The organism is Bacteroides cellulosilyticus, assembly GCF_020091405.1.
In the GTDB taxonomy this organism is placed as follows: Bacteria; Bacteroidota; Bacteroidia; order Bacteroidales; family Bacteroidaceae; genus Bacteroides.
The window spans coordinates 980414-1038084 of the sequence record NZ_CP081903.1; the positions used below are offsets into that span (position 1 = coordinate 980414).

The following is a 57671-nucleotide window of genomic DNA, read 5'->3' on the forward strand; positions in this document are numbered from 1 at the left end:
TTTGAATTTTGAAGAACCATCCCAACGAGTAGACAAAGTAGCCAGATATTTCCCTTTATAACCATAATTTACACGTAAAGCATATGAAAGCATTGTCGATTTCCCATAAGAACTCTTCACATCGCTATAGCCCGAAGCAGCCGAACCTAAATTATACCACAAAGTTTCAGAAGTAACATTATTTCCTGTTAACTCATATTTTTCAGCTTCTGTGCTATAAACACTCATCAAAGCCATAGCATTCAAAGTATGACTTTCACCGAATGTCTTAATGTAATTCACTTGTGTATCCCATGTATAAGAAAAATATTCATCTTTAGTTATAGTCGCTTTAGCATCACCGGTAGGATTGTCTTTAGCATTGTAAGTCCCTGCTTGTTCTTCAGAAAGCCCACCATAGTATTCTCCTCTTCGTTTAGTAGACATTGTTGGAGAGAATGTTGTTTTAACCAATATTTCTTCTATCGGCTGATATTGCAAATACATCGTTGTCAATACGCGATATCCTTTAGTTTTATCCTTCGAATTCATTGCATCAACTAAAGGCGAAACTGTAGAAGTAAACCCTGCCGGATACGCCTCACTTTTTTCTTGTCCAGCTACCAAATCTTTACCTGGCATATAATTCAGTTCTCCAGTTGCAGTATTGTAAGGAAGCCAAAAGCCATTAGAGCGAAAAGATGTCTGTACTGCTCTTCTCGAACCATAATTATACTCAAAAGCGACCAGATTAGCTGTTGCCCCCATGGCCAATTGCCTATTTATCTTACCATCAATTGCTAATTTCAGATTATAGCGTCTCAGTCCATCACCCATTACCCCATCCTCTTGTTGATAACCAGTACCTACACGATAGGAAACTTTTTTCCCAGCACCTGACACTTGGATGAAATGATTCTGCTGTGTACCATCTTTAAGCATTAGATCAGTCCAGTCTGTAAAATCATGATTCAAAAACTGCTCTTGCATTTTAGGAGCATTTTTATTCCAACAAGCTTTCATATTTGTTGTTGTTATTTCAAGAGGTAACCGTCCATTAATAATCGCTGCATTCTCAACAGGTGTAGCATATCTCATATAACGGTAGTTAATCCATTCAATCGGGTCCATAAAGTCAGGCATCCGCGCAACAGTTTTATATCCAGCATAGCCATCATATGTGACAGACACTTTCATGTCTTCTCCTGCTTTGGCTTGCTTAGTAGTAACAATGACAACACCATTGGTAGCACGCGAACCATAAATAGCTGTGGAAGAGGCGTCTTTCAATATGTCTATTTTTTCAATATCTGAAGGATTGAGAAAATTAATATCATCACAAATAATACCATCTACTACAAATAAAGGTTGGGTACTACTTCCTAATGTACTTTTACCGCGAATGGAAATATTGAAACTCTCACCTACACGGCTGGATGATTGGCTAATATCCACCCCTGCAACTTGCCCCTGTAAAGACTCCATAACTGTAGTAGCTCCTTTGGATGTCAGTTTAGTATTATCCACACTACCAATAGCACCTGTTAAATCTGATTTCTTCTGTACACCATAGCCAACTACCACAACCTCTTCCAGAGCCTGGGCATCTTCTTTCAAAGTAACTTTGATATAGGATTGTTCCCCAACTGTAACAACTTGAGTAATATACCCAATAAAAGAAATCTGCATTTTTGCATTTAAAGGTACATCTTGCAAAGTGAAATTACCTTCAAGGTCTGTAATAACCCCATTTGTTGTACCGACAATTAAAATATTTGCACCAATTATTGGTTCTCCGGCATTGTCAAGAACCGTTCCCTTTAGTTGATGGCTCTGCGCAAAAGCAATTGAGCAGATTGTACTTAATAATAAAAGTACAAATACCCTTTGAGTAGTCTTTCTAAAATCCATAATGCTGTTTTTAATAGTTATTAAATTTAGATGAAACGTTTTATTTTGGGTGCAAGAATAGCGAATAACAACCATTTATACTTGGATTTTTTTTCATTTTTATAGGAGAATTTATCCAAATACAATCATAAAGAAAAAACAGCCATATATCAACGACAAGTATTGCAGCAAGCCCACCTTCACAGTATAGACGTGCAACATTTGCTGGGAAAGAATGGACTAGCTACCCTCTTGCAGAAGGAAGAATACAAGATGGAGCCTGTGAAGTGAAGCAACAATCTTTCAAAAGGAAATTCACAATCATCGATTCAGCCACGGCTCCGGATTCAGTTTCTCCTTTTCTTTGCGCAACTGGAAGTGCAGCACCGTACGTCCATTGTCCGCACCATCCGAGAATACTTGTCCGAGGGCTTGCCGGGTAGTTACGGTATCCCCCGTCTTCACTGAAGCAGAAGCCAGGTTACAATAAACGGAAATGTAATTTCCATGGCGGATAAGAATGTTGAAAAGTCCGTTCAGTTGGAATACGGCAGCTACCTTTCCATCAAAGATAGCACGTGCCTGTGCACCGGGCTTACCTTGAATGTCTATCCCTTTATTATCCAGTTTCACATTGCGAAGCCCCTCTACGGAATACTGACCGTAGCGGCTGGTAATGATATACGGTCCGGTAATAGGTATTGGCAATTTACCACGGTTGCCCGCAAAGCTACCGGACAATTCCCGGTCTGCCTTATCCATTGTATAGGTTTCGAGAGGTGCCGCTTTCTTGGCGGTGGTCGCTTCGGAAGAAGAAGTTGTAGCCGGTTTCGTTTCTTTTGCAGCAGCCTTCTTACGGGCAGCAGCTTCCTTACGTGCCTCTTCTGCAGCACGTTTACGGGCTTTCTCTATTTCTTCGGCTATCAGACGGTCGATACGGGCATTCAGTTGATTGGCTTCCTTGCGTTTCTTGTTCAGTTCGTTTTGCAGACCACGCTGTTTCTTCTGTAAGTTGGCAATCAAGCTTTTCTTCTCCTTTTCCTGGTCTTCCAACTTCTCTTTTTCCACTTCACGCTCTTTCAGCAAGCCGGCTTTAGCTTTCTTTACTTGTTGAAGTTCGGTCTTCTTTTGATTGACCTGCTCTTGTTTCTTCAGGATCTCTTCACCTTGCAAGCGCTGATAGTCGGCATATTCACGCACATAGCGCAAGCGGCGATAAGTTTGTGACAATGTCTTGGCGGAAAGGATAAACAGAAGTTTGTCCTGAACGGAACGATTCTTATATAGATACTGAACAGAAGACTCATATTTTTTCTTCTTATCCTTCAGGTCATTTTCAAGGCGGACTAACTGGCGCTCCAGTTTGGAGAGTTCACGATCTATAGTCTCCATATCATTATTGATGGCGAGGATATACCGTTTCCGTTCTTCAATCTGCCCGGTAAGGGCGGCAAGTCCGTTCAACTGGCTACCGACATCTTTCTTTGTAGTGTTCAGAAGTGTTTCCGACTCGGCTATCTGCTTTTGCAAAGCACCCCGTTTACTTTCCAACTCCTTAATCATCTTGTTGGATTGGGCGCAAAGTGGCAGAGCCAGACAGAAACAACCTATGAAAATACAAAGAAACTGTCTCATAACTTGGCCAGCATCTCTAAAAGTTCAGTCCATTCAACCTTAGTATATCTGGAAGACACCTGAGTCGGAGTCAGTGATATCTCTTTGTCCGAGAAGTCGGTAAGAACGATTTTTCCTTTCTCCAAAGAAGGAATACCCAGCTCCTTACCTGTCAAAGAAGCTTTGCCACCGGGTTTGGCTGCCTCAAAAAGCATCTTCTCCAAATGGGCAAAGTCGGCCTTCTTGGGCAAAACGTCTTTCAATTCCTTACGGGTAGCCTGTACATAACGTTTTCCCATGCGATCCACTACCAACACATCGTCAGGAGTAATCTCCAATCGTGCCACTTCACTGCGGAGGATAGGCATCAGAAGGGAAAGCTGCATACGCTCACCGCTTACAAGCTTCATGGTACCGTTCACTGTAATCGTGCCTCCCTTGTTAGGAATGGTCAACTGTACTTTAGAAGATAAAAAGCGCGGTTCTCCCAACGAAGAAGTCACTTTCCGGGAAGTCTTACAACCGGAAAGACCTACTACCAGGGTCAGGAGAAGCAAGAGAGGCAGCATACGAATACTGCCTACCGTTCTGTATTTGCTGTGTAACGTTCTCATTCGGGTATATATTTCTTTTTCTCGATCTTCTTTTTCAATGTCTTGGACTCACTGCCCATTTCCTGAGCTTGCTTCCAATACTTCAAAGCACCATCCACATCACCGGTCATATAATAGATATCACCCCCATGTTCAAGAATGGTATCACTTTGGTCTTTATCATTCTTTATTGCATCGTCTATGTAGAGGCGGGCTTCGGCATAATTGCCTTTCTCAAACAGAATCCAGGCGTAGGTATCCAAATAAGTGGAGTTCTTCGGTTCGGATTTCACCGTTTTATAACTCATTTCCTCCGCTTTGTCCAGGTCACGGCGTTCCAGCGAGAGGTAATAGGCATAATTATTCAATGCTCCCAGATTTGCCGAATTATAAACCAATGCAGAGTCGTATGCCGCATAGGCTTCCGTATTCATTTTCTTTGTATGATAGAAATCACCCATGATAGCATAAAAGTTAGAAACGAATTCTTTATCACTCTTTTCCGGGATGTTTTCCAATCCTTTCTTGCAAATGGCAAGTGCGTCATCAGTGCGGTCAGCCTGGTTATAAGCTATGGAAAGATAGAAATAAAACTCCAACATATCGGGATTAGACTCGATACCGGCCTCACAAAGACGGATTACTTCTTTATAATCTCCTTTCTGTACTGCTTCACCGAGAAGTGTCATGCGGGCAGCCGTATTCGTCGGATCAATGTCCAGCACTCGTTCCAGTACGGGCATGGTCTCTTTATTCATTTTCTTGGCAAGGAGATATTGGGCATACAGCATCGGCATCTGCGCATCATCCTGGTCTTGCTCCATAATACGGTCGAAAAGGTTGATTACACGGGTACTGTCTCTACCTGCGCGTTCATTTTCAACCACAAACTGACGCATCACGTTCAACTTTGTATCAGAGGGCACTTTCTTATTTAGTAAAAGGGTATCCAGTTGTTGCTCGTAGAGTTCTTTCTGTCCGGTTTGTTCGTAATAAGAAGCCAATGAATACATCGCCATGGCATTATCCGGTTCGGTGGCAAGCACTTTCTTATATATGTTATAGGCTTCGTCCTTCTTGTCGTTCTGCATATAAACATCGCCCAGTATCACCTGATATCGCATATCCATCGGATACTCTTCCACCAGACTCTCTATCTCACGAAAAGCACTCTGATTATCCTTCTTCTGCAAATAGATACGGAATTTCTCCATACTGAGTTGCTCGTTCTTTCCCATCTTTTCTTCCAAACGGTTCAAGGTGGTAATCACGTTGTCGTACTCTTCCAGACGGTTGTATATATCCAACAAGCTGTACAGAGGATCCATCCTATCCGAGAAACGGGTTGCCATGCTTTCCAGCAGATTCGTAGCTTTCTGCATCTCATTCTGTTGCTGATACAAGCTGGCCAATCCCTGGCTATACCAGTAATTATCCGGATCATTTTCCACAGCCTTTTCCAATGCTGCCTGTCCTTGCGGAACTTGTTTAAGGTACATGTAATACTGCGAAATCTCGTACAAAGCCGATGAAGCATTCGGATTAATGGTCAGACAATGCTGCAATAAGTCAAAGGCGGCACTATAATCGTCTTTCATCTTCAAGCGGGAAGCTTCCAGGAAGAAGTAATCGTATTTACGCTGTTGCTCGGGCGTAAGCACAACCTGCGCCTTGGTTCCTTTCCGCTGTTTTTTTCCTCCCTGACGGGAAGTACCACACGATATAAGTATCGCGCACAATACGAAAAGAGATACTATTTTAAATTTCATTTTCATTCAGTCAGTTAGTAGAACTCAGCCCCTTTTAGTTTTTAATTCTTTAATTTTTAACTCCTCAACTCTTTCCTGTATGACCGAAGCCGCCTGCACCACGCTCCGTATCATCCAGCACTTCCACTTCCTGCCATGTAGCTTGTTCGTGGCGTGCTATTACCATCTGCGCAATGCGTTCTCCGTCTTCTATCACGAAAGTCTCCGACGAAAGATTTACAAGGATAATACAAACCTCTCCACGATAATCGGCATCAATCGTTCCCGGAGAGTTCAGTACCGTGATACCTTTCTTGATAGCAAGACCGCTGCGAGGGCGCACTTGTGCCTCAAACCCCGGTGGCAGGGCAATATATAATCCTGTAGGCACCAGGCAACGCTGCATTGGAGCTAAAGAAACAGGTTCTGAAAGATTAGCGCGGATATCCATTCCTGCGGACAATTCGGTGGCATAAGCCGGAAGCGGATGTTTCGATTTATTAATGATTTGTACGTTCATGACAATAATTACAAATTACGAATTATAAATTACGAACTGCCGCTATTCAGTATTTAATAGCAGTTCTTCTTTTTTTAATTGGGCGAAAATACAGCTTTTAAAGCAAAATAGTGATACATTTGCAGTTAAATAATAACAAAGGGCAAATGTCCCCCTATCTTTTGCCATTTATAATTTGTAATTCATAATTCGTAATTATCGCCATGAATTGGAATACCCTCATATCTGCCAAACGTTTCGGGCTGGAAGAGTTTCACCAGGAGCGTCACGAAAACCGTTCGGAATTTCAGCGGGATTATGACCGTCTCGTCTTCTCCGCCCCCTTCCGCCGCTTGCAGAACAAAACACAAGTTTTTCCCTTGCCGGGTAGTATCTTCGTACACAACCGTCTGACGCATAGCCTGGAAGTTTCCTGCGTAGGCCGCTCGTTGGGAAATGATGTCGCTAAAGCCATTCTTACCCGTCAGCCTGAATTGAAAGATTCGTATTTACCCGAAATAGGTTCTATCGTATCGGCAGCCTGCCTGGCACACGACTTGGGAAATCCTCCCTTCGGTCACTCCGGCGAGCGTGCCATCTCCACTTTCTTCTCCGAAGGAAAAGGCATGACTCTGAAAGGGCAACTGCCCGCAGAGCAATGGGAGGACCTGACACACTTCGAAGGAAATGCCAATGCTTTCAGATTACTTACCCACCAGTTTGAAGGAAGACGCAAAGGAGGCTTCGTATTAACCTATTCCACCCTGGCCAGCATCGTAAAATACCCCTTTTCATCGAGTTTAGCGGGTAAGAAATCGAAGTTCGGCTTCTTCACCACAGAGGAAGATAGTTTCCGCCGGATAGCCGAAGAACTGGGTATGAAAAAGCTGAATGACGCTCCGCTGAAATATGCCCGTCATCCGTTGGTCTATCTGGTAGAGGCGGCGGACGACATCTGCTACCAGATGATGGATATTGAAGACGCACACAAACTGAAGATACTTACTACACAGGAAACACAAGATTTACTTCTTTCCTATTTTCCCGAAGAGCGTAAAACGCATATGCTCAAAACGCTGAAGCTTGTCAGCGATGTCAATGAGCAGATTGCCTATCTGCGTTCCTGCGTCATAGGACTGCTGATTCAGGAATGTACCCAGGCTTTTCTGAATAATGAGGAAAATATATTGGAGGGGGAATTTGAAGGAAGCCTCATCAAGCATATTTCCGAGTTGCCAGCCGGTGCCTATAAGCACAGTGCAGATATTTCGTTAAAGAAAATCTATCGCTCACGGGATGTACTGGACATCGAACTTGCCGGTTTCCGTATCATCAGTACTTTGCTCGATCTGATGATCGATGCCGTCTGCTCACCTGAAAAAGCTTATTCGCAGTTGCTCATCAACCGGGTATCCGGCCAATACAATATAAAAGCGCCCGTACTCTACGAAAGAATACAGGCGGTATTGGATTATATCTCCGGCATGACAGACGTCTATGCACTCGATCTCTATAGAAAGATCAACGGAAACAGTTTGCCGGCAGTATAAGTAGTGCTTCAGGCACAATTATCATCTACTCGGAAAGAACACTTTATTAGCCCCGGAGGTAAGTTTGCAAGCCTCCGGCTCATTCTCGATAAACGACTGGATATGGCGGATACGCTTTTCTGCCAGAATCTCATCCACAGCAATCAGAATTCCCGTTTCTTCCACATCGCCGAAACCATAGTTAATGGCAGTACCGAACATACGCATCGTCGGACTCAAACTCATATAAGCATTTACCAACGGCGGAATATTGTAGCCTAACTTACGTATCTCGCAATTCAGTATCTTATAGTCCTCCTTAAATGTCTTCTTACAAAACAAAGCAGCCAAATCAGCCTCTTTAGCTTCCATTTCAAGCGGTTTCATCGGAGTAATCAGATTATCTTTATCCTCAAAGTGCTTCTTCAAGAAATAAAGAATCATGTCGCGTCCCTGACGATGATAGCTCGGATACATAGTCACTTTACCGAAAAAATACTTCACATTCGGCATAACTACCGTTAACGCACCCAAACCATCCCATAAGTTATCCAGCGCAAACAAGCCTTTGCTACCGGCACGGGTGGACTGATACTCTACCGTAACAAACGAACGTCCTAACTCAATTGTAGTGGGAAGATACTCCTTCAGGAACTTTTCAGAAAAATTGAACATGTGGGCTGTAGCCAGAATAGGGGCCCCCTGTTCATCGAACCGAACGTCCGTACCAAGGATATAACGATAACCACCTAATATTTCTTCTGCTTCAGGGTTCCAGACAATCAGCTGTTTGTAGGGATTATCCATGATATCGTATTCATCGATATCCAGCGGTTGTCCTGTACCTCCACCTGCCGCACGGAAAGCAATCTCGCGTAAACGCCCGATTTCTTTCATAATATTCGGAGAATCCTGAGCTGTAATGATATAAATCTGATTATGGCTCTTATTCGTCATACGCAGACGCTTCTCTTCGGTCAGTTCCGCTTTCAGAAGTTCCTTACTAATAGGTTCAATAATCTCTTCCATATTTTTATGTTAGTAGTTCTTTAATTCACTTTATCACCTTGTCACTTTACCACCTTATAACTTATACACAATGTCTTTCACATAAGCCGCCCACTCGGCAGGAGTTTTTGATTTATCAAAAGTCTGCCAGGAAATAGGTTTCCCGATGGTAACAGTAAACGTTTTATGACGGTTCTTCAGCATCTCATCGGCAAGGTAGAGCATAGCTATGTTAATTTTGATGCCCAAAAATTTGCAGACGTTAGCCAAATTATAAAAAAAGTTCGAATTCCGGCCTTCAAAATGAATGGGGACAACGTCGCGTTGTGCCTGCACACTCTTTACGATAAAGGTCTTCTTCCAGTCCAGATCACGGATCACTCCATTCTGACGCCGGGAGCACAATCCGGCAGGGAACATAATCAACTGATCATTCGATGCAAAGCCCGCTTCCACCATTCTCGGAAAATCTTTTGCCTGTTTTCCGGTTTTATTAATAGGTATACAAAGAGGAGCTAATCCTTGCAAATTCATCAGCAGGTCATTCACCATATACTTCACCTTACCTTTATAGAAACTACCCAGCACATATCCCAAAGCCACACCGTCCTGACCTCCCAACGGGTGATTGGAGACAAAGGTGTACAGTCCTTCAGTCGGCAGATTCTCTTCTCCCTTCACCACAATATTAGCATCCAGAAATTCCAGGCAGGCTTTTAAGAAGTCCACACCTACCTTATCCTTCGATTCGCGCAGGAAAACATTCAGTTCTTCCTGATGAACGATTCTTTTCAGATAAGAAACCACGAATTTGGGGATATACTTATAGTACTTCGGAGCCTTTTCCCGGAGCACTTTATCAATATCAATCAAAAATAAAGAGTCGTCAGCCATTCTTTTTAAGATGAAATGATTGCGCAAAATTAACTCATCTTTTTAATTATACGCAATAAAATTGGTGAAAACTGCACCCAAAAACAAACAAAAGGCACCCAAAAACTATCAATTGATAGTTTTTGCCCTAAAGATTGCTCAAAATGCGTCCGTCAGAGTTAGGGAACTTTCGTAAAATTGCAACATCAAAAGTCAAACAAACGAATAATTATAATAAAAAAGGAGAACGATATGAACAGTATTACATTTCAAAAGGATTTGCTCGGAGTACAAGACGATTTATTACGTTTTGCATATAAACTGACCTCCGACCGTGAAGAAGCTAACGACTTACTCCAGGAAACCTCTTTAAAGGCATTAGATAATGAAGATAAATACATGCCCGACACTAACTTCAAAGGATGGATGTACACCATCATGCGCAATATCTTTATAAACAACTATCGGAAGCTGGTTCGCGACCAGACCTTCGTAGATCAGACTGATAATCTTTATCACCTCAATCTGCCACAGGAGTCCGGATTCCAAAGCACCGAAAGCGCTTACGACTTGAAAGAGATGCACCGTGTCGTAAATGCATTGCCACGCGAATATAAGATTCCATTCTCTATGCATGTATCCGGTTTCAAATACCGCGAGATTGCAGAAAAACTAGGATTACCCTTAGGTACAGTAAAGAGCCGCATATTCTTTACACGCCAAAAGTTGCAACAGGAACTGAAAGACTTCAGATAACCTGTGTTGCAAGGATGAAAACAGTTATCACCCCATATAACCTAAACCGATAACGTTCAGATATGAAAAAGTGTTCATGAAGAGGTCAGAGACTCCTTGCATGAGCACTTTCCGACCACCCGAAAACTATCAAAATACCACCTAAAAACTATCAATTGATAGTTTCCCCCCCCAAATATTACCTGAAATCCGTCTATCAGAGTAAGGTAACTTTCGTAAAATTGCAAAGTCAAAAGGCAAAACAAAAGAATAACTATTGAAAAGGAGAAATGATTATGAACAACAGTATTACATTCCAGAAAGAATTGCTCGGAGTACAAGATGATTTATTACGCTTTGCATACAAATTAACCTCCGACCACGAAGAAGCAAATGACCTACTCCAGGAAACCTCTTTAAAGGCGTTAGATAACGAAGATAAATATGCACCTGATACTAATTTTAAAGGATGGATGTATACCATCATGCGCAATATCTTTATCAACAACTACCGCAAGGTGGTCCGCGACCAGACTTTCGTAGATCAGACAGATAATCTCTATCATCTCAACTTACCGCAGGAGTCCGGCTTTGAATGCACGGAAAGCGCATACGACTTAAAAGAGATGCACCGCATAGTAAATGCATTGCCCCGTGAATATAAGATCCCATTCTCCATGCACGTATCCGGTTTCAAATACCGCGAGATTGCAGAGAAGCTTGGATTACCACTCGGAACAGTGAAAAGCCGCATCTTCTTCACCCGACAGAAGTTACAACAAGAACTGAAGGATTTTGTTTAAGAGAAAAGAAAAAAAATCTGCAAAACCAATATATAGTATAAATTTTTAGTTGTGTTAGAGAGAATATGGGCAGACCGGAACCAAATATCCAGTCTGCCCTTTCTTTACCATACCCGCACCGTATCTGGGCCGTACTTGCTCCGTACATTCTTCGGTCAGAAGCACCTCTGTACGGAGAAACTACGGACTTGGTACGGAGCAAGTACGGCTCGGGTACGGTACGGGTAGATATTTGACTAATAATATTTCGGAGCAGGAGGATTTTCACCTTTATAATCTCGATTCGTATAAACGCGTATCCAATCGATGTACATGGCAGGTTTGGCATCTTTTCTCCATTCGGAAGGAATGATAGCACCAGGCCAGGCATTCGGGTTCGTAGAGATACCCGTACTGAAAATCAGGAAGAAGCCCAGCGGATCACTCCAAGGCCAGTCGGTATTACCATCAGCACCTTTGTGATGTTCAAAATAGGTCTGTCCGTTGACACCTCCTACAATGCGGTCGGGATACCATTCCAGCCAATAGATATTCCATTGAGACATATCGGCAAGGTTGATGGAGGAAGTGACGCTGCCACCACCGCCTACGACACCGGCATAGTGATTTTCGGAATGAAGCGTGAAATGAGCACAATCGTTCAATGTCTTCTTGGGATTCTCCAAAAGATCGATCTCACCATTCTTCGGCCAGGGACGGTTATTGTTTCCCATAAACCAGAGGGCATCATTGAAGCCTACATAAGGGGTACGTTTGAAACGTATCTCAATACGCATATTTTCAGTAAAGTTACACCAGAACTCCTTACTGCCGGGAAGTGAGGTGCGATAGCAACCATGGGAATACTTCACTTTCTTACCGAAGCGGTTGTCTATCGAGTCTTTCTCCTCTACACTCCAGATGCGCAAAACTCCATCCTCTACTTTTGAACATTTCCGGTTATCGACCTTTGCCGTTCGTGACATGTGCAAACCTCTATGCTCAATAAAGCCAAGCGGCAGTCCCTTTTTCGTATCTTTATCATTAAACTCATGTGCTGTATAAAAAGACCATCCTTTCATTTTAGGATGCATATCCCCTTCTTTTAGAAGCAACGCATCCCCCGGATGATCATAAATTAAAGTTTCATCATCTTTCGGTAATTTCTTCTCCGCTTGTCCGCCATCAGGATAAGAATTAAACTTTCCAAAAAACAATGCCGCAACAACTATAGATACAATAGAATATTTCATAGTACTACTTTGTCAGAATACCTACTTCACCGACGGTTACGGTATCTTTATTATTAATCTCCGACAAGGGTTCCAGCTTGAAGTAACGGGCGGGATACGTCTTGCCGAACCGCACAAAGTAAGGCACGGGATTGTGCATGATATTGCTGAACTCACCGCTTGCTTCACATTTAGTCCATGACTGACCATCAAGACTGACGTAGAAAGCATACTTATAGATAGTTCCCGTTAAATCTTCTTCCAGAGAGGGAGCATAACTGAAACCATTCACACTCACTTCATGTCCCATATCGACTACCAATGGCGTAAGAGTGGAAGCACGCCAAACTGTTTTCCGGTCTCCATCGATAGCACGATGTGAATCCGCATCGCCACCAGCCACCTTCCATTCAGCAACAGGAACATCACTGAGTTGCACTTCCGCCCCCTTATCAGCAAGAGGTTCGGCATAGAACAGACCTACAGCAGAAACATTAGCCATGCCACGTGCAGAGCGAATCGTAACGCGAATGCGTTCCGGGCGCGTGTCGGAGAAGCGGACAAGACGCTTATAACCTACCGTAGTGCCCTCGGCAAGATGAATCCAGGAACCGTCTTTGTAGGCTTCGACGAGGAAACTCTCGATACGTTGCCCCTTGGATATATCCTCCTGAATCATAAAAGCATTTACCAATGCATCTTTCTGCACATCATACTGGCGGACTGTACTGGAAATTCCATGCCAGGCTTCATCTCCTTTCAGCACATAATTGCGGGCAAAAGTCTTTTTCAAATAACCTGAAAGCTCTCTCAAACGCTGCACATCGCTGTCACTGATCCGACCGCGAAGGTCGGGAGGGATATTCAATAAAAGAACAGAATTATAGCCGACTGATTTGAAGTAGATATCCGCCAGATGGCTCAAAGATTTCACCTGATTATCCTGATCGGCATGGTAGAACCATCCCGGACGGATAGAAACGTCTACCTCAGAAGGATACCAGAAAAGTTCGGTAGCACGCCCCACGATATCACGTCCGCCCAAGTCCTTTGCCTTTCCGTAGATACCCAGTTTCTTGTTCTGTTCACCGGAACGGGGATAGATACCCGGAGTCAGCGCCGTAGCACTCCACTCGGTTTCACGACCGATACCTCTTTCATTGCCTACCCAGCGAACATCATCACCCATAATGGCTGTGACTGCTTTAGGTTGCAGGCGACGGATAGTTTTCAGTATGGCATCCCAGTCGTAGATTTGTTTCTTTCCATTGGGACCTTCACCATTAGCGCCATCAAACCAGACTTCGTGAACTTCACCATAATTGGTCAGTAACTCGGTGAGTTGTTCAATGAAGAACCGGTTGTAGGCAGGAGAATCACCATAACAAGAAGCATTGCGATCCCACGGAGAGAGATAAACTCCGAACTTAATGCCATACTTCTTGCAGGCATCACGCAATTCACGAACCACATCACCTTTTCCGTTCTTCCAGGAAGAAGAGGCTACGGAATGGCGGGTAGTTTTTGTGGGCCAGAGACAGAAACCGTCGTGATGCTTCGCCGTGATAATAGCCATTTTGAAACCGGCTTCCTTGAGGGTGCGCACCCATTGTTCGCAATCCAGTTCCGTAGGATTGAAAACGTTCGGGTCTTCTGTGCCGTCGCCCCACTCACGACTGGTGAAAGTATTCACACCGAAGTGCAGGAAAGCGGTCAGTTCCATTTGCTGCCACTCCAACTGCTGGGGAGTGGGAACCAGGCGAGAGGCCATGTCGAGTTTCTCTTCGACAGTGGCATTGGCGGGGAAAGCGACGTGCTTTTCATAAAAAGTCTCCTGCGCCTGCAATCCGGTGAGGGACGCAAGAGCGAATAAAAAGGGTAGTGCAAACTGTTTCATAGTCGTTATTATTATTTTGGTATTACTTCAATGGGCGGATTGCAAACCGGAACGTATATTCCTGCACAGGCACCCGATACTGAGGCTGTACACCGGGACCGCAAGTTGCCGTCCCCACGCCTGCCTGCGCAGCATCCAAATGCACGGTCACAACTCCTTCGCGTCGCAACTGATTAATATGTGTCGCTACATCCAGACATTCATCCGTGAAAGGAATGACACTGAACTGGAACGGAACGTCGGAACGGAAAGCCACCCCCTCGCCCGCTTCATCAGCAAGTTGCATCCAACGGACATCCGTACGATTCCCCGTAGCTTGCGGACGGACATAATAGTGGAACATTCGTTCTACATCCGTATGATAAATACCGATACGGCCGGACTCATTACGGTCAATATACGTTTCATGTTCCCCGCGTCCCAAGTAAGTAACCTGGCTATAAGCATCGGGCATTTCAAAAGCAAGCCCCACACGTGCCAACGAGGTGACAACAGCCGTATCGGGAACGAAATGCGTCTGCACATCCAGCGTTCCATCCTTCTTCAACGTATAGATGAAGGTGGCAGTGCCGAGACGCTCATTACGGGCATTCAGCAATTCCACTTCACTGTGTCCGCCACGGGCGGAAGTCTTGACCGAAAGGGCGCGTTGCGTCAGTTTATCCAGTCCGGCTTTCTTCCAGGCCTTGGCACCACCCACTTTTTCACGATTGTCATTATCCGTAGCAGGGCGGTAGAGACTCAACATCACGGGAGAAGCCAGCATTTCTTCACCTTTATATATATAGGAGCGTAACGCTCCCGTTTCCGGGTCAATATCCATCTCCACTTTACCGGAGAGTTTTGCCTCAGCAGCGCGGTAGTTCCGGTTTCCGGTAAGGGGGAACTGGTCGTAGGCCACTTCATGGCCGGAACCGAGAAGAGAGGAGACGAGGGCGTCGGCGGAGGAAGGGGCAGCCTCAACAGGTGTCCAGCGCAGATTGAGCCAAGCTTCGCGGACATCAGAAGGCAGGCGCACGGCACCCAATGTCACTTCCACCGTAGCATGTGGAGCAGCCTCTACCTGACGTGTACCGTCGGCAATCACCCGGCCATTATCGCCAACCACCTGCCAGTGCAGTGTGTAAGCGTTGAGGTTGGTGAAGTCGTACCAGTTCTTGATACTCAAGGTTAGTTTCTTACTATCTACCAGTTTCGCTTTGATATATTGATAAGCCTTCTTCACTTCAAGCAAATGCGGATGTGGTTCACGAACAGCATTCACCAAGCCATTGCAGCAGAAGTTACCGAAGCTGGGGATGTTTTTGGGTCCGTAGTCGCCGCCGTAAGTCCAGTACCAGCGCCCATCGGCATCTATTTCGCGGAACGACTGGTCCACCCAGTCCCAGATGCAACCGCCCTGCACGATAGGTTCCGTTTCGAATACATTCATATATTCACGCAGTCCGCCACAACTATTACCCATAGCGTGCAGATATTCAGTCATGATAAAGGGGCGGTAGACTTTCGGTTCTGTCTGGCGGGCATAGGCAAGAAGTTCTTCCACGCTGCGGTACATTCGACAGTAGATGTCGGTGTTATAGTTCTGTTCGGCACGCTCGTACTGGATGGGGCGGGTGGTTTCGATAGATTTCATATAATCATACGTCCGTTCGAAGTTGACGCCGTTGCCCGCTTCGTTGCCGAGGGACCAGATGACGATGGCGGGATGATTCTTGCTGCGCTCGTACATGCGCTGAGTGCGATCCATGTGGGCAGGCAGCCAGGTACTATCTTTAGCCAGCGATGCAGCACCATATCCCATACCGTGCGATTCGATGTTTGCTTCATCTATCACATAAAGTCCGTAGCGGTCGCAAAGCTGATACCAATACGGATGGGTCGGATAATGCGAATTGCGCACTGTATTCAGGTTATGTTGTTTCATCAGACGGATGTCTTCTTCCATCAATTCTTTACTGACCGTACGTCCCAACTGGGAGTGTTCGTGACGGTTGGCGCCTTTCACCAACACGGGCACCCCGTTGATACAGAAGCGTCCGTCCTTAATTTCAGAAGTACGGAAACCGACGTTGCACCCTGTCAGGTGTGTCACTTGTCCGGCGTCATTCTTTAAGGCCAGTGTCAGCGAGTAAAGGTTGGGATGTTCCGCGCTCCAACGTTTCACGTCCGGCAGAGCCTGTTCGTCAAAAGTAATAAAATTACTCAAGCCACGGCTCTTTACCGGCATTTCTTTTTTCAATATTGTTTTTCCGGAAGGGTCTTCCAGCGTATATTCCATGACAGACACACCATTCGACGCCCCTTCAACAGTGGCTTCGAGAGCGAAAAGCCCTTCTTTGTACGTCTGTTTATCCAGGGAAGAAGTCACTTTATAATCGGAGATGAACTGGCGGGGAGTGCTGTAAAGATAGACATCGCGCTCAATACCACTCAGACGCCACATGTCCTGACATTCCAGATAGGCACCGGCGCTCCAACGATACACTTCGAGCGCCACGGTATTCTCGCCTTCTTTGACATAGTCGGTGATATCCCATTCGGCAGGGGTCTTTGAACCCTGGTTGTAGCCCAGCTGATGACCGTTCACCCAGATATAATAAAAAGAAATCACACCTTCGCAGCAAATCACGATGCGGCGGTCGCGCCAGTCGGCGGGCAGGGTGAAGGTGCGGCGGTAGGAGCCTACTTCATTCTCTTCGTAAGGAACCAGCGGCGGGTTCTTGCGGAAGTTGAACAGGGGGTCGTCGAATTCGTAGGTTTCGTTCACGTAGATAGCCGTGCCGTATCCCTGACGTTCCCAGTTGCCGGGGACATTGATGTCCGCCCATCCACCGGTATAGAAAGAAGGTTTATAGAAATCCTTCGGGCGGAGGTCGGGGTTCTTCACCCAATGGAATTTCCATGTACCATTCAGGCTCATATAGTAAGGTGACTGTTCGTAGTTGCCGCTGCGCAGGGCATCTGCCGTTTCGTAGGGCCACACATAGGCATGTGGTGCCAATTTATTCTTTCCGATGGCATACTGGCTCTGCCACTCCGGCTGCGCCATCATGGCAACAGAAAAGGAACATATGGCTATCAAACTCAAAAGTATATTCTTTATCATATCTGCTTTTTTATTAAGATACTACTGCTTTATTAGACTCATTTCTATTAGTAATGCGTCAACGGTCTTTATTCCACTATGACTTCGTCGAAATAGATGCGGGCTTCCTGTCCCGGACGTACATGGGTGAAAGGACAATCACCTGCCCCGTATGCCACGACGCGGATGTAGCGTGCCTTCTCTCCTATCTTAAACGGAATATCCTCGCGGAAAGTACCTTCGCGGAAGATTTCCTCCTTCGTAAACGACTTCCCGGAGACCTTGCGGTAGTCTTTATTATCCGCCGAAATCAGCACTTCTATCTTTGCTGGTTTATGCGCCGCCATGCCGTAATTAGTGATGGAGCCCAATGTCAGTCGGTTCACGGTTTCAGGCTTCTTCAGGTCGAGAGTGAAGGAAACGGTATCGTTCTTCATCCATGAGCACCATTCAGAGTCGGTATATTTCAGACTTCCACGCACACCGTTCACCAGTCGGCCGATGTTGTCGGCACCGGTGCTCTTTATCACTTTTGCCGTTGCCGGATTCCACACAACAGGCAGTTCCAGCGTTTGTCCCATTTGCTTGCCTGCGGAGAAAGTGGCGGCTTTTATAGTTTTCGTACCCGTGAGCATTAATGGCCGGGTATAGAGGGCGGACTGTGCCGTAGGCAGACTACCATCCATCGTGTAACGCACTTCTACATCCGGACGGATACAATCCAACTTCACTTCCAGACGACCATTATTAGGTGTCACCGTCTGCTGGATGTTGTACATGGAACGGGCGTAAACAATGCCCTTCGCAGCCAGATGTTCGTTGAAGCGGTCCATAGCCGCCAGATAAGACTTCCAATTTTTGCGTTCCGGCCTTGTCCAAGCTACCTCGGCCAATGCAGACAAACGGGGGAACAACAAATAATCCACATCGGCAGGAGTATTGCAAAACTCCGTCCACATACAAGCCTGCACTCCCATTAATAAGGATGCGGTTTGCTTTGTCCAGTCTTTTTGTATCGGTTCGTAGTCGTATACATCCTTCAACGTATTGTTTCCAAAGTACGTCACCGGTTCAAACCATTGTGGCCCCTGATAGCGGATGAGATACATAATCCTTGCGGGCGTCATGATAAAGCGATGTCCCAGTTCGGCAGCTTTCATCGCAGCCTGTCCGTAACCCTGCCATCCCTGAATGATAAAACCTTCCGGGATAGTAGCATTCGTCAGCTCATCCCAGCCTATCACCTCACGGCCTTTGCTCTGTACATAGCGAGCCATACGCCCCATAAAGTAACCTTGCAGTTCTTCTTCATTCTCCAGTTTCTCCTGTTTCATCCGCGCCTGACACAACGGGCATGCTTCCCAATGCGTCTTCCGAGCCTCATCTCCACCCAGGTGGATATACTTTGAAGGGAAAAGTTCGAGAACTTCGTCCAGCACATCTTGCAGGAAAGTGAACACACTGTCGTTTCCGGCACAGTAGATGACATCGGCATTCTCTCCCCCCAAACCGGGCAACACACCGATATATTTATTCACCACCGGACACGCCAATAGCGGATAGGCAGCCAGTGCGGCATTACTGTGCGCCGGCATTTCTATTTCAGGAATTACTTCGATATGGCGTTCCCCGGCATAAGCCACTATCTCGCGGATATCATCCTGTGTATAATATCCCTTTTCTACCGTAGGTTCACCCTGGCGGGGATTGCGGCGTTCCGAGAAATTCTTGCCCGGACGGTCTACGCGGCGGGAACCTATCTCCGTAAGCAACGGGTATTTCTTGATTTCGATGCGCCAGCCATTATCATCCGTCAGATGGAAATGCAGTGTATTCAGTTTCAGCATCGCCATGCAGTCGATGATACGCAGCAGGTTCTCCTTAGGGGAGAAGAACCGTGCCACGTCCACCAACAACCCGCGATAGCCGAAACGGGGCTGGTCGGTGATAGTAACAGCCGGAACAGTCCAGTCGATGCCTGTCACTACTTGTCCGCCTTCGATGGCGGCAGGCAGCAGTTGGCGGATACTCTGCAAAGCATAGAAGAAGCCTTGTACATCGGCAGCATGAATGTTTATTCTTTTAGCTGTAATTTCCAGTTTATAGGCTTCTTCCTTCAAACCGGCATCCGTCGTCAGACAGACATCTCCTTTCTTGTTTCCCACCTTTATGCGAGGAGTAAATCCTGCCGCACGGGTGAGAAGTGCGGTAAAGCGGCGTACTTCTATAGCTTGTTCCTCGTTCTCCACAGCAAAGGTTGTTTTTTCAGAGAAATGAAAGTTACCCGTGCCCGGCACTATACTGACCGGGCAGGGAACTAAGGAAACGGGTTGTGTCAAGTTATCAGCCTGTATGTTCGCCGCCATCAAAAGCAGGAAGCATACCAGTGTGTGAATAGATCTCATAAGGTCTTTTATTATTAGATATGTGAATCAGGGGTTAAAATCACTCTTTGTCTCTCTCGGGCGAAAAGCGTACAGGGTCGTTGTATTGTTCCTGCAATGCGGTTAGTTGCGCTTTCAGGTCTTTGATGATTTCTTCCGTTCCCGGTTGTCCGTAGATGTTACGCATCTCCGTGGGATCGGCCTGCAGGTCGTACAGCTCCCATTCATCAATATCATTATAGAAATGGATCAGCTTGTAACGGTCGGTGCGTACTCCATAATGGCGTTTCACCATGTGCTCGGCAGGATATTCATAGAAATGATAGTACAAAGCTTTCCGCCAGTCGGCTGGTTTCTCGCCTTTCAGCAACGGTACCAAGGAAATGCCTTGAATATCTTCCGGTACTTTCACTCCGGCAAGTTCAAGGAAGGTAGGTGCGTAGTCAATGTTCTGCACCATTTCATTGATATCCCCTTTAGCCCGGAAGTCTTTCGGCAGACGCATAATCAACGGGGTACGCATGGACTCTTCGTACATGAAGCGCTTGTCGAACCAGCCGTGCTCGCCCATATAGAAGCCTTGGTCGGAGGTATAAACCACGAGCGTATTATCATCCAGTCCTTTCTCTTTCAGATAATCCAGCACACGCCCCACATTGTCATCCAGAGACTTCACGGTTTTCATATAGTCGCGTATGTAACGTTGGAACTTCCAGTTGGCGAGTTCCTTGCCTTGCGGATTCTTCTTATAAAAATCATCAATGATAGGCCCGTAGAATTTGTCCCATGCGGCACGTTGTCCTTCATCCATGCGACCGATGTATTTCTCATAAAGAGATTTCAACCGGGTTTCTTTGTCCGGGCGCAGCATCTTGAGGTCGTAAATCATATCCATATCTTTCGCAATGCTCATCTCCTGTGCCGCAGCGGCGGGACGCCCTTCATAATCATCAAAGAAGTTATCCGGCAGGGGAAAAGTCTTGTCTTCATACAGAGCCAGATTACAGGTATCTGCCAGCCAGTTACGGTGAATGGCCTTGTGGTGAATCAGGATACAGAACGGTTTGTCCTTATCCCGTTGGTTCTCCATCCAGTCGATGGCGTCATCGGTAATGAGGTTCGTCACATAGCCGTGTTTCTGTATCGTATCATTATTCTGGGTGATAAAGTCCGGGTTATAGTAATCACCTTGTCCGGGCACAATCTCCCAATAGTTGAAACCGGTAGGCAAACTTTCGAGATGCCATTTGCCGATGAGGGCTGTTTCATAACCGGCTTGTTGCAATAGTTTAGGGAAGGTCTGTTGTGAAGCGTCGAATACGCAAGTGGTGTTGTCATAGAATTTATTGGCACAACTGTGCTTGCCGGTAATCATGCAGGCACGGCTGGGTCCGCTCAGCGAGTTGGCAACAAAACTGTTGGTGAAGCGTACTCCATCGGCAGCAATCCTGTCGAGGTTCGGGGTTTCCATATAACGGTGGTCATAGCAGCTCATCATCTGGGCTGTGTGGTCATCCGTCATGATGTATACTATGTTATATTGCTTCTGCTCTTCAGCTTTCTTTTGAGAAGAACATGAGGCTAAGGATGCCACAGCGGCGGCACCGGTGAGGGAATAGAGCAATCCTGATTGTAGGTTTTTCATGGTCGGAAATCTTAAGTAGTTTATTTACCCGATTAAAAACAGAAAGACAAAGCCGGAAGCAGAACAGACAAAAATGTGCTGTCTGCTTCCGGAATATCAGCTTATATCAGCCTATTGAAAGTTAGTATCAAATGCAGCTATTAATAACCGAAGTTATTGTCAGTAGGTTTTATGGCAGAATTCGTATTCAACTCTTTCTGGCAAATAGGTAACAATAGATTCTTCTTCAGGAAACTTTCTGTCAGAGCACCATTATCGCCGAAACGACGCTCTGAAAAATTCACTTTACCTTCACCAAGTTCATATACTTTTTGAGTAATGCTATGATTATTGTTCACCTCAAGCAGATGTTTAAACAGGTCATGGCGAGTTCCCCAAATACGTGCACGCTGGTATTGTCCCGGTTCACCGCACGTCTCAAACAAACGTTCAAAATAAATCTTCTCACGAAGCGCATCTTTACTTAATCCACTTTTCCAGTCAGCCGGTTGTGTTGCACCTGCAACAGACTGACGCGCACGTTTCAAAACTTCATTTGCCAGCGAAATAGCCTTGTCTGTATTTCCCAATTCATTATACACATCGGCCATATCCAGCAACATCTCAGCATAGCGATAGACTATTATATTTTTATGGGCATTTTGTCCAACCTGAGCCTGGTCAAAGTACTTCTTAATAATAGGCCAGTGAGTCTGGTAAGCATTCAGCTTCGATTTATTAGCAAAGTTATCAAGAACGCGCTTTCCATTAGGAATGTCCCCGGAACTTAATTCATCATAACTTGGATTTGTCGGGTCTGAAACTTTATCATAAGGAATGCAGTCTTCCATCTGGACAGCCTGTTTTTTTCCTGTACCGTTATTCAACTCCAACTGCTCACCTGAAGCATACACAAAATATGGATAACAATAAGAACTGTCGTTCGCAGTCAATCTTTCTTTGAACATTTGCGCTTTAGGCGCTCCGTTCTGATATTTGCGCCACTTACTAAAGAAGGTTCCGTCTATACGGGGATCGCCCGGATATGTTCCACGGAACTTGTCATAGAATGACTTAGTAATAGTAGTACGCGCCCACGCTACTCCCACACCGCAATCCCTGGCAGAGAAAACCCAATGTAAACGACTCTTGTTATAGTCGGAAGTAGTTGTGTAGTTCAACTGGAATATAGATTCCTTGCTGTTATTCACATTATCGACAAACAGGTTTTGGAATTTACTTTCAAGAGCGAATTTACCATACACAGCATCAAAACATTCTTTGGCTTTCTGCCAAGCCGTTTCATCTCCCTGGCAAGCCATTGTGTGATAAAGTTTACCCAAAAATGCTTTGGCAGCCCACTTAGAACCATATCCATCAGTCACTGTTTCCGGCAATGTATTGAAAGCATCTGTCCAGTCCGACTCACACTGTGCAAAAATCTGTGCCTTAGGTGTACGCGGCAGTTCAACCGCTCCAATAGCTGATGCTGCTATTTTATAAGGAACATCTCCCCAGATAGTAGCTAGATTATAATATGCTAATGCACGCAAGAACTTCGCCTGTCCGGTCATTGTAACCTTCACACTATTATCCAATGGGCTATCTGCCACATTTGCTATAAAAGTATTCGTTTCATTCACTACTTTATAAAGCCCTTCCCAAACTCCCTGATTCAAGTCGTCCGAAAGACGCGCTCTTAAAGACACATAATCATCCTGATAACTGCCATTTGTCGTGAACCATGCGAAACCGGACGCTCCGATTGTAAGTTCCGTATAGAAATGACCATACACACTATGAGTAGTCATATAACCATAGCATCCATCTAATGCCATTTTCGCATTAGATTCATTGCTAAACTGTACACCATTGTCCATTGAGTATTTTGGTTCTTCATCCAAGCAAGAAGAAAACAAAGAGATTCCCAGGACTAAAGTTATATATTTTAATGTTTTCATAATCATCGACTTTACCTTTTAGAAATTAACATTGATACCAAAAATAAACGAACGCATGTTCGGGAACGAACTCATGTCAATACCCGGGCGCAAACCATCAAAAGCAAAACTATTCACCTCCGGATCGTAGCCGCTATAATCTGTTATCACAAAGGCATTCTTTACTGATGCAAATATGCTGGTAGTACGGAAACCTATCTTTTTCATCCATTTATTAGGCAAAACATAATTCAATGTTATATCGGAACAACGCAAGTAGCTTGCATCTTCAATATAACGATCCATTACGACATCAGGCATTTTGTAAGTAGAACGCGGATAAAGATTAGTAGGATTCTCAGCAGTCCACATTCCATTATAAACCTTCTGATATAAATTACTTGTTTGCCGGCTCGGAGTCTGCTCATATCTAACATTCGTATTCAGTACATCATAACCGGATACACCTGTAAAAGCTGCGGACAGAGATAAACCCTTATAGGTCAATTTTGTCTGGAAACCGTAAGTCATCGGGCGATTAGGATCACCGAGAATCATCTTATCTGCTTCGTTGATTTCTCCATCTCCATTCTGGTCTATAAATTTAATATCACCGGCTTGAGGAACTCCGCCATTGATATCCTTGGTTATCTTATAAGAGCCATCCGTCAAATCTGATTCCTGTACAATTCCATCTGTCTGATAACCATAGAAAAGTCCCGGAGCTTTACCTTCAAGGAAGATATTAGCCACACCAAAATGGCTACCCAATGTATTACCTAAATATCCACGTCCTTTAACATTATCGCTGAAGACACTTTCAGGGAGTCCCAATTCTGTAATCTTAGTCTTATTATAACCGATATTTCCTCCTAAACTCCATTGGAACTCCTTATTATCAATAATCGTAGCATCCAAAGAGAATTCAACACCTTCATTGGTCAATGATCCCTGATTCATCGTCACCGAAGTAAATCCGCTTGACAATGGCAAATCACGGTTAATCAATAAGTCGGAAGTTTTCTTTTTATAATATTCGAACGATCCAGTGATGCGTTGCTTCAATACCCCAAAGTCAAAACCGGCATTCCATGAAGAAGTGCGTTCCCATTTCAATCCGTCATTCTGCAATTTTGAAACTACGGCCGCCAACTCTTTTTCACCGTTAGCAGTGGCATAATCCATTACACGTGCATAGTCTGAGAATGTAGAATAAGGAGCAATACTCTGGCTACCCGTTTCACCATAGCTGACGCGCAGTTTAAGCTGGCTTAACCAGTTAATGTCTTTCATGAACTCTTCTTGTTCCATACGCCATGCAATGGATGCAGACGGGAAGTAAGCAAAGCGCTTTCCTTTTTGGAATTTACTTGAGCCGTCAACACGTAATGATGCAGTTACCAGATATTTATCATAAAAGCTCAAATTCACGCGTCCCAAATAAGAAAGTAATTGATAGTCTTTTTGTATAGGCTGCTTATAATCTTTTTGTCCCGCCATGTGAAGGCCATCCACTCCAAAATCGAAGTTTGTGAAATTCGTAGCATAAATATTCTTGGTCAAATCTTTATAAACATCATAAGTAATACCAAGAGTAGCATCTAATTTAGCGATTTTGCCTAAATTAGTATTCAGATTAAATACGTTTTCAACGTTATAGTTGCTTCTGTTCCAATCCGTCAAAGCTAAAACACCTTGCTCATTTCGACCTTTAAATAGAGCCAGGCCATACCAACGACCACGGTCATTTATCATAATATTACCGCCCGTACGTAAATTATATCTCAAGAACTTAGTAATCTTCCAACCTAAATCAAGAGATCCTCTGAAAGTTTTGTCATGAGCCAAGTCGGTATAATCTGTCACCCAGCTATCAACATCCGTATTTTCAGCATCTTGCAATGTCGGGTCATCAGACGGTTTGCGGAAAGGCTGAGTATCAATAGCCGTACGAGCAGCCGAACCGGTAGGACCACCTTTGGTATCACCGCCACCCATCATATTGTTTTCCTTCAAAGAACCACTCAAGTTAACTGCTAAAGTAACAGTCTTAGATAAATCGACATTGATATTACCACGGAAGTCCCCTTGCTTAATACCTGTATTGCGGGCAATACCTTCTATATTCTTAAAACCTGCCGAGAAGTAATAACGCATTCCATTGGCACCTCCGCTTACAGACGCTGAATAGTTCTGTGAAAAAGCGGAACGGTAAAGTTCCTTTTGCCAATTCACGTAGTCCGGCAAAGAATATGTGGTAGGATCATTGGGATCATAACCGGCTACTTTGTCATTCGTAACATAACGTATTTCATCGCCAACAAAATAGAATAAACGGGAAGCTTCTTCCACTTGAGAATTCTTATACATACCATAAGAACGCAAGTCCATCATCTTATGAAGATTAGCAGCATCAGCAATAGTAAAGTTAGCACTGACATTTATTCTGGCTTTACCTTCTTTACCTTTCTTAGTCGTAATAAGAATAACCCCATTTGCACCACGGGAACCATAAATAGCAGTTGCCGAAGCATCTTTCAATACAGTGATATCCTCAATATCGGACGGATTCAATGAGCTCAACGGATCCTGAGCTATCTGGAAGTCACCACCTCCCATAGCAGATTGCGCAAATTCACCGGTAGATGCTTGAGGTACATTATCAATAACGTACAACGGCTGATTATCTCCGCGCAATGAGTTAGCACCGCGAATGGTAATAGAATTGGCAGCACCCGGAGTAGATGACGAAACACTCATACTAAGGCCGGCGACTTTACCTTGCAGCAAGTTATCAATAGAAATAGCTTTTGAAGCTTCATTTTCATCCGGACGCACGGAAGTAATGGCACCGGTCAGATCACCTTTACGTGATGTACCGTAAGCTACTACAACCACCTCATCCAGCAATTGCGTATCATCCTTCATCGTCACATTGATTACCGTCTTGTTTCCCACAGGAATTTCCTGTTTCGCATAGCCAATAAAAGAAAAGACCAATACGGATTTAGAGTTAGGAACATCAATCTTATAGTTACCATCAATATCAGTGATAGTACCTAAAGATCCTCCTTTTACAGACACATTGACACCGGGTACACCTTCATTAGTGCTGTCAATTACTTTACCTGTTACTTTAATTGCTTGCTGTGCAAAAGCAACGGCAGGTACCGTCAAGCAGAACAGGCATACAAGAAATACATTAAATAGTTTCTGTCTCATAGAATTAAATTTAAATTAAAGACATTTGTTAACAGTGATTTCGATGCAAATGTAAAGCGAGCGGGGAAAGCATCGGTGCAATAATCACTATTTCCAAGTCCAATTTTAGCCATAGACCCATTCCCGGAAAGCCCATAGACAAATTTGGAGCTAAAATAGATAAAAATGGAGTAGAAGCATGAAGAAAAACGTGTTAACCACATTTATATTGTGCCTGTTATTATTCCTGCCAGATAAAGTTACGGATAAAGGGTAAAGTTTTAATTGCTTTACCCTTTACTATGCTCTGCTATACTTTTCTATCTTTACAAATTGGCAATGTCTTCAGAAGTTAAGCCGGTAACATCGGCAATCATCGTATAATCCAATCCTATCTCTTTCATCTTTCGGGCATTAGAGAGACATTTTTTCTCAATTCCTTCCAATCTTCCTTCTGCAATTCCTTTCAATCTCCCCTCCAGTTTAGCTGATTCAATTACATCATTCTGAATCATTACCGAGTCTAGATGCCTGTCATAAGCCAAGCGTTCTTGAGGTGTCATGGAGTAGTATCTCAATTTCTCACGCGCTTCTTCCAAGCCGGGTGCCTTGGTGTCCGGACGTATTACCCCTCTCTTCAGATAATTCATCCATTCCTCCAGAGGTGTGACGGCCACCCGGTTGAACTCATTGACACGGATGAGAACGTATTCCGGAGAAATATCAGCAGGCATGCGTGTCACGATAGCATTCTTCTCCTTGACATTGATTTGCAACTGATCTCCGGTATGTACGCCTATAAAATTATTTTGTCCGTAATAGAGGTAGTCGCTGCCGCTGCCGATATCGAAATACAGGATGCTGATAGAATATGCCTTCTTCACATGATAATACGCCTCTCCAAGCGAGGCATACTCGGTGGTGACTTTCGCCACTCCATAAAGAATGCGCTCCAGATAATAAAGTTTGCGCATATTCTGTACCTCGATGATAATAATCTCATTCTTACTGTTGCAGGCCTTGATATCTGCCCGGTAGAACTTATCGTCGGCGGTCTGCAAATTGTTTTCACTTTCGAGTATCTCAAGGATGGTGATTTTTTCCTTCAGGAATACAGTCAGGAAACCTTCAAGCACGCCAAAGTTTGCTTTTTGGCGCAAAAGGCACTTAATGGCCCAGTCAAAACGTATATATCTGTCTTCCAATTGACTTCCCATGATTACTCCCTTTCTTTTTTAGAATAAAACAAAGATATTGCTTTTACTTTGAAAAGCAATGCGGTCAGGGGATATTTCCCTGGCTATTTGTTGGAGGAAGATTCATTTCTGATCAGAAATGAAACAAAAGACGTTATCCGGTGTGCCTGTAACGGAAATAATGCTTACCTTTGTTTGTGTTTCTGTATAGTTCCTATAAGACTCCGTTTTTTGGCGAGTCTAGGAGCGCCTTTTAAAATTATTCACTAAACAACATTAATTATGAAATACTTAAATCCCAGAGCCGACTTGACCTTCAAACGGGTCTTTGGCGAACACCCCGACCTGGTAATGAGCCTTCTGAACGCCCTGCTTCCTTTGGCAGCCAATCAGGAAATCACCGAGATTGAATATCTCCCTTCGGAGATGGTTCCCGAGAACCCCTTGCGTAAGAACAGCATCGTCGACGTCCGTTGCAAGGACAAGCAAGGGCGACAATTCCTGGTGGAAATGCAAATGATCTGGTCGCCCGAGTTCAGACAGCGCGTATTGTTCAACGCTTCCAAGGCATACGTGCGCCAGATAAACATCGGCGAAGAGTATGAGTTGTTGCAACCTGTGTATTCACTGAATCTGGTCAATGAGGTCTTTGAACCGGAACTGGAAGGGTATTACCACCATTATCAGATGATTCATGTGGAGAATACGGATAAAGTGATTGAAGGTCTTCAACTGATTTTTGTGGAACTGCCCAAATTTACTCCGCATACGTTCTCTGAGAAGAAGATGCAGGTGCTCTGGTTGCGTTACCTGACTGAAATCAACGAACATACCCGCGAAGTGCCGGAAGAATTGATGGCGAATCCCGAAGTGAAAAAAGCGGTTGATGCCCTGGAAGTGTCTGCGTTTACGGATGCACAGTTGGCAGGATATGAAAAGTTCTGGGATATTATCAGTGTAGAGAAAACACTGTATAATAGTGCGATACGCAGAGGTATGGCGGAAGGAATGGAAAAAGGAAAAGCGGAAGGAAAAGCGGAAGGAAAAGCGGAAGAATGTCATCTCATAGCTTCCAATTTAAAACAGCAAGGAATCCCTTTTAAAACAATCTCCCAATGTACAGGATTATCAATAAAAGAAATTGAACTATTATAAGGGAGCATATTCAGTATATATCTTCCTATTATATATAGTAAAGGGTAAAGTCACATATTGCTTTACCCTTTACTTTGAAAAGCAATGCGAGACGAAAAATGAATAGTATCTTGTTATTTTTATAATTCTTCTATGTCTTTGATAGGCAGACCCGTCACCTGGTGGATGACCTCGGAGGAGATATTCAAAGATTTCATTGTTCGGGCGTTCTCTATTTTTTTCTTCCTGTCTGCCTTCCTGTCCTGACCGTGGTACAGGTAATCGTTGCCCTTGCCGATGTCGAAATAAAGAATGCTGATGGAGTACACCTTCTTCACTTTCGAGTAAAGCTCTCCCAGTTCGATATGCTCCGTGATGGCCTTGGCAACGCCGAAAAGGATGCGCTCCAAATAGTATATCTCGCGCGTGTTCTGCTCCAATTAAAATTGACTTTTTACAGCCCAAACAGATAAAAACAGGAACCATCATCATGAAATACCTGTTTTTTGTTTTGTGTGGCTCGAAACAAAAGACTACTTTTGTTCCAATCTTTGTATAGCACCATGAAGAAAAACATGTTAACCACATTCATATTGTGCCTGCTATTATTCCTACCGGGTAAAGTTACAGGTAATAAACAATATGCTTTCCAGCAGATTAGTACCCAGGACGGTCTGTCCTCTTCTGTTCGTTGCCTGGTAGTAAGCCACGACAAAGGATATGTATGGATCGGAACCAAGTCCGGTATAGGGCGTTTTGACGGTTACGAGCTAAGAAAATACTTATTGGGAAATATCACCCATATCATTGAAGACGAAGAACATACCATCTGGGCCATCACGCCGAAAGGACTCTTCCACTATAACTATCAGGAAGACACTTTCCTGCAGGCGCGCGATGAAGACCAGAACCCGGTAGTGGTGTCTTCCATTTGTCCCTGGACGGACGGAGTAATATTCGGAGGCAATGGAAGGCTATATAAATATGATTATGCCAATCACAAAATCAGATTCCTATGTCCGCTAACTCCCAACAGCCATTACAACATCACCAATCTGCAAAAATGGGACGACCGGACTCTGCTGTGCACCAGCCGTTGGAGCCATGCACTGCTCGTCGACATACCTACGGGACGGACTCACCCTGTTCCTTTTGAAAGTAATGAAATCATAACCAGCCTGATAGACAAAGACGGACATATATGGCTCGCCCCCTATCATCAGGGAGTGAAATGTTATGACCGCCAAGGTAAACTTTTGCATTCCTATCACACCGGGAACTCCCTCCTGCAAACCAATGTAGTGCTTTCCCTGGCTGAGAACAACGGACAGATATGGATTGGAACAGATGGTTCAGGCATTTATATCCTGAATCCGGAGAATGATGAGATATCCACCATAGCCCACGCACCCGGTAATCCTTATTCCCTGCCGGTCAACTCCATCCTCTGCTTATATTCCGACTCAAACAACAACATGTGGGCAGGCAGTGTACGCGGCGGACTGATAAATATCAGGGAAGTGGGAATGAAGATATATTCGGATGCGCTGCCCGGCACAGAATACGGACTGAGCGAAAAAGCAGTGTTAAGCATCTATCAAGGCGAAGAAAAGGATATATGGATAGGAACAGACGGCGGTGGAATCAACCGTTTCTACCCCGACGGCAATAGATTCTACCATACAAAGTCTACCTGGGGAGACAAAATCTCTTCCATTACGGAAGTGGACAAAAGGCACCTGCTGGTCTCTTTGTTCAGTAAAGGATTATTCTTCTTTGATAAACAAACCGAAGAGTACCGGCCATTGATTATCGTGAACGACAGCATCAACGCCCTCTTGTGCCAACGCGGAAAGGCCGTAAATATCTTCCGGAACTCTCAGGAAACAGTGCTGCTACTCTCTGAAATACCTTATAGCTATCACATAGAAAAGAAAGAATTCACCCCTATCTCCTTAGATAAACATACTCCGGCAATCATTGGTACTGTCTTACCAATATGCCAGAATGGTCCCATCTCCTATTTGCACGACATCAAATGCATCTATCAGATAGACTCCCGGACCAACCGATTAGAGACCCTGTATCATTGCACCGGAGACACGATATTCAATACTGTTTCAGTTGATGAAAACGGCATTTTCTGGATAGGAAGCAATTATGGACTCAGCCGGTATTCCGCAGAAAAGCACGAACATGTCAACATCCCCAATAAGCTGATTAATGAAATCAACTCACTGATTTGTGACAGACGGGGACGTGTATGGATAGGGACGGACGGAAAACTGTTTGCCCACCTCATCCGTGAAGGAGAGTTTATCCTATACGGAGAATCGGACGGCGTTATCCAAAACGAGTATCTGGAGAAACCACGGCTGCTATCCGCAGAAGGGGACATTTATATGGGAGGGGTCAACGGTTTGCTTTGCATTGACAAACAACTGCCGGACGAAGATACAGTTCCGCCCGTTCTTGAGTTGGCCGACGTGGCTGTGGGCGGAGAACGAATGAATGCCTTTATAAAAAACGGACGCAGCCTAACCGTACAGGAACACAGCAAACCTATCTCTATCAAAATCATTGCCCATGACAGAGATATTTTCCGCAAGCCCATGTACCGGTACACCTTGCGTGGCATGGATGGGCAAATCATATACTCTTATCAACCGGAACTGACGTTCAACGGGCTACCGGCAAAGACCTATCAGGTGTTAGCCTCGTGCAGCACCCGTAGCGGCGGGTGGACGGAAGATTACCGGATACTGGAATTAGTAGTGCTTCCACCGTGGTACAAGTCCGTCTGGTTCACAATTTGCTGTATTGTAGTAGCCTGCATAGGTATTATACTGGCTTTCTTCTCCCTGCTGCGCCGCAAAGAGAACAAGCTGAAGTGGGCGATGAAAGAGCATGAGCAGCAGGTATATGAAGAAAAAGTACGTTTCCTCATTAATATCAATCACGAACTGCGTACGCCGCTGACCCTGATACATGCACCACTGAAACAACTATTGGGAACATTGTCGCCTGAAGATGAAAAGTATCCGGTAATACAAAGCATCAGCAGGCAATCGGGGCGCATGAAGAAACTATTGGACATGGTGCTGAATGTACGGAAAATGGAAGTGGGACAAAGTTCGCTGAATATCGAAAGCGTAGAATTAAATTCATGGATTGAGCAACTCATAGCCGACTTCAGGCCGGAAGCCAACATGAAAGGCATTTCCATATCCTATACCCCGGATAAAGATGTGGATACCCTCTGTTTCGACAAAGAGAAATGCAGCACCATCTTAACCAACTTACTAATCAACGCATTGAAATACAGTGATGAAAACAGTCTGATTGAGGTATCTGCAAGTTTATCGGAAGACCAGACCCGTGTCCGCATTTCCATCTCAGACCAAGGTCCGGGCTTAAAGGACATAGACATAAACAATCTCTTTATCCGATTCTATCAAGGCAACAACAGCCGTCCGGGCACAGGTATCGGTCTTTCTTATTCCAAGATTCTGGCCGAACAGCATGGCGGGAGCATCGGTGCTTATGACCACGAAACCGCCCCCGGAGCAACCTTCTGGTTTGAGTTGCCCCGCAACGTGCAGCCCGGAAAAGTAACCCTGCAACCCCAACCTTATCTGAATGAGTTGTTAGCTCCTACCCAGGAAGTGGAAAGTGTTCCGGAAGAAACAGCCGTAAAAGAGGAAACCATGAACAATACGCTGCTCATAGTAGATGACAATAAGGATTTGACTGACTATTTATCCGAAGCCCTGAAAGGCAAATTCAAGAAGATATGGGTGGCTTATGACGGTGAAGAAGCGCTGCGCATTTGTCGGGAATCATATCCGGATATAGTTGTCAGCGACATACAAATGCCCCGCATGAATGGGTATGAGTTGTGCAAGCACATCAAGGAAGACCTGGAAATCAGCCATATCCCTATTATTCTGCTGACCGCCCGCAATGATGAGGAAAGCCAGATTTTCGGCTACAAGAACGGAGCCGATGCTTATCTGACGAAGCCTTTTGAGGTCAGCATACTTCACACCATCATTCAAAGCCAACTGAAGAACCGTGAGCGGATGCGGACGCGCTATGCAGAAGCGGGACCATTGCCTCAGCCACAGGAAAGTACGTTCAGCCCGGCGGACGAGAAGTTCCTGAAACGGTTGAATAAGTCAATCACCGAGAATCTGGACAATCCACAGATGGGGGTGCCTTTCCTGTGTACGGAGCTGGGAATCAGCCGCGCTTCTCTCTATAATAAACTAAAGGTGGTGACAGGTATGGGAGCCAACGATTACATAACCAAGCTCCGGGTGGAACGGGCCGTCTGGCTACTTACCCATAGCACCCTCAACATTAATGAGATAGCGGATCAGACGGGGTTCTCCACATCACGCTATTTCAGTACGGTATTCAAACAGTATATGGGGTGTTCGCCGACGCAATACAAGGAGGAACATGCGTAAAAAGGCTGTTATGTAGTGTAAACACGGCTGTATCATTGCTTTCACATAGGCAGTTCATTGCTTTCGCATAGGCAGTTGCTTATTTCAGAGTGCTTTATTTTGCAACGGCCACAAATGTAGTTCAGCTGCCTCACAGTTATGAGGCTCGTGCTCCACAATCGTGAAGCACGAGCACCACAGACGTAAACCAGGGCTGACGCATTATAGTTTTTACCATAAATACTTATATTCAATTTATTAAAATCGCACTATATATAATTGACAATTAATGTATAAACTATTTTTATATGTCATCTTAAATTCTTATCTTTATAAGCAATTAAGAAACATAAATTGACTAAAATAATGGCAATATTTAGTATTTGTAAACAAATCAATGATCCTCGTATTGACAGAAAACGTGTACATTCTGCCGATGCTATCGTTTATATTTCAATGGCTGCTGTAATATGTGGTGCAGAATCCTGGTATGAAGTAGAAGATTTCGGCAATGCCAAGATTGACTTTTTCCGCGAACGGCTGCCCGGATTGGAATCTATCCCCAGTCACGATACCTTCAATCGTTTTTTCAGTGCTCTGAATCCTGAGTATTTCGAACGTATTTTTCGGCATTGGATGTTTGAAATCTGCGAGAAATATGAGGGTGTTGTAGCTATTGACGGCAAAACCATTCGTGGTGCCAGTAAATGTAGCTCATCTCACCCCACTGGTAATCGAAATTTTAAACTTCATATGGTTAGTGCTTGGGCTACAGCTAATGGCATCAGTCTTGGACAGCTGAAAGTTAATGAAAAACATAACGAGATCGTGGCTATCCCGTTGTTGTTAGAAGCCTTGGATTTAGTCAAGTGCATTGTAACCATTGATGCAATGGGGTGTCAAACGGATATTGCTAAAAAAATAATAGAGGGTGGAGCAGATTATGTCTTAGCTCTGAAAGAAAACCATAAGAATCTTTATAATACCGTCAAAAGTTGGTTTGATGATTTGGATGATAAAAATATCGATGTGAACAAAGCACATTATGCCACCAGATACGGCAAATATATAACAGAGGAAGAGTCTCATGGCAGACACGAACGCCGTGAATGTTTTGTGTACAGTTGCCAGGCTTTAACCGGAATGTTCAAAGAATGGAAGGGATTGAAGGCGGTTGTGAGAATATCTTCACAAAGAACAATCAAAACAACAGGCGAAACCTCTGTAAGCCATAGGTTTTATATCACCTCTTTAGGGCTGGAACCTCAAAAAATAGCAGAGTCTATACGGGCACATTGGGCTATTGAAAACAATTTGCATTGGCAGTTGGATGTCTCTTTTAATGAAGATGCAGGCAGAAAAACCGGAAATGCGGCACAAAACGTTTCACTTATGAATAAAATAGCACTGATGGTTATTAAGAAAAATGAAAGAAAAGGAAGCGTAAAAGGGAAAAGAAAGGCAGCAGGATGGGATAATGAACTACTTTGTGAACTTTTATCCATGAAATATTTTTAATGCGTCAGCCCTGAGACGTAAACATGATTAAAACACTGGATATCAATAAAATAAACATGCAGAGTTTTCCCAATGAACATAGGAGATTGACATATACAATCCCTATTTAGAATGGATAAAAGTAGGTAAGAAACGGAGTGCTATCTAATGAAAAGCAGGTAATCCGGTATCTTTTATATCAAAAAAAGCAGGAAATGAGAAGATAGGAAATCAAAGGTTTTATACGAATATGAAAGATAACAAAAAGATAATCAAAAACATACATCTAATTAAGAGTAGTGTAGGCAAATTTGCCTACACTCTGTTTTTTATTTGCTTACACCATGCTATATCACCGATGAATAGGGAGATACAGAGCACAGGTGTAAGCGTGTAGGTAAAAGTGAGGATAAACTCTATGTAGGCTAATTCGAAGCGGACTCCGGCAATGTCACCGGGAACATATCGTTTTCTCTGTGCTCCCGACGGATAACTTCGAGCATCTGTTTCACGATTTCCGGATGTTGCGCCGCTATATCGTTATCTTCGTGGATATCCTTTGCAAGGTCGTACAGATGGGGCTTTCCTTTCTTAACTATCAGTTTCCAATCGCCCATACGAACGCCGAGCTGGTCGGTTTCATGGAATTCCCAATAGAGGAAATCATGTTTCTGCTGTTCACCAGCGTTGCCTAACAAGGTCGGGGCAAAAGAGATGCCATCGAAACAGTCACCTTCTAACTTCTTGTTGATGTACTTTTTCGGGAATCCTTTGTCGCCCGCCAGTTCGCAGAAAGTAGGCATGATGTCGTAAAATGCCAGCTGGTGGTCGTTTACCGAACCGGCGGAGATGCGTTCCGGCCAGCGCACAATGAAAGGAATCCGGATGCCGCCTTCATGGCACTGCCGTTTCAAACCACGCAGTTTCCCATCCCGTCCGAAGAACTCCGGGTCCGCTCCTCCTTCTTCGTGAGGGCCGTTGTCGCTACTGAAGATGACGATGGTGTTCTCGTCCAGTCCCTTTTCTTTCAACTTCTTCAAGACTTCACCCACGTAATAGTCCAGGCGGGTAATCATACCGGCAAACTGGGCATGGGTATGCTCCGAAACATTATAACGTCCTTTCTCATACCCGCCCCAGGTTTTATCTCTAAAGAACTTCTTCTTGTAGCTTTTCAGGATAGAATCATTCGGCTGCGCAAGTTCCGCATGCGGCAAGGTGTAGGTGAAAAAGCCATAGAAAGGCTGCTCTCCGTCCTGTTTGTCCAGCCATTCCAGCGCCTTACCGTGAATCAGGTCTGCCGAATATTGAGTGCGTTTCTTGTAATCATCGCCAAACATCGGGTAGTTGATATTATCTTCCAGCAGAATACGTATAACGCCTGTATCGCCTGCCTGTGTGCTGTACCTGTTCAGAAAGTTAGGGTAGTATAAATGAGCCTGGAACTGGCATATATAACCATAGAATTCATCGATACCCCGCTTATCCGGTGTGGAACAAGAGCCTTCATAACCACCTGCCCACTTGCCGAAGACTCCCGTTGTATAACCGTTCTTTTTCATAATCTCAGGAAGAATGATATGATTTTCATCGTATGGTTCCTGACCGACAACGGTAAATTCGTCATTAATCCCGTATTTCACGGTTGGAACTCCCTGCCAATACTCTTTATTTCCGCGCACATGGGTGTGTCCTGTATGTTGCCCCGTCATCAGCGAAGCACGGGAAGGGGCGCTCACCGGACTACCGGCATAGGCTTGAGTAAACAGCATGCCTTCGGCTGCCATACGGTCTATGTTAGGCGTTTCAATGTATTTCTGTCCGTAACATCCTAAATCCCCGTATCCCATGTCGTCGCAGAGGATAAAGATAATGTTAGGTTTGGAATTCTTGTTTGCCGCATTGGCACACAAAGCAACAGTAGCCAGCAGGCCTGTTCCTAAAGCTATAACTGTTTGTTTCATACTAAATTGTATATTCAAATTAAATGTCTATGTATTCCGGGCGAATGATTATTCGCCCCTACAAGCGTTGTCTCAATACGTGTAGGGGCGAAAAATCTTTCGCCCGCCAACACAGCGTAGCCACTTGTAGCCCGTAGCTTGTAGCTCGTCACTTACTCACTTGTTCTTCTCCCCGAAGTCTTCCTGTTGCTGCTCCACTTCCTTCAGCCTCTGAGCATTTTGCTCTTTCAGAAGCTGTTCCTGTTCCAACTCTGCAGCCGATTTTGCAGACGTTCCGGCAGCTTGCAAAGAAGATGAACCAGCGATCAGCGCAGCATCTTTCTCCGAATAAACCAACGGATGGGCGGCAGAATAGCTTTCTAATTCTAATACAGCACTTACAGGCATCTGCGAACCTTCGAACAACACACTTGCCGTTATTTTTATCTTACCCGGCCTCAAAGTGGACTGTATCAGCACCGGAGCCGTCCCCCACTTCACCGGAGCGGGATTTGCCAATATTCCGGCATCACCCAGAATACGTCCTTCGCCTTCTACATGAAACTTCACATAGTAGTTGTTCAAACGTTTGATATTCCCGTTCTTATCGGCTATGGCAGCTACTACAGTGACAAAATCGGAACCATCGGCTTTCAGGTTCACATTCTCATTATCCACCCAAAGCAGCACTTTTTCCGGACGACGGGCGGGATGCACTTCGTGCGTAGCAACCACTTTACCGTCTATCAAGCCTTCTGCCCGCAGGAATACTTCATCCTGCTTTTTCTTACGTGACATTGCTTTATCAGTCATAAAATCGTAGACATCGGGGAAAGTGATAACCGGCGAAGGCATGCCTTCTTTAACTACCGGTTTATTATAAGTATAAGTCTTTCCATCTTTCAGGAAGGTGAGGCGCACTTCATCGCAATTGGAATAAACAGTCACATCCTTGCCGGAGAACGGTGTCATCTCGTGAGCAATATAAACCATCGGGCCGGTTTCAAAAAGACGTTCCTGCTTCTGGGGTGAGCGTTGTGCCTTGAACATATAATAAGAATACTTGGGCTGGCGGAACACATCCATCAGTCCGCCATAGAACGGGTCGGGATGATAACCGCGCTGATGGTCGAACGAGTGCCACAGGCAGCCGCCCACATGTTGGCGGGGAGTGCGGTAAAGGGCATCGTAACAGGTATATGTATAAGTGGGGTTGGCATAATGTTGCGCTTGGATAAGCATAGGCTGTTCTCCCCAGTTGCGGGCTACGCGGCTGGGAGAGTTATGCGAACTCCAGTCATCCACATTATCACCCCATTCACGGGTAAAGTAGGTTATTTTAGGATCGGCATTCTTGTCGCCCCACGACTTGCCATCGTAGGAAGGATGGGTGAAAAGTATCGGAAAATGTTCTTTGCCGCGTGCTCCGCTGTCGCAACCGGAATAACAGTAGGGATAAGGATATTCCTGGTCTACAATATCACGGGTGTTCTTGGCGAAGTCCTCCGGATACCAGGTTTCATTGAGGATAGGTTCCCACATCCACACACAAGCATGGTTGCGGTCGCGCCGCACAAGGTTGCGGATATCGCTATATACGCGTTGCGCAAACTCGGGAGCATCATTCCAGAACTGCCAGCCGGGGGTATTGACAATGACAAACAGCCCAAGCTCGTCGCATGCATCCATGAATGCCGGGTCTTGCGGACAATGGGCGTTACGGATTACTTTCATTCCGGCATCACGCAGCTTCTTTGCATCACGCCAATGAATACTGTTAGCAACGGCATTGCCTACCACCGCAAAGTCCTGATGACGGTTAGCACCAATCAACGGGCTTTCATAAGGTTTGCCATTCAGCCAGAAACCGTCCTTGCCCTTAAACTCTACACTACGGATACCGATACGGCGGCGATAACCGTCCACCACATTGCCTTTGCGGTCGCGGATGCGTACTATCAGATTATATAAGGTGGGAGTTTCCGGACTCCATAACATCGGGTTCTTTACTATGAGCTTATCTTTCGAGGTAATAGCCTTCCCTGGTCGTACCTGAACCTTATCATTCAAGAAAGCAACCTGTGTGCCATCCGGTTGCTGCAACTCATATTCTACAACGCCCGTAAAGGCTTTACGGCTGTCATTGCGCACATGCGCCTTCAGTAACACTTCGGCTGAGGCATCCGACACCTTATCATATGCCACAAACAAGCCACCGCCTGCTACTTCGTTCTCAAAGTTCGGGTCAGTGATAAAGACCGGATTATGTGCTATCAGCCAGCAATCACGATAAATGCCGCCGAAATAAGTAAAGTCAAGCACATCCTGCGCCTTTCCGGGGGGATAGGTCTTATCATCGCTGTTATCCGTCCACACGGCTATCACATTATCCTCTCCCCAGTTCAGTGCATCAGATACATCGACCACTACAGGCAGATAACCGCCAAAATGTTCGGTCAGTAACTTCCCGTTGACGAATACCTTACTCTTTCCCATGATGGCTTCGAAGTGCAGGAACAGTTTCTTCCCTTTCAAAGCATCTGCGGGGGTGAAGTGCTTGCGATACCAGACTTCTCCCTGATAGTTGATGCAGCCGCTGGCTTCCGTAGGCAGATATTCAATGCCATTGGGAAGGGAGACTACCGTCCATTCCGCATCATTAAAGTTCGTAGCTTCAGCACCCGTAACGGCTCCTTTGTAAAAGCGCCAGGCAGGATTCATGGAGAACACTTCACGCCCGGAATTGGGCAGTTGGAAGAAACCGGCAGTAGAAAACTCAGGTTGGTGAGATGCCTGCACAGCACAGCTGGGAATTAAGAACAAAGCGATCAGAATGAAATGAATGATTCTCTTCATATAGTATTATTTTTAGGTATGCATGACTCGATGCAATGACAACAGCCCTCGACATCCGGTGCAAAAATAGGGCAAACCCTCTAAGATAGTATTACAATAATCGCTATTTTTAATCCAATTTTATCTAATTGTCATTTAGAAATAAAATAAATGCTACCCAAACAGTTATATCAGACAGATCACATTCTGCCTGATATAACTCTAACTACAAATCATTCTGCTTTTACAATTCGGACACCAAAGATTCTTCCTATCATCTTTTCCTTATGAGATTGAAAAGAAACACTGACCTTGTCTTTTTCCGAAGTATATTCAAGGGGAATATCTATTATTCCAGCTGAACCGGAATTTACGTCCTATAAGCTCACCCACAGCCGTATCTTTTCCCCGCAGCTTATGTTCCCTTTCCGGTTCCATTTCACCTAACTGTATGAAGTCAACCGTTCTCTTATTCAACTCTTCCTGTTCCCGGAGATAGTTCCGGTATGCCTATTTCTTTTTCAAAGCACGAAAATCATGAATACGATGGAAAGTCAGGTAATTGGCATCATGTTGTCTCGGTGGATTTCCTGTTTTATCCCTCCACGCCGTGCGGGAGACGAAAATGATATCCTCTCCATCAAACTGCCAGTCAACATATTGAAAGCCATACAGCTCCGGATGTCCGCACGTCAGTAAAGTATCTTTAATACACCATTCCTTCAGGTCGTTTGAGTACATCAGCACCTGTGTATTACGTATCCCTCCATTGTCTGCCCCGGAACGATCTTTCTGTAATACAAAGTTAGATAACGTCCAGTACTTCCTGCTTTTCTTATCGTAACGAATGGTGAACTTCTTTGAAGCACCCGGCAATCTTATAAAGTCTGTTTGAGGATCAAATGTCATCGTCCTCCCGTCTGCTGAAACCGAAACCATCGCAGCCAAATCATCCGGGTTATAAGCTACCCGCAGAATATCCTTCACTTCCCCTTTGGGGGTGACTACGGCATTGCCTTCCAGCCATGCCGTAGCCCCTTCTTTCCAGGAAGAATCATACTTGATTTCATTACTAAAAACCCACTGTGCCGCATCCAGCAAGTCAGCCTTGCAGGAGATAGAAGTCATCAACGCAGAAAAAGGTCCCCACCCCCAGGCCTGTCCCATATTCTCCATCGCACGCCAGTACTTCCCTTTATGACGAACCACCGGAACGGGTGCGCAATGATAAAAGCCACGGCGAATAAGACCGGACTTTTCGTCTTTGGGGTCTGTCCATGTATACCCGTAATCCAATGACTTACGGACTACAAAGTCACCGTATCCGATCGTTTCCCTGGGCCTGATACCTATCAGATATAATTCTTCGCCACGGTTAAACAACGTAGCCCAGGTCAGGAGTTTTAGCTCCGCTATCCGTTCCCAGGTGTTTCCACGGTCTTTGGATATATAGACATACGTATCTGACAGTTTTTTACCAAAGTAATCATGCGAAGCTATATAAGTGCCGTCCGGCATAATAACGATACTCGGTGAGCCGACATATTCATGGGTGATTGCCGGTGCATTGTGTATCACCACTCCGGGCGGGTTTATATCATATTCCTGAGCCATACCCGCAGAGCATCCCCACACAAGCAACAAGCTGATTATGATAACTTCCTTCAATCCTTTCATTCTCATAATTACTCACATTTCGCAACACGTGCATTATAAACCGCCCCTGTCCAGTTACCGGGTACACCTTTAAAACGAATGGTTATCTTCTCCTTATCTTTCCAGAAATCTTCGGGTAACGGATATACCGCTTCAAAGAATTGACCGGGCTTATTCCGATAAAGATGTTGCCTTGCCAGAACCTTACCATCTACATAGATATCAAACTCCAAATGTGCCGTTTCATCCCCCCAATAAGTGACACGTAAGTCCTGAGGAACATCCGGCAAAACTTTCATGTCGAACTCAAACCAACCGCCAATCCAGGCAGCCCGCCACTTCTTGCGATGTGAGATTCCGGTACCTATGTCCTTTCCACGCAGGTTATGATCCCTTTCTGGCTGCATTTCACCCAATACGACATAATCAACCGTCAGCTTATCCAAATCCTGTAACCGCTTCAATTCATTCTTGTAAGCCTCCTGCATATCTTTCCACTCTTCTGTGGTAAACAAATCCCAATAAACCACATAGTGCTGATGATGCATCGCATAGAAAGGAATCAATGACACATCTTTCGGTTCTCCTACACCTTTTGTCTCGAAGCGCAGAGGAGAATCGGACACTTTCTTCAGCCATTCACTGACCGGTTTATTATTATTCACCAACACGGGAATATCCTTCTCCATATCAGGCTCTTCCTGTCCTAACTCGCCTGCCAGCAAAACAGGTCCGTAGAAAAGCCCCACCCGCTTCTCATTGTCGGGCATTGCAACCGTATAGAACTTAATCCCGAAAGTTATTTCCAGCTTGTCGTTATCTTTCCACTCCCGCTCTATAGAAACATAATTATTGCCGGAAGCTTTCAACGAAACTGATTTCCCATTGACCTTAAGGGACATTGATTCCGCCCATTCGGGATAGCGCAAGCGGAATACGACGGACTGTGGCATTTCTGTCTTTACCGTCAGAACTGTTTTATTGGAAGAAGGTATATCCGTATCCTGCGTAACAACCAGATCACGGGCAGTCCAGGTCAGCCGGGAAGGGATGAACAGATTCACAAAAAGACTGGAATCACTTCCTTCGGAATAGATAAAGTCACCATACTTCACATGATTTTCCATACCGGAACCACTGCAACAACAGAATGACTGGAAAGGAGACAAATAACCTTTCTTACCTCCGGATATTAAGGGAGTATAATAGGTACACATTCCATCATCAGGATTCTGGGAAGCCAGAATGTGATTGAACACAGCTCTCTCATAATAGGCACTATACTCGGGCAGTGACTGCCAGGAAAACAAATGCCGGGTCAGTTTCAGCATATTATAGGTATTACAGGTTTCCGTATTGGAGGTACTCAACCGTTCATTCAGCTTCCGGGGAGTTCCAAAGTGTTCGCCATCACTGTTTCCACCATTCACATAAGAATGGTTATCCACTACGGTATGCCAGAAAAAAGAAGCTATCGAAGAATCGCGTTTACTTCCGGTCAGTTCATACAGGCGTGCCGCTCCAATCATTTTAGGAACCTGGGTATTGGCATGTTTTCCTTCCAGGTCGTCAACTCCTATCGCCAAAGAGTCCATAATGGCTTTATGGTTATCAAAACGCTGTGCCAGGAGCAGGAACTTATCATTCTTTGTGTATGCATATAAGTTAGCCAATGCCTCATTCATCCCCCCGAATTCACAAGCCAGCACTTTCTGCATTTGATCTTCGGTAAGAGGATAGAATGTGCCATACATCCAGTCAGCCAACTTCTCAGCTATGCGCAATGCCTGTTCACTCCGGGCATACTGATAAGCGTCAATCAGCCCGGCCAGCACTTTATGCATCACATACAGAGGCACCCATCCACCATTCAGATCGAAACCTTGCGAGTAGATATTTCCGGCTGAGACTTCCGCAAAGATTTTCTTTCCACCCGGTGTCGCTGCAAGGTAGCCGTTACCGTTCGCCTGTTGACAACTATCCAGTTCATTAATGGTGTATTCCAATTTCTGCAAAAAACGCTCGTCTCCCGAAGTGGCATAGTACATGGCACAAGCTGACATATAATGTCCCAGCGTCTGTCCGGCTACTCCCAGACTTTCCCATCCCTCATATTTGGGGGCTTTAGGAACCAGCCCGGCTTCCGACCGGAAACCACTGAGAAAGCGGTCCGGTTCCAGTTCCAGCAAATAAGCAGCTTCCTTTTCTTCTGCGTGTTTAAAAGGCCCCTTAGTTATGACGACCTCATTCATTTTAAATGGCTTTGTCGACAAAACCGGAGTATCTACCTGTCTTGCCACTTGCTGACAAGACAGAAACAGGCATAAAACAAGTCCGCCACAAAAGTATTTCTTGATATTCATGATATTACATTAGTTAGTTAGTTTATTTACTACGAAGCTCATACATTGTTTCTCCTACCGAACGTGCCGCACGTACCAATTCCCAGTTGGGGGCATCATATACATTGATAAAGCCTATCTGATAATTCTCCCCATCTCCGCGTCCGGTCACAGCCTGGTCATTATACTGGAACCAGTGTGTTCCTACCAGATAAGGATTGGTCACAGCATCCTGCACATAGTGTTTATACAAGTCTGCCCTGTTCTCCTGATTTCCACCGTAACGCAAGCCGCCATGCAACAGTCCACGGTCCAGTCCGCCAAAGTGGAACTCTCCGATTATCATCGGGAAATCGAGATTCCTGGATGGGTGAAGGGAATAGGCTGAATAGGTATATCTGTTGAAACTCACGATATCACAGTATTTGGAAGCGATATCCACAATCCATTGCTGCACCGGATTACCGGCAAAATCTCCATAGTTAAAACGGCATCCCAAATACAATTTGTCGGGTGCTTTAGCCTTCAATGCATTCTTGATGCAACGGAAATAAGCGTTGGCAACATGAGCGGTGAAATCTACCATATCTTCTTTGGCTCCTGCATAGCAAGAGTCACTCTTCATCCAGTCATCCCAGGTAGCAAAGTCACTTCCCCAAGTACGGTTCAGTTCCGCCAACGACGCATATTTTTCAACCAGCCGGTTTTTAAATTCTTCTTTTGCATAAGGATATCTGCCTTGCAAGGCCAAAGTAGCCAGATACGTATTATCTCCCCAACCAAGTTCATTATCCACAAAATATCCTATACACCATTCATCTTTGGCAGCGGATGAGCGGGCCAAAGTATTTTCAACCCCTTTCTGGAATTCCGGTGAGAAGGGATCCTGAATGAAATGTCCGTACTGCGTATGGATTACTGCCGTGTAGGGAGTCTTTTGGGTACGGATAACGTCCTCATTCGACCAGTTGGCAATGGTATTGATATTCCAACTTCTCAAACGGCGGTTTGCCTTATCAATCATCTTTGTCTTATAGTCAGCTCCCCATTTCCGGTACATATTCAGTTTCCAATAAGAAAGTTCTTTCCTGCCATCCCGTTCGGAGACAAAAAGGGAGGAATCAACATCGGCAGGAAGATTTAAAGAACGATAAAACTTCTCACGTCCCCTGATATTCGTTTCATCACCACCCGCCACACAGGTGATGCCATGAGACCAGAACAAATGCCCCAGCGGATCAACCAGCCACCATTTGCCCTGATACTTTTCTACGCGGAAATGTCCGGTAGCTGTCAGTTGGGGACCGTCGGCCCAACCACCATACATATCCCAATTTTTATTACCCGGATGTTTCTTCATATCCAGCTCTTCTTTCTTATCCGCTTTTATGATATCGTTCACACCGGATATCTTTCCCGGATAACGGGCCGGAATATATTGACCGAATTCGTCTACGAACGGAAGCAAGGCTTCATACTCTTTGCCCGAATATTCTTTGTAAGGCACAGCCAGCGTGATGTTTCTGACTATCACTTGGTCGCCCGGCTGTATGCGCGGAAAGTCCAATGAGAACTTATAAATAGACTCAGGACGGTAACCGCACCACAATCTTGTGGCTCCACCGGGTAAGCCGTTCATCTTGGGAAACAGTTCTAACTGCTGTTTGGAATATTCCTTGCGTAAAATCAGGGTTTCAACTTTCCGTGTACTTTTAGCCGGAACATACGCTGCTCCCGTACTCCAATAATCACCATCCAGATGGCACTCCACAAACAACTCGTGGTCTGCCAGATTCTGAACTTCGCAAACCAGATTCACAAAAGGAGAAAAGTCCCAGGTTTCCTTTCCCGAAAGGAAAACCACACCCGCACCTTTCTGCGTAGCCGTCCAGTGCAACGCCTTTCCCTGAGATGACTTTTCAAGTCCATAAGTTTCCACAGTGCCTTTATTCAGTATCTCTGTAAGTAATTTCCCGTCGTTCCGTTCGCCTGCCCATATTATTGAACAGGTCAGAAGAATAGCTATCGATAAAAAGAATGTTTTCATATTTATTATTTAAATAGTTGCTTCAGATTAGTTTAGTTTGACGCATTGGGCAGATAGAAATCAAAAGGAGTATCTCTATCACAAGTCATCACTCCCGCCCCGTTCACCTTCAACTCGGCTACTTGTATGGAAGAACGGCGATAGATATAGGGCAATACCCCGGCCTCGTCCAGTTTACCCGTTTCATCACCCCATCCACCTTCTTTCTCCCAGCCCGGATGGGTGAAGTAGAATACATAAGCTTTATCTCCGGCGACTACGACTCCCGGATGACTGGCCCGGACATTATCATCCTTACGCTCCCCTTTCTTACCCAAAATGACGCTTTGCTTTTCCCACTTCTCCGCATCTGCAGAACGGTATACCCCGAAGCCATTCCATTGGTCAATCAGCATCCAGTAATATTGTTTGTAACAGAAAACAAACGGAGCTTCATGCGGAACGTCACCGATAGTAATGCCGGGGACATTCTTCCAATGATACAAGTCATCGCTCACAGCCTCTACCGTATAGCCTATACGGGAGTTTTTATACCACATTCCCCACTTTCCGTCAGGTTTCTTATAAACCGTAGCATCCAGCAACGCATCATTATTCGCCAGAGGAATCAGTCCGCAAAGTTTCCAGTCCCATAGGTTTTTACTTGTATAATGGGCTATCTTGCCAATGCCCGACCAAGACTCGTGTATGCCTCTGATATAAGTGACAAACAAATGGTATACTCCTTTATCGTACACTACATGGGGAGCCCAGAATGTATTTTTCCCACGTTCAAACTCCAGATCCAATGCACCGGCATATTCCCAGTTCTTCCCGTTGTCCGTACTGACCGCCACGCCGATACTGGTACCATAACACCAGTTTGTTCCTTGCGTAGAAACGTTGGCACGACGATTGGTATAAAACATATACCATGCTTTCTCCTGTTCATTATATATCACCATCGGATCTGCCGCTCCGTCATGAATCGGGTCTCTGAACAGAGGAGCTTTAGGTATTCTCAATACTTCCTTTGCGGCCGATTGGGCTTCTGCATCTGCTATGATACCCAAAGTCAGTCCGCATCCTATCATGAGCATCAACAATAATCGTTTCATCTTCATATCGTATATCTTAGTTATTCCTTATGAGTTCTAAAAGAAACTAATACGTTTGTATATCATTATCCTATATTTTACTTATTATACCTATCTTGCTTCCTAAAAAAGAATCCGAAGAGGCCCTCTTTTTACCTCGTACATATCTACTGAATTCCTGAATCCTTTGGATTATAAATCCGGTATAAATGTTCCTTTTTGTTTCTTAGGATTGAAACAGTAATTTCAATACTAAGAAACTATTATTCCACAGGCAAGAAACTATTGTTCCAATTAAGTGGAACTGTAGTTCCAATGAGATGAAACAAAACACCACTCTTATTCCGTATTTATCCTGCGTTAGAGGCCTCTCCGGAGACTATTACTTCCAACCGGGATTCTGAACCAGTTTAGAGTTTTTGTATATCTCAGCTTGTGGAATCGGGTAGAAATACATACTATCATCCCAAGTACGGTCGGCAGTCACGCTGTACTCAAAAGAGAGTCCTTCACCGGCCTTGCTGATAGAGACGCGTTTAATCTTCGTTGTCTCCGAACCGATTTTCCATCTGCGGATATCCCAGAACCGATGATCTTCGAAAGCCAGCTCGGCCATCCGTTCCTTTCGCAAAGCCAGACGGAACGCTGTCTTCGACGGTACATCTTCTACAGTCAGCGCAGCAATTCCCAAACCGGTTCTGCCGCGTACCATATTGATGGCAGTCCGGGCTGAAATATTCAGCTCTTCCGTAACTCCTTCCGGACCATAGGCTTCATTCATAGCCTCAGCATAAATCAACAGCACCTCAGCGTATCTGAACAATGGCATAGAATGACGGGCAGTAGTCGTATTATTGGCCGTCAGGCTCACATTGATATTGACAAACTTACTCAGATAATAACCGGTCTTTGTTGCTCCCTCCTGCGGCAAGCCGTTGAGACCATTCGGCAACACATCCACTTGTTTGCCATAAGCTGTATTTCCACCATGATAAAGTACGGTATAGGCCAGCCGCGGGTCTCTGTTGGCGTATGGATTCGCCTCGTCCATTTCCTGTCCTTCTTTCATATCATATGCATCCACCAGGTTCTGTGTAGGACAGTTACCACTCTTTCCGCCTTCCAGGCCAATGGGGAAGTTCAGTTTCTCCAGTTCGTTGGTATCACCTATTCTTTTAATCAGAATCATCTCTGCAGCTTTGAAATTGTCGGTGCCCAACAGTTGGTTGAACGGGACCAAAGATAAGTTCCAACTGCCGGAAGCGTCTATAATCTTCTTGGCGGCTTTTGCAGCCTCTATCCATTTATCCGGGCTGGTTTCAGCATTCGGGTTGTTCAATGGGCTTGCAGCATACAATAATGCTCTTGCTTTCAGCGCCAATGCAAAGATTTTGGACACACGGCCGGTTTCATTGTCATAGTCGGCATTATAAATGGCAGGCAGTCTTCCATCTTCGGCTACTTCGTCACACTCTCTGACTATAAAGTTGATGACAGTCTGGTAATCAACCGGCTCCTGATTGTTCGCTTCCTCTTCCGTCAGGACTTTAGTTATCAGCGGGATTCTGTTATAGCGCTTCACCAGTTCGAAATAGTAATAAGCACGCAGGGCTTTCACTTCCCATTCCAGGTTCCTGTATTTGCGCATCATTTTGGCATAGTCCTTTTTAAACTCAAACTCTTTCCAGTCTTTGCCTGTCCCATGTTCCAGATAATCATTACAAGCACGGATAGCTTTGTAATAATGTCCCCATTTATCATCTACAGCACGCAATGCACTCCAACTTCCGTCATAATAGCGGTGAATGGCCGAAGTGGGCCACACGTATTCCGCTTCATCACATCCTGCCGAGCGCAAGGCTCCGTCCACATCGTTTAAAACCCCCGGAAGATAGGCATAGATGCCCGTTACGAAGTCTGTATTGGACCAGGTTGTATTGAATAGTTTATTCTGGTCATAGTCCGAATTCTCATTATAATCCAGAAAGTCACCGCATGAGGAGAACAACAACATCAGAACTCCTGCAAGAAATATATGCTTTTTCATAATCTATCTATCTTTTAATTACATTAAAAACCGACCGAGAAGCCAACCTGAATAGATGCCGGAATAGGATGAGAGGTTCCCATTGCCTCAGGATCACACACATCTACGTGGTCAAACAAGATAAAATCGGAAGCCCTAACGTAGAGTTTCGCTGATTGCAAAGGCGTAGAAGCCAGTAACTTTTTAGAGAACTTATAATATAACTCGGCATGACGCAACTTCAGGAAAGATTTATTGGTCAACCACACCGTATTGTCATTGAAGTTATTGGCATTTGTTCCCTGTGATAATCTTGGGAATTTAGCATTCGGCGTTTCGGGCGTCCAACGGTTGTTGTAATAATACTCTGAGATAGAAGTATTACCCGTCAGAGGGCGGAACAAGCTCGACGTAGAAGCTATGGCAGAATAGTTGCCTGTTCCCTGCACCAATGCATCGATACCGATTCCCTTATATTCTATCCCAAGATTGATGGAGTAATAAATTTCAGGAACCTGACTACTATAACCGATAGCTTTCTTATCAAATTCATCAATAATCTTATCACCATTCAGATCCCTGAACTTAATATCACCCGGCTTCACAGTCGACATGTTCTGCTTAGGACTGTCGGCAATGTCCTGTTCATCCTTAAAGAAACCGATTGCTTCGTAACCGAAGATTTGTCCGACTGGCCGTCCTGTAGCTTTCATCCATTCATAAGGAGCATACTCCTCACCCATTTCAATAATCTTATTGCGATTAAAAGTGAAATTGCCGCCTACATTAAACCGGAAATCCTTTATCTCTTTATGATAGTTCGCCGCAATTTCAACACCCTTATTCTCTACTTTTCCTATATTCTGAAAAGCGTTGGTGGCACCCAACACAGCCGAAACATCACCGGGAGTAACCAGCATATCCGTTCTCTTCTCTTTGAACAGTTCAACGGTCAGGTCGAAAGACTTGAGAAAAGACATATCCAATCCCAGATTAGCCTTGGCAACCTTCTCATACAACATGTTCGTAGTCGGCAGACGTCCTTCTCCCAATCCGCTGGCACCATTGTATTCACCCCCCAGAATGTATCCGTTAGCCCAACCATACTTGCGATTCCACATCAAAGACTCCGGCATGATATCCGTACCGGTCAGTCCCCAGGAAGCACGGACTTTCAGAAGATCCAGAAAAGCGACGTCTTTCAGGAAATCCTCATTAGAGGCTACCCATGCAGCCGAAACAGCCGGGAAATTCCCAAAGCGATGGGCAGGAGCCAACAAGTTAGAGCCGTTACGCGAAAAGGCAACGTCTGCAATGTATTTATCAGCATACACATAATGTACATGTCCCAACAGGTTGATACGGTTACGGGTGTTATGCTGCCCGTTCAGAATGGTCTGTTCGCGCGAAGCGGCAAGTGTCACATCCAGTTTATGATTATTCCAGGCATTGGCATAGTTCACCCTCCCCCACAGATTGAAGCGGCTCCACTGATTACCGAGGGAAGAGCTAAACGAAGCAGCCGTACTTTCACCCTTCAAAGTGTAGTCTTCCGAAGAAGACGGATTGGAAACATTAGGTACGGAATACGCATAGTTCATACCATAATTATCCCAATAGTCGCAAAAGTTATCGTACGCAATGCGCGCATCTACCGAAAGACCTTTCAGGAACATACCCAAGTCTTGTCTGATAGACATATCGGCAAACAGAAGGCGCTGGTGGCTTCTGGCGTATCCTTTCGCTGCGATTTCCGCCACCGGATTCTTTGTCCAGACATTACTTCCACCCCACTCGCCATAAGGGGTCTTAATTGGGAAAGCCGCTGCCGGAGTATTGTAAATCATACTCATAATATCCCCCGTCAAAGGGTTCGGCCGGTTATGTTCTGCCAACATACCGCTCATCTTGAATGAAAGCAAGGTCGATTTAGTCAGATCTACATCGATATTGGTTCTTATACTCAACTTTGAATACTTAAGCTGTGACGAATATTCGTCAACGATATTCTCCGGTTTGATGAAGCCTTTATAGGACAAATAGTCTATAGAAGAGAAGTATCTGGCCACTTTTCCTCCACCACTCAAAGTAACGAAAACATTGTCGGTAGAACCGGATTTGTTCAGAACTTCATCCATCCAGTCCACATTGCCGTAATGAGGATCGTTGTTCTTGATTCCGTTCAACTGTGTCTGGTCATACATCGGGCTCAAGCCGTCATTCTTCAGCGCTTCATTCATTGCCTGCGCATAAGTATATCCATCGGCAAACTTCGGCAAACGGTTCAGCATATTAAAGTGGTGTTCGTAATTGACATGGATATCGATCTTCTTCCTCGAACCTGTCTTGGTTGTCACCAACATCACTCCATTGGCACCACGCAGGCCATACAATGCAGTAGCCGCCGCATCCTTCAATATCTGGACGCTTTCTATCTCTTCCTTTGTAATCATACTCAAGTCTCTTTCAAAACCATCTATTATCACCAGGATAGAGTTATCACGTGTAGAGTTCAGGCCACGAATCATAGTGGTAGGCACACTTTCCCAAACCGTACCACCTTTTTGCAGTACTGTAAGTCCCAATCCTTTGCCATACAGGGCGTTCAAAGGATTCGTCGCAGCACTTTTCATGATCTCATCTCCGGTAACTTCCGATATTGCAGCCGAGGATTCTTTAGCCTTTACCGTCACGCCATAGCCTAAATTCAGAAGTCTTTCCCCCTTAGCAACAATTGCACTATCTTGTTGTGCATATGCACTCAGACAAGAGAACATTAACGCACACGATAATTTATATATATTTCTCATAATCTTTAAATTCTTTTATTGTGATTAACAAGCTGCCGACTACCATCCTGGATTCTGAGTAAGATATCCCTTATTCATTTCCACAAACGGGAAAGGAGACAGATACCATTTGGGAGTAAAGAATACAGTTCCGTTCTCACCATCCTGAATAAATCTCTTCTTTACAGAGAACTTCTCATAAGAATATGTATTATTATCTCCACGACGAATGCGAAGTCCGTGCAGAATCTTACGGAAATCCTTAGCCTGTTTCCATCTGATCATATCATAGTAGCGCACTTCTTCAGCACCAAATTCCCTGGCGCGTTCGTCCAGAATTTCCTGACGCATCTCCTCTTGAGTCAGTCCCGGATTCAATCCGGACAGGTTAACGCGTGAACGCACGTAATTCACATATTGATAAGCATCGCTTGTACGCCCCACTTCATTCAAAGCCTCAGCATAGCTCAGGTAAATCTCGGGTAAACGTAAATAAGGCCATTGATCTTGTTTGCCAGCCATGTGCTCTTTGTCCAAGATATACTTGTAAATGGCAAATCCGGTAAATGCCGCACCATCACTGGCCAGATCATTGGCTGGTCCTTCACGACCGCCAATCCACATCTCCGCCACATGGTCCAAACCGAATTCGGCATTGTTCACCAGACAGTTCTCATACAAACGGGGATCCCTGTTGGCAAAAGGGTCTTCCGCAATATAGTTGTCCTTACTTTGCCTATCCCAGAAAGAAGCATCGAACGGAGTACCATCCGCATAAGGGAAAAGATTCACATATTCCAGTGTAGGGGTCATTGATCCATACGAACCGTAGGATTGCAGATAATAACAGTCACCGTCCCAATACCAAGACACTGTGGCACGGGCACGTGTATCAATCAACAACTCACCATTCGCTCTCCTGTAATAGGCATCCTGATATGCTTGACGGGGATTGGAAGCATTACGAACCAAGTCCCAGGGTTTGCCTTCCTGCTGATTGCACGTCATAAACAAATCACAGGCATCGACTACATCATCCCAAAGCGACATATCTTTTCCACCAAACCAGGCATGCTGTTCCGCTACCGATGGAGTTGAGGCTTCTTCCGGATAATAAGGTTCATTATCATTGAACAAGGGACTTGCACCAAACAGCAAGACTCTAATTTTCAGTCCGAGAGCGGCAGCGGCAGTAAAGCGTCCCGCCCATTGCTCCTGTTCATTAGATTGCAAAGCCCAGGGTAATACGGCATAAGCCTGATCACAAAGGTCGGCAATGAACTCCATCGTTCCGCGGGCAGTGGCTCGCGGCAATTTAAAATCATCATTCGGATCAAATGCTTTGGTTACTAAAGGAAGACCACCATAGTTTCTGAACATATCAGCATAGTGACAAGCTATGATCATCTTAGCTTCACCCTTCAAACGTTCTTTCTCTTTATCGTCTATATTGGGAGTCTGACCGATGTTCTCAATAAATAACCAGGCTTTACGGATACCGGTCCATTGTTCTTCACCGTTAGAATAAGAATAAACGGCAGCTGAATAATCGGAAGTCGCATTAAACTGGCCAGAGTAATACAGACTACTAACGCCATCCCAACTCAAGCCGCTGGTAAAGCAGTCTGTCAGCGCATCCACAGCTCCCATATTCATTCTGTTCTGTTTTTCCCCCCACTTCAAAGGACGTCCATAATATAAGGAAGTATAAGCATTCCACAAGAATGCACGGGCATAGTTCGCATCATTGAATACCACGTCTTTATCCACATCCACACTCGGAGCTTTTTCCAGAAAAGCATCACCCACTTTCAAGTCATCGACGCAAGAGCCCAATGTTATCAATAGAATAAGGATTAATCCATTTAATATCTTTTTCATGTCAGTCGTTGTTTTAGAAACTTACATTTAAACCAAAATTGATTACACGCATCACCGGATATTGCGGCACACCACTGGACATTGACTCCGGGTCTGATATTTTCAGCTTATCAAAGGTCAGCAGATTATAACCGGTCATAAATACACGCATTTTCTCCATACCTATTTTCGGCATAAACGGAAGGCGGAAATTATAGCCGATTTCAATATTCTTCAAGCGTAAGTAACTTGCATCTTTTACCCATAATTCAGAATCCCGGTAGTTATTCTTCACACCGTCAATCGTAGCACGCGGTAGTTTTGCAGTAGCAGCCGTTTCAGGTGTCCAACGGTCTTCAAACTGATGAAGCATCAACGATCTGTCATTAGTATCTCCAAGAGGTCTGCGGAAAGTCTCTTGCAAAACGCGGGAAGTTTTGGTTGCGCCCACCCATAACATGCTAAAGTCAAATCCCTTATACTCGAATCCTAATGTGAGCCCTGCATTCAATAACGGGTAACTCGGATATCCAAGTGCAGTCTTATCATTATCATCAATCTTACCGTCATTATTCAAATCTTCGTAAACCACATCACCTTCTTTCAAGACATAACTGTGGTCTGCTATATTCTCCATTCCTTCATAATAAAATCCTCTCACCTTCAAACCGAAAGGTTGCCCCACCGGATGGCCGGTCTTCAAGGTATATTCATATTCCGAAGGAACTTCATCCTGATAAACAATCTTATTCTTTGCATAAGAGACATTCAGATTTGCCCAGTATCTGAGTTTCTCCAATTTATGATTCCATTTCAAGTTCAGTTCAACTCCTTTATTAGAAACAATACCTAAGTTCAATACCGGCAGACTCATTGCGTGGATAATCGGGTCGGTCGAGGCTTTTGCCAGAATGTCTTCGCGCCTTTCATAGAAGTAATCAATACTACCACTCAGTTTCTGCCCAAACAAAGAGAAGTCGATACCATAATTTTGCTTGGCAGATTTCTCCCAACTCAGTCCCGAATTACCAAAACTCTTTTCATAAGCACCCGGTGTCCAACTGGTACCTGTACCAAACTGATAACCGCCTCCGATAAAATAGCTGTTAGGCAAGTATAAGAAACGATCCATGAAATTATTGCCGTACGGATGGTATCTGTCATTACCTACCACACCATAAGAAGCACGTATTTTTAAGAAATCAACCACCGGATTATCTTTCAGGAACTCTTCCTGGGTAAGTACCCACCCACCTGAGACTGCGGGAAACAAACCATAACGGTTGCCGGGAGCAAAATTCTCAGAACCATTATACCCCACATTACCTTCAATCAGATATTTATTGTCATAATCATAAGTGACACGGCCCACCAATCCTACATATCCCCTTGGTATGCCCGGATAATCACTGTCAGGATAATAGGCCTTACTCTGATTATAGAGAACCAATGCAGAAAGGTGATGCAAATCAAAATCGCGCTTCCAGTCGAAACTTGCCTCAGCATACCAGTCACGTGACTTACCGAAACTTTCACCATAACCAATCAGGCCTGCCTCACCATCCTGGATATAAACGACTTCATTGGGATCGGAATCTGCCGGATGCTCCATCCAGGTAACATCTTTTCTATACCAGGGCTGATAGCTTTCAATAGAAGTAGCACGCTCTTTCACATGGTCATATCCGCTATTATAGGCAAACTTTATCTTGAACTGCAATCCTTTGGTGACAAAATCCAGTTTCTGACTCAAAGCCAAATCCAGATTGATGACATTCGTTGTTTTAGCGCTATAGCCACGTCCGTAAATATTGCCTAACCCATCCGACAAGCCTACCGGTAGATACTGGCTATTACCTTTAATCCACTTTCCATCCACAATTCCGGGACCGGAAAACGGAGTACCCCAATAAATTCTGCGGAACAATTCATTCATATTATCGCCCGAACGTGGAGAATTCCTCTTTTCCACACGCCCGCCCATATTAACGGTCACAAGCGTAGTCTTTGTAAAATCAACATCCAGGTTTGCACGATAGTTATAACGGTTGAAGTTGAAGTTAGCATCATAACGGGTATCATGGTTTTTAAAGAATCCTTTCTGATTCAGCATACCCATAGAGACAAAATAACGAACTCGCTCCGTACCGCCTGAGATGTTTACGTTACCTTGTGTTTGGGGAGCAGACGACTTGAATAGCATATCCATCCAGTCCGTATCCGGATATATGATAGGATTGGAATGGGTACGGAAAGCCTCTACCGCTTCCGGGGTAAACTTAGGGTCTTTGCCATCATTCGCATAAGCCTCATTCATGAAAGTGGCATATTCATAGCTGTTCACAAATTCCGGCATGCGCGTCGGAGCCTGGATGCCGTATGAGAAAGAGGCGTTAATCTTAGCCTTACCTTCTTTACCACGTTTCGTGGTAACAATAATGACACCATTCGCACCGCGTACACCGAATACCGCCGTCGAAGAAGCATCTTTCAGGATTGTGATGCTTTCCACTTCATTAGGATCTATCTGAAAAAAGCTCCGTTCCACACCATCTACCAGGTATAGCGGTTTGGCATTCATTGTGTTCAAAGTACTGATACCACGGATAAAGACATCCGGGTCATCTCCACCTGGCTGACCTGATGACTGCACGGAAGAAACTCCCGAAAGCACACCGGACAACATATTACCAATACTGGCTGTAGGCACTTTCAACAGCTCATCCGTATTTATAGAGCTGATCGAACCGGTCAAAGTCACTTTCTTCTGGGCACCATAGGCAACTACTTGCACTTCGTCCAGCAAAGTATTGGAGGTTTTCAATACAATATTGAAAACAGACTTCCCTTTCATCGGAATTTCCTGGGTCTCCATACCTACAAAAGATACGACCAACGTTCCTTTCAGGTCATCGGCCCGAAATGAGAAATGTCCTTCAACATCCGTTATGGTTCCTGATGTGGTTCCCTTTACAAGAACACCTGCCCCAATCACAGGTTCTCCCGTATCATCCTTCACAACACCCGATACTGTTGCATTCTGACCGAAAGTAGCAGTGAACGAACATATACACAATAACCCTACTATTAATTTCCGGACTAACCAGGATTTAGCAGTGTTATTCATTTCTTCTAAATGCTTTTCATGTCCCATACTTTTTCTATTAAATTAAAATTAAAAAGGTTTTTATTTATATCTGTTGCAACACTGCAAAAGTGATTAAAAAGAAGTTCATCGCTGTCGGGAATTCATTCATTCATGTCGAGAAATCATTCATGCCCTGTTCCAAATGGCAAAAGAATGATGCGTCAGACCATATTGACTGATTTTTCTACCTACTTATTTTTATATTTACTTCTATTTGCAAGCGTCTTTACAATTCCTCTGTTTTATGTATTATCTTGAGTTTAATTTAGTATTTTTGCGAATAGCATCTAAAGACAAATATATGAAAGACATTTGGAAATCATATCTGATCTTTTTTCTAATCACTCTAATTTCCGGGAACACGCAGGGGCAAGAATATAAGAGTGAGTTCAAGAGTCTTCCCCCTTACATCAATATCCCGACTGATGTTCAGCAGATATATCAGGATAGAGAAGGTTTTATCTGGTTTGCCACCCGCAACGGAGTATGCCGTTTCGATGGGTATGAGTTGGAAACCTTCAAGTCTAATCTATATACTCCCAATGCTTTATCCAGCAACGACATTCTGGTCATACAAGAGGATTATCAAAACAGACTGTGGATAGGTACCAGTTATGGTCTGAATATGCTCGACAAAAAGACGGGAAAAATTCAAAAGGATTTTGGTGTTTTGAATAATGAAAGAGTTCAATCCCTATTAATAACAAAGGACAGTACCATCTGGATAGGAACCGGCAGCTGGCTATATAAAAACGATAAAAAGCCCAACCAACCAAATACCGCCGAAGACTTTATCAAAGTCAAACAAATGGATGTAAAATCTCTTATCGAAGCACCCGACAATCAGATATGGATAGGTACATGGAGCAATGGACTGCACCGTTACATTGTTTCCACAGACAGCCTGATAACTTATCCGGCCTTCAATCCTTTAAATTCTGCCTATTTCCTGTTTCAGGACAGCAAAGAGCAAATCTGGATCGGAACATGGGGATACGGACTATATAAGCTTCATCACCCCTACGATACAGAGAAAGCTTATTTCGAGAAATTCG

At 44.7% G+C, this 57671-nt stretch carries 33 protein-coding genes and 1 pseudogene (2 of these 34 running past the window's edge); 7 read left to right on the forward strand and 27 right to left on the reverse strand.

What is annotated here, in order from left to right; genetic code table 11:
• From K6V21_RS03420 to dut, 5 genes are all read right to left on the reverse strand, one after another.
• Positions 1 to 1890, reverse strand: partial view of a SusC/RagA family TonB-linked outer membrane protein gene (locus K6V21_RS03420; RefSeq protein WP_129616606.1) — the 5' portion only. The gene continues 1362 nt to the left of window position 1, outside the view; only the first 1890 of its 3252 coding nucleotides appear in the window; it begins with the start codon at positions 1888 to 1890; its stop codon lies beyond the left edge, outside the window.
• Positions 1891 to 2190: 300 nt separating this feature from the next.
• Positions 2191 to 3504, reverse strand: a complete 1314-nt coding sequence (locus tag K6V21_RS03425; protein ID WP_129616605.1) for a murein hydrolase activator EnvC family protein — start codon at positions 3502 to 3504, stop codon at positions 2191 to 2193.
• On the reverse strand, positions 3501 to 4097 hold the full coding sequence (locus K6V21_RS03430; RefSeq protein ID WP_044265133.1) for a DUF4292 domain-containing protein: 597 nt from the start codon (positions 4095 to 4097) through the stop codon (positions 3501 to 3503). Before K6V21_RS03430 ends, K6V21_RS03425 begins: the two co-directional genes overlap by 4 nt.
• Positions 4094 to 5845, reverse strand: coding sequence for a tetratricopeptide repeat protein (locus K6V21_RS03435; RefSeq protein WP_007216928.1), 1752 nt, complete (start codon positions 5843 to 5845; stop codon positions 4094 to 4096). Before K6V21_RS03435 ends, K6V21_RS03430 begins: the two co-directional genes overlap by 4 nt.
• 64 nt (positions 5846 to 5909) lie before the next feature.
• Entirely contained in the window at positions 5910 to 6344 is a 435-nt protein-coding gene (gene dut, locus K6V21_RS03440) for a dUTP diphosphatase (protein WP_007216927.1), read from the reverse strand.
• 203 nt (positions 6345 to 6547) lie between these two features.
• On the opposite strand from dut, the gene K6V21_RS03445 reads away from it, so the two are divergent.
• The gene (locus K6V21_RS03445; RefSeq protein ID WP_007216926.1) at positions 6548 to 7873 is read left to right on the forward strand and encodes a deoxyguanosinetriphosphate triphosphohydrolase; all 1326 of its coding nucleotides are present in this window, start codon (positions 6548 to 6550) and stop codon (positions 7871 to 7873) included.
• 21 nt (positions 7874 to 7894) lie between these two features.
• Here the strand turns inward: K6V21_RS03445 and K6V21_RS03450 are convergent, their stop codons facing one another.
• Together K6V21_RS03450 and K6V21_RS03455 are read right to left on the reverse strand one after the other, a co-directional pair.
• Positions 7895 to 8881, reverse strand: coding sequence for a GNAT family N-acetyltransferase (locus tag K6V21_RS03450; protein WP_007210815.1), 987 nt, complete (start codon positions 8879 to 8881; stop codon positions 7895 to 7897).
• Positions 8882 to 8935: 54 nt separating this feature from the next.
• The gene (locus K6V21_RS03455) at positions 8936 to 9754 is read right to left on the reverse strand and encodes a 1-acyl-sn-glycerol-3-phosphate acyltransferase (RefSeq protein WP_007210816.1); all 819 of its coding nucleotides are present in this window, start codon (positions 9752 to 9754) and stop codon (positions 8936 to 8938) included.
• A gap of 231 nt (positions 9755 to 9985) precedes the next feature.
• On the opposite strand from K6V21_RS03455, the gene K6V21_RS03460 reads away from it, so the two are divergent.
• Both K6V21_RS03460 and K6V21_RS03465 read left to right on the forward strand, forming a co-directional pair.
• Positions 9986 to 10489 (forward strand): RNA polymerase sigma factor, encoded by a 504-nt coding sequence (locus K6V21_RS03460; protein WP_007216924.1) that lies wholly within the window; start codon positions 9986 to 9988, stop codon positions 10487 to 10489.
• Positions 10490 to 10764: 275 nt separating this feature from the next.
• Positions 10765 to 11271 carry an RNA polymerase sigma factor gene (locus tag K6V21_RS03465; RefSeq protein WP_060407890.1) on the forward strand — a complete coding sequence of 169 codons (507 nt, stop codon included), beginning with the start codon at positions 10765 to 10767 and terminating at the stop codon, positions 11269 to 11271.
• A gap of 236 nt (positions 11272 to 11507) precedes the next feature.
• Here K6V21_RS03465 and K6V21_RS03470 read toward each other — a convergent pair whose 3' ends face one another.
• The 8 genes from K6V21_RS03470 to K6V21_RS03505 form a co-directional block, all read right to left on the reverse strand.
• Entirely contained in the window at positions 11508 to 12503 is a 996-nt protein-coding gene (locus K6V21_RS03470; RefSeq protein ID WP_224320854.1) for a family 16 glycosylhydrolase, read from the reverse strand.
• A gap of 4 nt (positions 12504 to 12507) precedes the next feature.
• Positions 12508 to 14379, reverse strand: a complete 1872-nt coding sequence (locus K6V21_RS03475; protein WP_224320855.1) for an alpha-L-fucosidase — start codon at positions 14377 to 14379, stop codon at positions 12508 to 12510.
• 22 nt (positions 14380 to 14401) lie between these two features.
• Entirely contained in the window at positions 14402 to 17488 is a 3087-nt protein-coding gene (locus tag K6V21_RS03480; protein ID WP_408912644.1) for a glycoside hydrolase family 2 TIM barrel-domain containing protein, read from the reverse strand.
• Positions 17489 to 17556: 68 nt separating this feature from the next.
• The gene (locus K6V21_RS03485; protein ID WP_117987042.1) at positions 17557 to 19872 is read right to left on the reverse strand and encodes a glycoside hydrolase family 20 protein; all 2316 of its coding nucleotides are present in this window, start codon (positions 19870 to 19872) and stop codon (positions 17557 to 17559) included.
• A gap of 40 nt (positions 19873 to 19912) precedes the next feature.
• Positions 19913 to 21496, reverse strand: coding sequence for a sulfatase (locus tag K6V21_RS03490; RefSeq protein WP_224320856.1), 1584 nt, complete (start codon positions 21494 to 21496; stop codon positions 19913 to 19915).
• 140 nt (positions 21497 to 21636) lie between these two features.
• Positions 21637 to 23436: a RagB/SusD family nutrient uptake outer membrane protein gene (locus K6V21_RS03495; protein ID WP_130069921.1), complete on the reverse strand. Its 1800-nt coding sequence runs from the start codon at positions 23434 to 23436 to the stop codon at positions 21637 to 21639.
• Between the two features lie 18 nt (positions 23437 to 23454).
• Positions 23455 to 26637 carry a SusC/RagA family TonB-linked outer membrane protein gene (locus K6V21_RS03500; RefSeq protein WP_224320857.1) on the reverse strand — a complete coding sequence of 1061 codons (3183 nt, stop codon included), beginning with the start codon at positions 26635 to 26637 and terminating at the stop codon, positions 23455 to 23457.
• Positions 26638 to 26942: 305 nt separating this feature from the next.
• Positions 26943 to 27833 (reverse strand): Rpn family recombination-promoting nuclease/putative transposase, encoded by an 891-nt coding sequence (locus K6V21_RS03505; protein WP_224320858.1) that lies wholly within the window; start codon positions 27831 to 27833, stop codon positions 26943 to 26945.
• A gap of 261 nt (positions 27834 to 28094) precedes the next feature.
• Here K6V21_RS03505 and K6V21_RS03510 point away from each other — a divergent pair, with 261 nt between their 5' ends.
• Positions 28095 to 28967: an Rpn family recombination-promoting nuclease/putative transposase gene (locus K6V21_RS03510; RefSeq protein ID WP_224320859.1), complete on the forward strand. Its 873-nt coding sequence runs from the start codon at positions 28095 to 28097 to the stop codon at positions 28965 to 28967.
• A 239-nt stretch (positions 28968 to 29206) separates the two neighbouring features.
• On the opposite strand, the pseudogene K6V21_RS03515 reads toward K6V21_RS03510, so the two are convergent.
• Positions 29207 to 29380, reverse strand: a pseudogene (locus K6V21_RS03515) (PD-(D/E)XK nuclease family transposase); the annotation flags it as partial.
• Positions 29381 to 29509: 129 nt separating this feature from the next.
• Between K6V21_RS03515 and K6V21_RS03520 the strand changes: the two are divergent.
• Together K6V21_RS03520 and K6V21_RS03525 are read left to right on the forward strand one after the other, a co-directional pair.
• The gene (locus K6V21_RS03520) at positions 29510 to 33418 is read left to right on the forward strand and encodes a hybrid sensor histidine kinase/response regulator transcription factor (protein ID WP_224320860.1); all 3909 of its coding nucleotides are present in this window, start codon (positions 29510 to 29512) and stop codon (positions 33416 to 33418) included.
• 345 nt (positions 33419 to 33763) lie between these two features.
• Positions 33764 to 34915, forward strand: coding sequence for an ISAs1 family transposase (locus tag K6V21_RS03525; protein ID WP_224319883.1), 1152 nt, complete (start codon positions 33764 to 33766; stop codon positions 34913 to 34915).
• Between the two features lie 404 nt (positions 34916 to 35319).
• On the opposite strand, the gene K6V21_RS03530 is transcribed toward K6V21_RS03525, so the two are convergent.
• The 11 genes from K6V21_RS03530 to K6V21_RS03575 form a co-directional block, all read right to left on the reverse strand.
• Positions 35320 to 36858 (reverse strand): arylsulfatase, encoded by a 1539-nt coding sequence (locus K6V21_RS03530; protein WP_224320861.1) that lies wholly within the window; start codon positions 36856 to 36858, stop codon positions 35320 to 35322.
• Positions 36859 to 37014: 156 nt separating this feature from the next.
• Positions 37015 to 39693, reverse strand: a complete 2679-nt coding sequence (locus K6V21_RS03535; protein ID WP_224320862.1) for a glycoside hydrolase family 2 protein — start codon at positions 39691 to 39693, stop codon at positions 37015 to 37017.
• Between the two features lie 312 nt (positions 39694 to 40005).
• A complete protein-coding gene (locus tag K6V21_RS26800) occupies positions 40006 to 40149 on the reverse strand; it encodes a DUF6805 domain-containing protein (protein ID WP_363317861.1) in 144 nt (47 codons plus the stop codon).
• Positions 40150 to 40182: 33 nt separating this feature from the next.
• Positions 40183 to 41355, reverse strand: a complete 1173-nt coding sequence (locus K6V21_RS03540) for a sialidase family protein (protein WP_224320863.1) — start codon at positions 41353 to 41355, stop codon at positions 40183 to 40185.
• Between the two features lie 2 nt (positions 41356 to 41357).
• Positions 41358 to 43691 carry a glycoside hydrolase family 127 protein gene (locus K6V21_RS03545; protein ID WP_224320864.1) on the reverse strand — a complete coding sequence of 778 codons (2334 nt, stop codon included), beginning with the start codon at positions 43689 to 43691 and terminating at the stop codon, positions 41358 to 41360.
• A gap of 22 nt (positions 43692 to 43713) precedes the next feature.
• Positions 43714 to 45717, reverse strand: a complete 2004-nt coding sequence (locus K6V21_RS03550) for a hypothetical protein (protein WP_224320865.1) — start codon at positions 45715 to 45717, stop codon at positions 43714 to 43716.
• A gap of 32 nt (positions 45718 to 45749) precedes the next feature.
• Entirely contained in the window at positions 45750 to 46814 is a 1065-nt protein-coding gene (locus K6V21_RS03555; protein WP_224320866.1) for a glycosyl hydrolase, read from the reverse strand.
• 361 nt (positions 46815 to 47175) lie between these two features.
• The gene (locus K6V21_RS03560) at positions 47176 to 48840 is read right to left on the reverse strand and encodes a RagB/SusD family nutrient uptake outer membrane protein (RefSeq protein ID WP_224320867.1); all 1665 of its coding nucleotides are present in this window, start codon (positions 48838 to 48840) and stop codon (positions 47176 to 47178) included.
• Positions 48841 to 48863: 23 nt separating this feature from the next.
• Positions 48864 to 51629, reverse strand: a complete 2766-nt coding sequence (locus K6V21_RS03565) for a SusC/RagA family TonB-linked outer membrane protein (RefSeq protein ID WP_224320868.1) — start codon at positions 51627 to 51629, stop codon at positions 48864 to 48866.
• Between the two features lie 39 nt (positions 51630 to 51668).
• Positions 51669 to 53489, reverse strand: coding sequence for a RagB/SusD family nutrient uptake outer membrane protein (locus tag K6V21_RS03570; RefSeq protein WP_224320869.1), 1821 nt, complete (start codon positions 53487 to 53489; stop codon positions 51669 to 51671).
• A gap of 13 nt (positions 53490 to 53502) precedes the next feature.
• Positions 53503 to 56622: a SusC/RagA family TonB-linked outer membrane protein gene (locus K6V21_RS03575; RefSeq protein ID WP_224320870.1), complete on the reverse strand. Its 3120-nt coding sequence runs from the start codon at positions 56620 to 56622 to the stop codon at positions 53503 to 53505.
• A 295-nt stretch (positions 56623 to 56917) separates the two neighbouring features.
• On the opposite strand from K6V21_RS03575, the gene K6V21_RS03580 reads away from it, so the two are divergent.
• On the forward strand, positions 56918 to 57671 hold the 5' end (the start) of the coding sequence (locus K6V21_RS03580; protein ID WP_224320871.1) for a hybrid sensor histidine kinase/response regulator transcription factor. The gene runs 3320 nt beyond the window's last position; the window shows 754 of its 4074 coding nt (coding positions 1-754); it begins with the start codon at positions 56918 to 56920; its stop codon lies off the right edge, out of view.

Coding starts and splice junctions, on each gene's coding strand:
- K6V21_RS03425 (WP_129616605.1), bottom strand. CDS start 3,504: ATGAGACAGTTTCTTTGTATTTTCATAGGTTGTTTCTGTCTGGCTCTG.
- K6V21_RS03430 (WP_044265133.1), bottom strand. CDS start 4,097: ATGAGAACGTTACACAGCAAATACAGAACGGTAGGCAGTATTCGTATG.
- K6V21_RS03435 (WP_007216928.1), bottom strand. CDS start 5,845: ATGAAATTTAAAATAGTATCTCTTTTCGTATTGTGCGCGATACTTATA.
- dut (WP_007216927.1), bottom strand. CDS start 6,344: ATGAACGTACAAATCATTAATAAATCGAAACATCCGCTTCCGGCTTAT.
- K6V21_RS03445 (WP_007216926.1), top strand. CDS start 6,548: ATGAATTGGAATACCCTCATATCTGCCAAACGTTTCGGGCTGGAAGAG.
- K6V21_RS03450 (WP_007210815.1), bottom strand. CDS start 8,881: ATGGAAGAGATTATTGAACCTATTAGTAAGGAACTTCTGAAAGCGGAA.
- K6V21_RS03455 (WP_007210816.1), bottom strand. CDS start 9,754: ATGGCTGACGACTCTTTATTTTTGATTGATATTGATAAAGTGCTCCGG.
- K6V21_RS03460 (WP_007216924.1), top strand. CDS start 9,986: ATGAACAGTATTACATTTCAAAAGGATTTGCTCGGAGTACAAGACGAT.
- K6V21_RS03465 (WP_060407890.1), top strand. CDS start 10,765: ATGAACAACAGTATTACATTCCAGAAAGAATTGCTCGGAGTACAAGAT.
- K6V21_RS03470 (WP_224320854.1), bottom strand. CDS start 12,503: ATGAAATATTCTATTGTATCTATAGTTGTTGCGGCATTGTTTTTTGGA.
- K6V21_RS03475 (WP_224320855.1), bottom strand. CDS start 14,379: ATGAAACAGTTTGCACTACCCTTTTTATTCGCTCTTGCGTCCCTCACC.
- K6V21_RS03480 (WP_408912644.1), bottom strand. CDS start 17,488: ATGATAAAGAATATACTTTTGAGTTTGATAGCCATATGTTCCTTTTCT.
- K6V21_RS03485 (WP_117987042.1), bottom strand. CDS start 19,872: ATGAGATCTATTCACACACTGGTATGCTTCCTGCTTTTGATGGCGGCG.
- K6V21_RS03490 (WP_224320856.1), bottom strand. CDS start 21,496: ATGAAAAACCTACAATCAGGATTGCTCTATTCCCTCACCGGTGCCGCC.
- K6V21_RS03495 (WP_130069921.1), bottom strand. CDS start 23,436: ATGAAAACATTAAAATATATAACTTTAGTCCTGGGAATCTCTTTGTTT.
- K6V21_RS03500 (WP_224320857.1), bottom strand. CDS start 26,637: ATGAGACAGAAACTATTTAATGTATTTCTTGTATGCCTGTTCTGCTTG.
- K6V21_RS03505 (WP_224320858.1), bottom strand. CDS start 27,833: ATGGGAAGTCAATTGGAAGACAGATATATACGTTTTGACTGGGCCATT.
- K6V21_RS03510 (WP_224320859.1), top strand. CDS start 28,095: ATGAAATACTTAAATCCCAGAGCCGACTTGACCTTCAAACGGGTCTTT.
- K6V21_RS03520 (WP_224320860.1), top strand. CDS start 29,510: ATGAAGAAAAACATGTTAACCACATTCATATTGTGCCTGCTATTATTC.
- K6V21_RS03525 (WP_224319883.1), top strand. CDS start 33,764: ATGGCAATATTTAGTATTTGTAAACAAATCAATGATCCTCGTATTGAC.
- K6V21_RS03530 (WP_224320861.1), bottom strand. CDS start 36,858: ATGAAACAAACAGTTATAGCTTTAGGAACAGGCCTGCTGGCTACTGTT.
- K6V21_RS03535 (WP_224320862.1), bottom strand. CDS start 39,693: ATGAAGAGAATCATTCATTTCATTCTGATCGCTTTGTTCTTAATTCCC.
- K6V21_RS03540 (WP_224320863.1), bottom strand. CDS start 41,355: ATGAGAATGAAAGGATTGAAGGAAGTTATCATAATCAGCTTGTTGCTT.
- K6V21_RS03545 (WP_224320864.1), bottom strand. CDS start 43,691: ATGAATATCAAGAAATACTTTTGTGGCGGACTTGTTTTATGCCTGTTT.
- K6V21_RS03550 (WP_224320865.1), bottom strand. CDS start 45,717: ATGAAAACATTCTTTTTATCGATAGCTATTCTTCTGACCTGTTCAATA.
- K6V21_RS03555 (WP_224320866.1), bottom strand. CDS start 46,814: ATGAAACGATTATTGTTGATGCTCATGATAGGATGCGGACTGACTTTG.
- K6V21_RS03560 (WP_224320867.1), bottom strand. CDS start 48,840: ATGAAAAAGCATATATTTCTTGCAGGAGTTCTGATGTTGTTGTTCTCC.
- K6V21_RS03565 (WP_224320868.1), bottom strand. CDS start 51,629: ATGAGAAATATATATAAATTATCGTGTGCGTTAATGTTCTCTTGTCTG.
- K6V21_RS03570 (WP_224320869.1), bottom strand. CDS start 53,489: ATGAAAAAGATATTAAATGGATTAATCCTTATTCTATTGATAACATTG.
- K6V21_RS03575 (WP_224320870.1), bottom strand. CDS start 56,622: ATGGGACATGAAAAGCATTTAGAAGAAATGAATAACACTGCTAAATCC.